Below are 53081 nucleotides of genomic sequence, written 5' to 3'. Positions count from 1 at the left end.
GGAATAACAGGGGCGACAGGAGCCCAAGGCGTAACAGGAAGCACAGGAGCGACTGGCGCTAGAGGGACTACAGGTGTTACTGGAACAACAGGTCCAAGTGGTTCAGGTTTGATGGAAGTTTTCCTCTCTACAGATCAATCAGTTGGTAATAATGATTTTCTGGGTACTGGTAATTCTTCAGCTTCATTCGTGAGAAGTTCAATTGTTATTCCTGAAAATGCTACAATTAGAAGCTTAACATTGAATATTCGCGACCATGCTCTCATCGCAGGTCAAACCGCTTCAGCACAAATATTTATCAGCACAAATTGCGGATTTACTAGCGTTGCTACAGGTATCATTGCGAGCGTATCAGGTCCAAATTCATCTACAACACCCAATTGTTGTGCAAAAGTGATTGCAAATTACCCAGTTAATAGTTGTACACTTCTTTCTGTACAAGTAAGTACAACGGGAGGAGCATTTTCAAACGGTGTTTCAGCAACGATACTTTTTAATACAGTTTAATTACGCGTTTTAACTTTTGAGTTTTGGAGGGGAAGTTAATAAGGAAAAATATGCAATTTATTATTCTGGTTGATTGTTGCTAATAGGACATCCTTTACATCAATGTTATAAGTTGATAGTTGGTCTTTTAACCAACTCTCGGTTAGCGTTGTTTTATTCAATTCATGGTAATCAATTTTTCCCTCTTTAATAAGAACCGTGGGAAGAAAAAAAGGATTAGACTGTACACTTATATCTGCTCGTGTTGGTGTTTGGTAGGGTGTATGCAAAAAACTAGAGATCGATCCGTCTGGTTCCCACAAAGCGAGTGCTACATTTTGAACTTCTTCAATTTTTTCTTTTCTTAACTCTGATAAAAGTAAATCAACAGATATTCTAGCCTTTTGTAAGTTGGCGCTAATAATTTGCCCATTTTTAATCAGGGGAATCGGCGGGGAGTCTATCAAATGACGAAAGGCAACCCATTTTAGGCTCAAAAAAACACCGATGAGGTAGAGCGCAACTAAAACGGCCATGGTAATCATGGAACCCTTCATTCCTAAACCTTCATCAGATAAGGGATGTGCGATAATATTCCCAAGTGTGATAGCCATTGCAAAATCCAGCATTCTTAACTGAGAAATAGAGCGCTGTCCCATAATTTTTGTTGCGAAAAGTAGGAAGAAAAAAGCGACAATGGCTCGGAGAATCCATTGAATAGCAGTAAGTGATTCTTGACTATGAAAAAATTCCACAGCGACACATCCTCTTTTTTCTTATTGTTTCCTTCCGTTACATGATTATGCGAATCCTCAGGATTGAAACTAAATAGACTTGTAAAAATATGTTCAAAACGATATTGTTAAAATAAAAAAGCTATTATTTAGTAATTTTAAGAAAATCAGGAGAATATCTATGCAAACAAAATTACAAAATATTCTTATCGACATACAAGAGAAGGTTAATTTTTCAGGAACGGTGCTAGTGGAAAATCAGGAGAAGGTTGCCTTAGTCAGCCAAAGTTTTGGCTATGCGAATCGCTCAGAACAAATCGACAATCATGCAAAAACTCGTTTTGGCATTGCCTCTGGCTGTAAAATTTTTACTGCAGTCGCTATTTGTCAGCTTATTGAAAAAGGGAAGCTAGCATTTGATACGAAATTATGCGATTGTCTGCCTCAACTATTTAAGCACTTTGATAAGCAAGTAACCATCGCTCATCTGCTAACACATACGTCAGGAATACCCGATTATTTTGATGAGGAAGAAATGGAGAATTTTGAAGCGTTATGGGTTGAAAATCCGATGTACCAGCTTCGAACATTGCGAGATTTCTTACCATTATTTCAGAATCGTCCAATGAAGTATAAAGTTGGTGAGCGATTTCACTATAATAATGCAGGATATATTGTATTAGGGTTAATTGTAGAGCATGCAACTGGTATGGATTTTTCCGCTTACATTCAACAACATCTTTTCGATCGGGTGAATATGACGGATTCAGGCTATTTTTCGTTAGATTCTTTGCCAGCTAATACAGCATTAGGGTACATAGATAACCCAGATGGAACTTGGAAAACAAATATCTATTCTTTACCTGTAAAAGGGGGTTCTGATGGGGGAGCATTCGTAACAGGGAAGGATATGGCAAAGTTCTGGAGTGCACTTATGAATTTCGAACTTTTAAATGAGGCGTTAACGAATCAACTGTTAATGCCTCATGTCGAACTGAATGAAAATGATTGTTATGGCTATGGTGTATGGATTAAGAAGAATAGTGAACAAGCAATACTGAAATACCATGTGATGGGGTATGATCCTGGCGTGTGCTTCCATTCAGCCTATTATCCTGCTTCTTCCATCAAAGTTGTCGTATGTTCCAATAAATCTAAGGGCGCTCTTGATATGATGAAAGGAATAGAGGCTATCCTATAAAAGAATAAGGCTTGTCTGTGAAAAAGATTACAGGCAAGTCTATTGCTAGTTATTAAGTAATGCCACCATGTATATTACAATAATACTCGATCTCAATAATATGAGGTGAGGATACACCATTATATGAATAGTAACCACCGATTGCAATATTGTAAGCACTGCCATGATCTTTAATGGAAGGGTCATACCCCGTTTGCGTCCAGTAGCCTTTACCCTGTTCAATTTTAGAAGACAAGGAATGCATAACCGAGAATAACTGTCTTCCACCAGGAATGTCCATGCTTAGTTGAGTGTCAAATGAACCATCAACACGAATGATTGTTCGATGTGCCCCCATATGTAATTCAACGAATTTTGGTACTTTAACTGGAGAAAAAACTTCCTTATTATCGGCCACGACATAAGAAGTGTCTATTCTGCCTTTTAACATGTCTTCAAAATCTTTTAATTCAAGCCAATAATTTGCTGAAAATGTTGTAATGGGATCTAGCTTAAAGCCTGTACCATATTCTTCATTTAGTTTATTGACAATAGCCGAATATTCTTTATAGTAGTATTCTTTCTGTGGTAGCGTTAAAACTAATGGAACAGGTGCCATGACAGATTCCATTGCTATTATTTGTTTATCTACTGATGTAGATAGCGGTGAGGCTGCTTTGTCATCCTTTTCACAGCCTGTTAGGAAGATGGCTCCTACTACAATGCTTGTCACCAAATATCTTTTCAACACCTTCACCTCCCAAAAATGAATAAAATCTATTATACCATACATAAATATGTATAATTTCGTTTTTTTGGTAAAATGATAATTTCCTAGAATATTGTAGAGAGAACAACGATTAAGCAAGTGTAAGGGGCGGTATAGTGGCAATTTTAAAAGATGATTCGAGTCATCCGAGTTGTGAGGTAGAGCTAGATATTTTAATGGTGAACGAGGAAAGTGTAAAGTTTCGTATTGAATTTCGCTTTGGGCCAGCTTTCCCAGCGATAAATACTGAGATTTATTGTTTAAAAAGAGATTTCCTTCAATTATTAGAAGATCTAACACATTTGGAGCCTGCTTATTTAAGTATGCTGGAGCCGCATGATCCTGGCCTATGCATCTATCATATCCCACATTATGGTGAATATTTTTTTCCTGGATACGGTATTTTTCAAATTCCTGAAGAGGAGAGGGAGGAAACAGAGCAACGTTATAAATTAGTGTTTGTACTAGATGCTTATGAGAAGAATCATCATGGTGCAAGAGAATGTGGGCCTGCATTATGTATTATTGTGACGATGGAACAAATCCGAGTGTTCATTACCACCTTGCGAGAACAAGTAATGAAATTCTAAAGTAAAAGGTGATACAACGGTCATTTATCCTCTTCTAAAACGATGCTAGAGGATACGTTGAGACGATCACATACCCAATTTTTAAATAGATGATCAATTTGTTTTTTTATTTCATCGCTAGGTAATTGCTCATTAATCCCTAATTGTTCAAACGAAAATGTTTCCTGAATTTGATCGGTATATTTCGTATTAAAGGTAAACGTAATGAGTTTAGACACGTTGATTTTCCTCCGTTTTCTAGCGTGTACATTTATGAGCCAATTATTAGAAATTGAATGTCGTTGATATTTGTAAATAAATTTTTTATCTTTGGGTAAAAAGAATAGAAAATGCTGTCGGCTGAATCATCATGAATATAGACAGTGTAAGTAGCATAATTTTCTAGCAATTGTTTTAACGGTTAGATTATTTGTTCATTCGGTGTTTCAGCTTTTGTTTCTTTTGCTAATTCAAGAGTGATTGCTGCCGTCATATTTAGTATATCTAATTGGCTTGCAGGGCGCTTGAATTTTTTCTGTCTAGCTCAAATAGCATTGTTTTCTTTAGGTGTAAGATCTCGTTCAGAAATATTTTTTCCTCCTCTCCAATTCATTGTTTGTCAAAAGGTAATGTAACAAGTATGAAATTTATAAAGTATTTTTGTTGAAATTTAGTATAAGCTTTTGTACATGTAGGTGTAATAGTCACCATTAAGGAGCAGTATACTTCTGTTTTCTTCTTTTCTTTTGCTTATAGGTAAGATAAGAAGTTTTTAAGGAGGCATAACTTCCAATTGCTGCATAGCCATAAAACCAGCCCATGAATAATCCTGCAAGAAGATTATGTCGGTGGCTGATGAAAATAGAAATGAATAAGCCGACAACTAGTGCAATGGTTGGGACCCAAAAAGGCTTTATATGACACATTTTCTTAATGAGTTGGGTAATCATCATAACTACAGGGACTGCAACGACGGCATCCCAAAAATTTGTATGTATGAGTGGAAAGTGTTCCATTCTGTTCACCTCTCATTGACTATTTTGAACTTATTGTGGACATATAGGGAAATTTTATACAGTAGTGTAGTGTGCAACATTGGGGATTTGTAGAGAGAGTGTATAGATAGCTCTGGTAGACTTACTCTGTCGGGATGCACAAGCAAACTAACACGCACAAAAAGGACAGGGCAACTAGCCTTGTCCTTTTAACAAAGTGGCATCAAATGGAAATAGGGATTGCAATAGCTAGTTGACAAATGTAAAATTTGATTAATAAATCTACAATAAAAGAGGTATATGATGTTTCCAATTTTACATACTGAACGATTAGTGTTAAGGGAATTGACGAGTTCTGATGGACAAGTTCTTCTTGCGTGCTTTTCGAATCCTGAAGTTTTGCGTCATTATGGACAACAACCTTTAACCAGCTTAGTTCAAGTGCAGCAAATCATTCAAAATTTTGCCAACAATTTTGCCGAAAAACGTGGTATTAAATGGGGCATTGCATTAAAGGATCAAGAAGGAATTATTGGTACAATCGGCTTTCAAGAGTGGTCAATAGAGCATCGAAGAGCGGAAATCAGCTACGCCCTTTTTCCTGAATATTGGGGAAATGGCTATGCTCAGGAAGCTGTTAAACGAGCTATTTCCTATGGTTTTGAAGAAATGGATTTAGTACGTATTGGAGCCATTGTATTTAAAGAAAATGAAGCTTCCAATCTACTATTGCAAAAAATAGGCTTCGAACAAGAAGGATTATTAAAAAAATATATGCATCAACATAATGTGCCCCATGATACTTATATATACTCACTTATAAAATAATAGGGAGACCAGATTCCTATGAGGACATCTGGTCATTTTTTTATTGTTTCTGTAAAAGTTTTTCGACCTGGATTGATTTTGGCTACATCCACATCAATTTTACTAATTGAATCCTCTGATAATGGGATTTTTCCATCTTTCTCAAGCTTTTTCCAAGCCTTGACGTTATCGCGGTAGAGATATTCTGACAATCGATAGATATCCACATCTAATTTTAGACCTTCTTTATAGGTTTCCTGAATTTCCTTTTTCACTTCTTTTACAATAAGCTCTCTCAGCTCCTGTTCGGTTACTTTTCCTTTAAAACCATTGATGGTCGCATTGATTCTCAATTTGACTTCAAATGTAACAGCCTCTTGTTTGACAAGTGGTTCCACATCGACATGTATTTTCTCAATACTAACCGTTAGTTCTTCCTGGTCACTTGTGTTTAATTGAAAGGTAATCTCCCCGCGATTAGTATAGTTATGCATCCATTGACTGCCGCGAGCCGCAGTGTCTTGCACGAACCCCTTAAAGCCATCTTTCGATAGGACACCAACCCCTGAAAAATAGGTTTCCTCAACTTGCTCCTCATCTGTTTCCCAATCGTCTTTAATGGACACATAAGGAATTGTTACTTCATAACTTGGCTCATTTAAGCCAATGACAACATCTCTTAAGTCTTTTGGTTCGATAAATGTTTCTTGTTCTGTTGGGTTGATTGGGTTACTTAATTTTGATGAGGATAACGAATTTCTTAAGATTGGTGTGACAAGCAATATATCTTCAACTGGGTTTTTTGTACAATACACCCAGATTTGATACCTAGTATCACGAAAGCGTATGAATGTATCGATGACAGGAATAATGTGTTCATTTTCCATAGCCTGCTCTGAAAAAATCATATATCGCATATGCCCCCAAAAAATTTCTTGATCCGAGGAGCGATATAATTTGTAAATTGCCTCTTCTATTGTTTTACCAGTGGCACGTCCTACTTCAGCAGGCGCCACCGTTGCGCTAGGTTGTATAGATTTCGCGACATCAGCGAAATTAATCACTTGTAAATAGACAATATACTCCTCGTTTTCGTAGTCTACACCTACTGCATTTATATAGTACATTCTTTGCGGCTCCGTAATATCCCAGCATCCTGCGAGTAATGTCGTCAATCCGATGATCAATAAAAATTTGAAATAAGTTTTCATGGTTTCTCCACTCGAATTGCTCTTCAGTTGTATTTTATAGTGTTAGCTTAGACAAAAGATGGCTTTTTTATAAAGTGCTAGCTGAGGAAATAGTATTTGGAAAATTATATCCAATGAAACAATTTTCAGGTATGATGAGGCAAGGAGGGGAGAACGGTGACTAGTATTTCATATTGGCTAATTAATACATTTACGAATGAGCTATATAAAGGGAATCCTGCAGCAATATGTCTATTAGATGAAGAAGTTTCTGAGGAGACCATGCAAAAAATTGCACAGGAGATACCTGTCCCGACAACAGCCTTTATTGAAAAAAGACAGGTTGAATTTACGCTGAAATGGTTTACGCCAAATAGGCAAATACCCATTTGTGGTCACGGCACCCTTGCTAGTGCCTTTGTCCTTTGGCAGCAAGGAATTGTGCCAAAGGAGCACACAATTACATTTCATACAGCAAGTGGTCCTTTACATGCCAAGTGGCAACATGAACGAGTGGAAATCGCCATCAAAACGTATCCAATTGCTGAAATGGAATGTACTTCAGCATTGGAGGACTGGTTAGGATGTAAGCCCATCTTTGTAGGGAGGACCGAATTGGATTATATCGTGGAAGTAGGCAATGAAGACCTAATTGTACAGTTTGAACCTGACTTTTCTGAGATGAAGCAGTTTCCTGTTCGAGGTATATGCCTAACTAGTCAATCGAAGGAAGAAGACATCGATATCGTATCTCGCTTTTTTTCTCCAGCACAAGGCATTGATGAGGATCAGGTAAATGGATCAAGTCATGGCGCACTAGGCCCTTATTGGTGTGAGAAATTATCTAAACAACAACTTGTCAGCAAGCAGCTTTCTAAACGTGGAGGTGTAATCTATGTGACCCCTCAACACAACAAGGTATTGATTGCAGGCGCAGCAGTTACAGCATTGCAAGGAGAATTAAACATCTAGATACGGTTAAGAAGGAGATTTGTATTCAAAGTATACAGTTCGTTTTCTATATTTCGCCTTATTTTGGTAACTGCTAAAAAGCGAGAAAAAAATTCGAAATTGGTTGTAACCTTTTTCAATGTTAAACGACTACTCTATTAGTAGAATACAAAAGAACTAAAGCAAGTAGTAACATTCACTTTTCACAAAATGACCAGGGCTCAATTTTGAGTGCCTGGTTATTTTGTTGCCATAATAAAAAGAGGGCACGCACATATGGTATGCCCTCTTCCATTTTATTCGCTCAGCATAGCTTTTAATGTTCGTTTTTGCCAGCCTAGCTTGAAGTATGCATATTGCATAATGAAGTGGACGCAGAAGGTGATTGGATAGGCTAACCAAACGCCATTTAGTTCTAGTGACGTATGGTGAGATAATAGGAACGCCAATGGTACCTGTACAACCCAAATCGTAATGACTAAGAAGATAGTTGGCCATAATACGACACCAGTGGCACGCATTGTAGCAGAAACAGTTTGTGTGTGTCCGAAAATTAAATAGCTCCAAAAGGCGATATATAAATAATTCTTGGCAATAAGCACAGTCTCATGTGAATCGATAAAGAAAGCCAAAATAGGCTCTGCAAACAGATACATAATGAGTATGATCGCGCCACCTAGAAGATAATTAATGCGCACACCCATTTGACGGATTTTTTTAATCATCTCTGTAGAATTAGCCCCTAACGCCTGTGCTACAAAGACAGATGTTGCAATGGCAATACTCATTGCTGGGACTTGTGCATAGCTAGCTACCTGATTGACAACGCCATAAGCGGCAGTAGCATCCGAACCATAGCCATTCACAAAGCCAATAACGGCAATTTCGGCTACTGAAATGGCAACCATGCTAATACTGGATGGAATGGCTAGCTTTAATAAGGACGTTAAAATATCTTTCTTTAATTTAAAATGCTGTAAGATTGTTTTATCAAAACGTAGTAAATGCTTTGTTTTATGCAAATAGGCTAACAACAGCATCATTGTCACCAGGTTTGATAACACGGAAGCATAGGCAGCCCCATTTAAGCCGAACGCAGGCAACCCCAACCATCCGAATACTAAAGGGGGGAGGAAGGCGATATTTAACACAACACTAATTACTAAAAATAGAAATGGTGTTTTGGAATCACCGACTCCTCGCATAAAGGTTGTATACACCAAATACCAGAACATAATCGGTAACGTGAAGAAAAGTATTTTGGCATAACTAATACTCATGTCTAAAATATTCGCAGGTGTCTGCATAAAACGTAAAATCCATTCGATGAAAAAGCCACCAAAAATCGCGACAGCAATGGATAAAATAGTTGTAAAGGCGAGTGTTACACCAACAACCTCTTTCATTTTGGCATGATTACCAGCCCCAAATGTTTGCCCGACTAAAATAGAGCTTCCTGAACCAATGCCAATTGCAAAGGCCATTAAAAAGAAGAAAAATGGAAAAAATGCCGAAATGGCTGCTAGGGCATCGACCCCTAAATTGCGTCCGACGATAAACATAGCAAAAACTTGGCCAACAGATTGCAGCACATTCGCTAGCATCACGGGAATTAAGAAATTTAAAAAAGCTTTGCGTAGCTGTTGATCATCCTGTAACATTTGTTCGTTCATCATTAAGTTCCTCTTGAGTTTTAATAACCCATTTCTTTTAAGATTCTTGAAAGTGTGCGTAGGCGTTCACCAATTAGCTCACCATCATTATTAAGTGCTTGCTGAAAAAGCTGAATATCCTCTTTAATCTGTTCATTTTCTGTGCAAACTTCCACTGTCATGGCATCTCCCTGTAAGCCTACACGATTAATTACAGGGTTTTCTTCATCATATAAATGCTCATGACGATAAGCCTCCTTAAAATAAAGTTCCGTTTCACACACTAAAATAGCGAGATCAAGCACGCGGTGTAGGGGAAGTTCTTCTGATTGGCGAGACCACTTGCCACCTGTATGCCGCCAAACCTTTGCAGAAATATCAACCTTTCCTCGATCATTCCATTGTGCCAGACCAAGGGAAAGCCCTTGTGCATCTGTTTGATAAGCCGTGCGCCCATCAATATTGGCATAATTTTCTGCCACGATGACAGGTTTATGTTTTAAATGTGTTGGAATTTTCATGTATCTGTACTCCTAATCATTTTGAATTTAGTAATTTAGTAAATTACTGCTTTAGTAAATTTAGCATTAAACGCTTCTATAAGTCAATCGAAAAGAGCAAAGTTAGAACCCTTTCTTTTAAGACCAGCTAAGAGGGGCTTAGAGTAAGGGATTCATTACAATAAACGTTCAAAATCTGCCGTGGTTTTTACAAAATAGTAAGTTATAATTTATAGAAGTATGATTGATTGGAGAGAAATAGGATGGAAACAGCTAAATATCACCGAATGGTTTATACACGTATATGTGAAAATTTACAAAAGTGGGATAATAGTGACTTTGTTAGAGAAGACGAGCTCTATTCATTTTTACATACGTTAAAAGGCACCGCTGGATCAATCGGTTTACATGAATTAACGTCGATTGCCCGTGAAAAGCTAGAGCTTTTGAATGAAGACAGTAACAAGCAATGGACCCAATCAGAATGGAAAAAGTTTCTTGCTCCATTTATTGAAAGCGTCCATTTTTATAAAGAAAATGATTCAATGACACAACATATGGAACATCCTACAACCATCATTAAAAATCCAGCAAAACAAGATTTTATTCTGATAATAGATGATGATGTTGTATTTATTTCCTATTTAAAAAATGTTTTAGAGAAAAAGGGCTACTCTGTCATTGCAGCTCATAATGGTAAACGAGGATTAGCGTTAATTTATGAATTGCAACCATCCATCGTATTTCTAGATATCATGCTTCCAGATTCTAATGGCTTTTCTATTTTAGACAATATTAAAAAGACGAAAAAAGAGCTCATGTTTGTGACAGTGATTAGTAGTAATAATTGTAAAGAAAATCGTATTCGCACATTGGAGATGGGTGCTATGGATTTTATGGCAAAGCCCATTGATGAAGAGCTATTAATCGCTTATGTTTCCAATCGCTTAGCCTATAAAAGAGAATTAGAACAGGCTATCGTCATTGACGAATTAACCCAAATTTATAATCGTAAATTTATGGAATCGCAAATGAAGCTTTTCATTAAACACCATCAGCAAAACAAAGAACATTTTTCAATTGCGATTATCGATTTAGATTATTTTAAAAAAGTAAATGATACATATGGTCACCTAGTGGGGGATGAGGTGCTTAAGGGTTTCGCTTCATTGGTGAAGGAGCTAAAAGGAGCTGAAGAAATTGCTTGTCGCTATGGTGGAGAAGAATTTGTAATTTTAATGCCTCGTACAACTAAAAAAGAGGCATTTATTTTTATTGAAAAACTTCGTACCTCCATGGAGAAAAAGACATTTACAGCAAATGGAACTAGCTTCCATGTTACATTTTCGAGTGGAATTGCGGAAGCCACTTCTACCCATTTACATCCTAAAAAGATGCTAGAAGAGGCAGATCAAGCACTTTATACGGCCAAGCAATTAGGGAGAAATCAAACGATCATCTTTGATAACGTAGCTGCTGTGGAGAAAAGAAAGGTGAAAATTAAGATCGTTGTCATTGATGATGTGTATATTATTCGTGATCTGATTACCAATCATTTTAAGCATTTGGAGGAAAATGACGATTATAGGATTGAAACATTATCATTTCCTGATGGCATTAGTTTTCTGGAATCCAATTGGTATGACCCTGCATGCAAATACATTATCTTATTAGATTGGATATTGCCGCAAATGGACGGCATCGAGGTGCTGAGTAAGATAAGAGAGCAGCATGCTTCAAGTAATGTAATCGTCTCCATGCTAACTTCACGTGTGGGGGAAGAATACGTCATGAAGGCTTTCATTAATGGGGCGGATGATTATATTGTGAAGCCGTTTAATGTGGCTGAAGTATCGGAACGTATTGTTCGTTTAATTCATCAAATGTTTCTTTAATGGGAAAGGGAGAAAAAGACAGGATGGCTAGAATTTTAGTAGTAGATGATGAAGAAATATTACGCATGTTAATACGTGAAACATTAGAAGATTTAGAATTTGATATTGATGAGGCAGAGGATGGCGAAGAAGCCCTAAAAAAAATGATGGAAAGCTCCTATGATTTAATGATACTCGACTATATGATGCCGAATTTAACAGGAATTGAGGTGATCGAGCTTCTCCCACAAGAGATTAAAATGTCGATGCCTATTCTCATGCTGACAGCAAAATCACAGGAAAGTGATCGTCAAAAGGTATTTGATTTAGGGGCAGATTACTTTATGTCCAAACCGTTTAGTCCCATTAAGCTAATGAACCTGGTGGAGGACATCTTAAATGATTAAGTCGACACCCTTGCTGAATAAAAGTATACGCAGCCAATTCTTTAAAATGCTGCTTTTTCTAGTTGTTAGCTTTTTAATCATCATTGCTGCCTTTCTTGTCGTAGTCAATGCAAGTCAAAATGCCTTACAGCAGAAGAGAGAGCAAATGTATGAAAAATCAATGCTTGTGGATGAATTGGAAGAAAATTTTAATGGCATATTTTTTCGAGCAAGGGGCTACTATGCCTTTCAAAATGAGCAGGAATTAAAGCTATTGTATGAAAATTTGGAGAAGTTCGAAGTTCTATTACAGCAGTTTTCGCAACTGGATTTAACGGAAGAAGAACGAGGGCTCTATAATGAGCTAGTTGATTTTCATTATAATTATAAAACGGTTACTCTCCCAAAAGGGTTAAGCTTTGCGAAGATGGGGGATTATGAGGCTTTGCGAGAGCTTTCGAATAGTGGCGCAAATGACCTTGTCAATAAATTTATTGCCTATACAAAATCCTATAAGAAAAAAACAGACCACTCCTTAAACCAAATTTTTAGCAAGACAGTGGAGCAGGGGCAATTATTTACTTTTATTTCGCTCATGATTAGCGGTCTCATTTTACTATTTGTTGGGGTCATTTTACGAAGAGTGCTGAATAATATGATTCGACCAATTGAACAATTAACACTTGCGACAAACGCTTTGGCGTCAGGGAAATCTATTGATTTAGGTAATCTTGTACAAAAGGAGGATGAGTTAGGCATTCTAGCGAACTCATTTCTTAAAATGATACTCTCCATTCAGGATAAGGAAGAGGTACTGACTACTCAAAATGAGGAGCTTTTAGCGCAGCAGGACGAGCTTCAAGAAAATCAGCTACAATTACAAAATTCATTAAATTATTTAGAAAAGTATAATCAATTAAATCATGTACTAACCTTTACGTTAAATAAACAGAAACTAATCGATAATCTCCATAATTATTTAAACGACATTTATCAATATGATACGAGTGTGCTGTATTGGATGGAGGGCAATGTTTATGCGACAAAAGGTTTATCACACCAATCTGCTGCAGCCCTAGTTGAAAATTTTGGCATGGATAAACAAGCACGATTAAAGCAGGAAAAATCCTTTGTTATTACACGTCAATTGACAGCAAATGAAAAAGGAATTGCACAAGAGTCTTATTATGCCTATGACTTGTATTCTTCCGTGTTTAATTCTAAACGGGAGCTAGTCGCTATTTTAATGGCGACACGAGAGGGGCATCCCCATAATGATCGGGATATAGATAGTTTAAACGGATTATTAAATCGTGTGTCCATCGCATTTGAACGTATTCTTATGTATGAAGAGGTAGAAAAATCGAGGACGTTAAATCAAACGATTATTGATAATGTCAACGAAGGAATCCAGTTAGTTTCTGCTACAGGCGATACCGTTCTTATCAATAGAGCGCTATGTGGTATTGTCAACCTCCTTAACTTGACAACAGAAACAAGTATCCCTAAAAAGGATTGGCTACAGCATTTTCAAAAATGTAGTGCCCAACCTGATGAATTAATTGAATTTTTAGAGGCATCTATTATGGAGAGCTTTGAGGAGACACGAAAATGCCGCTATTGTATGACGGCTGAACATGAAATCTTTGTCGAGGTGTATGCAACTTGTCTTTTTGATGGACAGGAAAAAGTAGGCACCATTTTTGTGCATCGTGATATTACAAGAGAATATGAAGTAGATCAAATGAAATCGGAATTAGTGAGTACGGTAAGTCATGAACTGCGAACGCCTTTATCGAGCGTACTTGGCTTTACAGAGCTTCTGTTAACGAAAAATATAAAACCCGAACGACAAAATAAATATATCGATACAATTCATAGAGAAGCGGTACGACTAACCAATCTTATAAATGACTTCTTGGATTTACAGCGAATGGAGTCAGGCAAGCAGCAATATAACATGGAGACACTACAATTAAATGAAATAGCCTTTGAAATTGTCAATCGCTTCCGACATGAGCAAAAGCATAATGTCCATCTAATTGATAAAGCAAGAGAGGTCTATGTCAATGCAGATCAAGATAGACTCGTCCAATTATTTATTAATTTAATAGGAAATGCGATTAAATTTTCTCCACAAGGTGGGGATGTGGAGATTTTGTTAGAAAACAAAAATAATAGCATCCAAGTGAGTATAAAAGATGAGGGGATTGGCATATCTAAACAGGATATTGCTCAGTTGTTCCAAAAATTCAAACGAATCGATAATAGTTTAAGACGTAAAATAGGAGGAACTGGACTGGGTCTTTCCATTTGTAGAGAAATCATCTTAAAGCATGAGGGAGAAATATGGATAGAGTCAGAAGAGGGACAAGGTACTACTGTGTACTTTACTTTACCACTCGCAAATAACACTATCACCTTCGATGAAGAGGATGTAATGGAGGATAGCAACGGCTTAAACATTATGCTTGTTGAGGATGACTTAAGCTTAGCTCTATTGTTGTCTGAAGAGCTAAAAAGCAAGGGCTTTACCGTGATTCATCATCATGACCCAAAAAAAGCTTTTGAAGATACACTCAATACGCCTTTACTTGGTATTGTGATTGACATAATGCTGGGCGAAGAAATGAGCGGCTGGGATTTAGTCCGTGCACTAAGGGAAAGAGAGCATACAAAAGAGATACCGATTATTATATCCTCAGCATTAGATGAGGTAAAAGAAATGGTGGACCAATTTCAAATTAAAAAATACTTAACCAAACCATATCCACCTGAAGAAATATCAAAACTGTTTGTGAAATAATAGGATAGCTTGATCCATTGTCCGTAGCATTATATTGTAAGGAAAATGTGAGCAGTAGCTTAAATTCATAAAAATAATAGGTGAAGCCAAAGTGTTTGTCGCAGTTGCTCCTTACAACCAGACATTAAAGGCGAACAACTTAAACAAGAAAAATAAGTTTCGTGAATTTTTCTTCAAAAATGTGTAACCTTTGCCAAGCTGGCACGACTACTATACTAGTAGAATACAAAACACTAAAGCAAACTAGTAGGTTTCACTTTTCACAAAAAGACCAGGGCTCAAATTTTTTGAGAACACCTGGTCTTTTTGCGTGCTGGCAACAAAGTGGAAGTAATGCTAAAATAAGATAAATACTTTAGAATTTTCATGAAATTTAATCAAAATCACGCATAGAAATTTGAAAAAAATGAAATCCCCCATCGTTTTTTCAACTAGGCGTAAAAAGGAGTTCAGACATGCAGGTTCGTCCAATTTAAAAATCTCCCAAGAAAAAATAAAATCTTAATTTTGGGGGATAAAACGTGTTTAAAAACCGATCTTTTTCACTTTTATTGACAGGTCAATCTTTAGCGGATATTGGTGATATTCTCTATATAGTAAGCGTGATTAGTATAATTTATCGTTTCACCAACTCGGCGATTGCTACTTCCTTCGTACCGTTTATTATTACTACTTGTATGTTGATTTCCAGTTTGCTAACACCTCTTATTACGACAAAAGTGTCGTTGAATCAATTGCTAACTATTTCTCAAGGATTTAAAACCGCTGTCATTTTGGGCCTTGCCTTGTATGTACAATGGGTAGGCGACCAGCCGATGATTGGCTTTGTGTTTTTATTGATTGCGATGGTTGCGTTTTTGGATGGTTGTGCCAATCCTATTCGTCAATCCTTGCTGCCTCATTATGTGGAAGAAAAGGATTTATTGCGAGCAAATAGTATTGCAGAAACGGTTATCCAGTCCATTCAGGTGGGTTCTGGTTTGTTGGCAGTTCCTTGCTGCTTCTCTTTACACCATCACAGCTTATATGGGGCGTTGTCGTCCTTTTTTTCATGGCAACATTGCTTTTAAAGCTTTTACCAGATGTGGCACGTATGGAACGTCCAGAAAAAAAGAAATGGGTGTTATTTATGCAAGGGTGGCAATCCATCCATCAAACACCTGTACTAAAGGTAGCTGCACGAATGGATTTACTGGAATCAATGGCAGGTGCAGTGTGGGTCGCAGCGATTTTACTTGTTTTTGTAGAAGAAGCATTGCGGGCTTCTTCTCAATGGTGGGGTTATCTCAACGGCATTTTTTTTATTGGCATGATTATAGGGAGTATGATTTGTTTAAAATGGACCAAATTTATTGAGCGTAAGAAAGCTATATTCATAAGTGGAGGTGCGCTGTTGTCCGCTATTTTTACATTATTCTTTGCGGTTAGTATCACACCATTGATGGCTTTACTCTGTTCTTTGCTGATTGGCTTATGTGGGCAATTAAAAAACATTCCACAGCAAACCATCATTCAAACAAGTGTCTCAAAGGAGAAATTACCAACGGTGTATACATCGTTGAATGTCATTGTGACAGGGGTATTCGGCCTTTCATCTTTAATGATGGGCATGTTGTCAGAATGGTATGGGATACGAGTTGTTTTTTTCCTTTCAGCTAGTATGCTACTTCTCGTAAGTGTGATTGCCTATAAAAATAAAACATCTTTCACGTAAGAAAGAGTAGCCCTTACTTTTAGAGTAGGGGCTATTTTTTATAAAAAGTTCATATTCTGTTAGTTGATAGTATGGTAAAATATACAAATATTTGTATATTTTAAAAGGAGAGTAAGTATGAATCGTAAAAAAATAAGTTTCATTATCTCTGCACTTATCATAGCAATCTTTATTGGTGTGGCATTAAAAAATGTTTTTTTCCAAGCATCTCTTACACCATCTATGACTGTTTTGGAGGATGGCACCAAACAAATTAATTATGAAACTGCTTTAACAAAGCTAGATCAATCCTCCACAACGTTTGAAGCATATAAGGGCAAAATAGTAGTAGTGAATTTTTGGGCGTCCTGGTGTGGGCCTTGTCAACAGGAAGCACCTGAACTAGAGGCATTCTATCAACAAAAATCAAAGGATGTCGAGCTGCTAGCCATCAATGCCACAGCCTATGATAGCTATAAGAAGGCGGCAGCATTTAAGGATACTTATGCTTTATCATTTCCTATCTTCCTAGACGAAGAGGGAGTACTACAGAAAACGTTTGAAGTGGTGAATTATCCTAGTACATTTATCTTTGATAAAGAAGGAAAATTACAGCACAGCGTAAAAGGCGAACTCACTCAACAACAATTAATACAATTGATTGATGATCTCTAAGAACAGAATAAGTCTTATAGACAATATATTTAGAAAAATGAAACTTTTTCTAAAAAGATGCGTAGAAGTAGCTAAAGAAAAAAGGAAGGGGCTCCTTTAATGCCACGGAAACACATGATTATTATCATCATTGCATGGATTGTAGAAATATCGTTGACGTACTGGGTTGCCACAATATTCTCTGTGCGATTTATCGAAGTGATGTTTTTCACGGGCATTGCCTTTACCTTAGGAACGTTTTACTTTTCAAGTAGCGGTGGAGCGATGTCAAGGCTTTATACATCCCAAGTGAGTGCACAAACAGGGATCATTCATGAGCGAGAACGGTTCAAGGTTAAACTTGGGCCCGTATTTATAGCGTCACTGATATTTTTCCTTATTGGATTGGTATTCTTTATTTTACTTGTAACAGGCATTATTCCACCACAAAAGGTGTGAAAGTTATTGGCTTCCACCTGCAAAAAATCAAGATGGCTAGGTGCTCATTTTGATTTTTTTGCGTTGTATAGGATTTGTAGAGTGCTATATTATAAAATAGGCTTCGATAATTGTATTTTTACAATTATAAAGGAATAAAAAGGTAACTATTATACTATAATTACCCTTCGTTATTAGTAATTTGTCATGCAAAATATGTATATCTATGGAGGTATACAAGATGTTAAAGGAGCTATCAAACCGCAGTGCCCCAAAATCCAAACCAACAAAATAGAGAGAAGAGTAGACACCAAGAACCTGACGTTCAGTATAATGCTCTGCTAGAGATTCAAACAATGGAAAGTAGCATAAAAAGATACATAACAGTGCATGGTGATCACTTGAATGCAGCTGAATATCATTCTTTACTGCAAATGATTAAGAGTTTAGAGGAATTGAAAACAGCGATTAAAGAGGTCTCATTAGATTAGGCACATTCTTTTAAATTGGATGATCTGACAATACGGTTTGTCAGATCATCCTAGGAATTAATCCACCGGTAATAAGTAAAAGTGAAGTTTTGACCATTCATTTCAAATGATTCTCCGCTTCTATCCACTTGTTTAAAACCGTTTTTTTCTAATACTTTTTGAGAGGCTATATTGTTCGTTGTTGTTTGTGCCTCAATGATGAGCATGCCTTGCTGGCGCATAAGGTCTAATACTAATTCTAAGGCTGTATGGGCAACCCCTTTCCCACTAAATTCTTGTCCTACTCTATAACCGATATGGCCTAATCGTTGATCCTTATCAATATCGATTACATTGATTCTTCCTATAATTTCTTCAAGTTCATTTTTTATTAGATAGAAATAGGATAGCTGTTGTGCTTGTTCCTCTAAAAGCATGTCATTTTTTCTTATGAAACTTGGTAATTCGTAATAGTCATCCCCTCGACTTGGGACTGTTTTTTCAAAATAGGCCCTATTTTTAACCTCAAATGCATATAAGTTTTCAAAATCACCCTGTGTTAATGTTTCTAATCGAATTTTCATGGCATCTCCAATCAATTTTGGTTTTTCTTTCATTATACCTGTAGTCTAGGGTTAATCTCACCCAGTTTATGGATTGTTCAGATGATTTTGTAGATGTGTGGATAGACATGAGTACTGGTTTGCTTTTTCAGCCATCCACTAAAAAAGGACCGTCATTAAAAAGACCCACTTCCTGTCGGATCTAGTGAATTAAATAGTGAGCGGACAAGTAAATTAGTAGAGGCATTGAGCGATTTTTTAAGAGAGTCCAGTAATTTTCAAAATGTGGAAGCACTTGTTCTACTAGAAAATGAACTTAGGTTGGTTCAAGTCTACCTCTATATACAGTAGGAGCGTTTTGGCAAGCGTATTCAGGTTGTATGGCAACTAAAGTCGGAGACAACTGTCCTCATCCCATCACTGATTTACCAGCAATTAATTGAAAATGCATTAAAGCATGGAATGTTAAAGCGTTCTGACGGGGGAACGATACATATTCGTATTATCAATTTTGATACCCATCTCGAAATCACCTTAGCGGATAATGCGTTGAAATGGATGAAGACAATTGTCAAAACTACTGTAGCCTCAAGAACGCTCATCCAGCAGTAATCAATACCCATATAAGATTGCAACACCATTATGGGCAAGGTTTACGTATGGTAAGCAAGCTTCACGAAGGAACGGTGTTTCATTTGTGGTAGTAACAAAAAAACATCTACTTCATTAGATGCATTGCCTCTCGATGAGTTTTAAGAGGGGGAATGCATCTTTTATTATTTGCAAGTTTGAAAAATAGAAATTTAGAGCACAGCCTGAGGCGTCTTCGTTTTAAAATGTGTGAATAAGTAGCATCCCAAAATCACGATGATTCCCCCAATGCCTTGCAGCCAGCTTAGCTGTTCACCGATAAATAAAAAGGCGAGCAATGCTGTAAAAATAGGATTAAAGTTTAGAAAAATACCAGAGGTTGTGGCACCTAATTGTTGAACGCCAATATTCCAAAATACCATACAAACTACTGTAGAGATGACCCCTGTATAAAGAAGCGAAAGGATGAAAGAGGAGTCGATTTCGGAGAAGGTAAAATCCGTAATCGTGAATGGGACTAGGATGAGTACCCCAAACAAACCTGCATACAATGTCGCCATTAACGGAGAGGTTGTTTGCATAGCCCACTTACTACATACAGAATAAAGTCCCCATACGCAAACGGCTGCCACCATCCATAAATCTCCTGTATTCAAATGGAAGTGCCATAACAGCTGCCAATCTCCTTTCGAAAGGACAAGAAAAACACCAATTAAAGAGAGTACCATCGCCAGAAGTTGCAAGCCATTTATTTTTTCTTTCAGAAAGGCGAAGGAAAAAAGGGCGATGGACATGGTATTCATTGTAGAAATAAGACCAGCATTCGTGGATGTTGTTCGTTCCAACGCTAAAAATTGAAATATATTAAACAAGGCAACACCTGTAATGCCCATCAGGAATAATGGCACAAGAGCGGCTTTAGCAGGAACCAATCTCTTTTCTTTCCACCAAACTAACGGTAGCAGGACGATCACTGCGATCAGCCATCTGACCAACGTTAAGGTCATTGGAGAGGCATGAGCCACTAGCGTCTTAGACACAACAAAATTGCCTCCCCATAGTAAGCTCGTGACAAGCATTAAGCCCATATAAAATTTAACCACAGTATAGGTACACTCCTCTTGCTTTTATGTATAATAAGAATCATAGCACTATTAGTGATTTATCAGTATAATATTTTGTATAATTGAATAAAATCAAAATAATCGAAAGTTATTTAATGAATATCAAAATAATATTTTGAAATCGCATTAAAAACTTCCTTGTCTAAAAATAATCAAAAGAGGAGAAAACAATGGAGGATATAAAAAATAAAGGATTAGATAATGTCGATCTGCAAATCTTAGCGATTTTGCAGCGAGAGGTTCACATTAGCAATGCGGAATTAGCTAGACGTGTGAATCTGTCCCCACCAGCAACCCATACAAGGGTGAAACGTCTAGAAAATGAAGGCTATATTGATCAACAAGTCGCGATTTTAAATCAGGAGAAACTAGGCTTTGATTTATTGTGCTATATATTTATGAGCACAAATATTCATCAGGAGAAGGAAATAGAGGAGTTAGAAAACAGCTTGAAAACAATGACCGAAATTATGGAATGTCATTGCTTAACAGGTGCCTATGATTATTTGTTAAAGGTCGTAATTCGAGACCGCCAAGACTTAGATCAATTTATTCGAAAATTAAATAAGCTTGGCGTTTCTAGAATTCAAACGAATTTATCCTTACGAGAAATTAAATATTCTACAGTGTTACCGATCGAAGAAAAACAGCAAGTCTGAGTAAGCTAACTCAGGCTTGCTGTTTTTTTACTCATGATAGGTAAGCAGCCGCTCCAAATGAGTAGAGAAGCGCTCGAAAAAGGTAAGCAGCCGCTCTAAATGAGTAGCACTCCGCTCACGAGGGATTATCCCAGCTCCAAATAAAGAGATCACATGTGCAAAAATCATACAACCGACAAGTTGCTTATAGTTGACATGCAACCATAGAGTTGCTTATAATCAAGCTATGAATTGGGATAAAGACGCTATTTTTAAAGCACTAGGGGACTCGACTCGGAGACTTATATTAGATGAACTGGCTGAGTGTGATGAGATGACGTTGTATGATTTGACGGTGCGTCTTCTAATGAAACATGAACTTTCCATTTCGAGGCAGGGGATTGCTAAGCATCTGTCTGTCTTAGAGAGTGCTGGACTCGTCCTATCACAGCGGAAGGGAAAATATCGAGTCATTCTTTTCAATAAGGAACCACTTAAAGATTTACTGAAAGGATGGGTAGAGTAAAGTTTACGTGTGAAGGATGCTTCTTAAACGACTTAAAAGGAGGAAAAGCAATTGAATATTATTGTCAACAGTATCTTTGTACAAGATCAGGAAAAGGCACTGGCATTTTATATGGAAAAGCTAGGGTTTGTAAAAAAGGAGGATGTCCCAGTAGGAAAACATAGATGGCTAACGCTTGTGTCGCCTGATGATTTAGAGGGCACTGAGCTATTACTTGAGCCAGATGAGCATCCTGCAGCAAAGGACTATCAAAGGAGGATTTTCGCTGAAGGCATTCCAGCAACAATGTTTGGAGTTGCTGATTTAGAAAAGGAGTATAGCCGTTTACTGGAGAAAGGCGTTGAATTTACACTTAAGCCGACAAAAGCGGGAGAAGTCACAATAGCAGTTTTTAATGATACATGTGGCAACCTTATTCAGATTATACAAAAATAGTGAAGAAAAGCGTGTTTGATAAAAAATATCAAACACGCTTTTCTCATTACTCAGCCATTACCCAACCTTGATCATCGTTCAAAACGTTTAGATTTTCTTTTGGCTGCGCATTTACGGTCTGTTCTTTGGCTTCTGCTTCCTCGCTGGGCGGAGCTTCTTCCGACGAACAAGCAGATAAAAGGAATAGTAGCGCTATACTTAATGATAGGAATTTCTGCATGAGGCAAACCTCCATCAATCAATCGTCGATATGAATATTTTGCACATCTTTTTACAGAATATGTTGTGTATAGCTGCCATTAAAAATTTTTTTAAGCGACTGTATTACTAATTATTTTGCTAAAGCCATTATTATATGCACTATTAATCAGCTGCTGTATTGACTTCACTGCTTGCTCAGAGAAAATATACCAGTTATCGCCATCGAAATCATGGAGTAAATACTCAGGATAGCCTTGTAATAATTCCTCTGGGAAAGGTTGATTTAATGTATAGATATCATATTGTCGAACACTGTTTTGATCATGGCTCATAAAATCAAATTGACCAAGCTTGTAATAAGATCCAGGAGTTTCTAGATTGAGGTGCCAATAATAATCTTTCGGAGCCTCTACTTTGTCGCCTTTCTTTTCTTGGAAAATTTTGAAAAGTGCTTGGTGATAGGCATTGCCCTTGATGTCCTGAATGACACCACCCATTGTCATATGGTATTCATAGCGTAGTACCTTGATTTTTTCATCTTCAATTAGCAATGGTTCAGTCGTAATATTCACTGTGCCATCATTATAATGCACTTGGCTGCCGAATGTTTCAGCAATAAAGCGAATTGGTACATAGGTGCGATTGTTTTTCATGTATGGTTGTACATCCAATTGCTCTTTTTGACCATTTTTAATGACTGTTCGGTTATTAAGATTCAATTTAATGGTTGTTTGATCCATTGAAAGGGTGATTTGTGAATCCTGCCAATGAACTTGCGCACCAAGATTTTCACTGATCACTCGTAATGGCACCATCGTTCGATTGTTTTTTTGCTCGGGTGCTGTATCAGATTTTACCACAACATCGTCGATTTTGATTTGTGTCGTTGCGGCATCAGCAGGTGTTGCTACAAATAATGTAGATGTTAAAAATAGCCCTGTAAAAAATTTTTTCATGGTATATAACCTCCTTATACTTTAACACTTACCACCATCGGAAATTTTACCATAATATTCTTATGTATATAATAAAAACTTTACTATTTTTTCTTTTGGCTGGAAAAGGTTGTGTAATATTGGACTTGTTTTTGCAGTGTGTCATTTAGATTAAAACCATCGTGTTGCTAGATATCAAAGTAAAGAAGTTGAAATACAAATTATACAAAGTCACCACCGCTATTAGCAACTTTTTGACAGCGTATATTCTGTATTTGTTCTCGAATACTAATGCTGAAAGGAGGTTTTTTAAATGAAGTTTTTGACATGGGGCATTGTTGGTGCAGCATTATTTGCTGTGATGAAAGGCTACGGAAAATCGAATCAAGGACAAAAGGATAGCTTTCAACAAACAACCACACCTGTACAATTAGTTGCCAATGCGAATCCGCTGACAGCCAATACACCGAAACAGTAGAACAAAAGCTTATAGATTATAGGGATCTATAAGCTTGCTATAATTTTACATAAATATCCTATCATTGGTATAATAAATTGCGAGAAAAGGGGTGTATAGATGCTTCATTTTACAAACTATCATGACGATGATTTAGAAGAAATTCTGCAATTATTTTACGAAACCGTACATAGTGTAAACGCAAAAGATTATTCACAGGCCCAATTGGAGGCTTGGGCACCGTTAGCCATACAGCCAGTTAAAGTAGCGACTTGGCAAAAGACTTTAAGACATAATAAGACCTATGTCGCACGGAAGCATCATCAAATTGTTGGCTTTGGGGATATGACAATGGAGGGGTATTTAGATCGACTTTATGTCCATAAGGATTTTCAAGGACAGGGGATTGCATCAGCCATCGTAGATTTACTAGAAGCAGACGCAAGAAAACTTGCCCTTACCCATATTTACACGGATGCTAGTCTTACAGCGAGACCATTTTTTGAACGGAAAGGATACCAAATCATGCAAACACAAACAGTCGAGCGACAGGGCATATCGTTAATGAACGTTAGCATGGTTAAATTATTTCCTGATGAAAAGGACGGATGAAAAGGATGAATTGTGTAAAGGGTTTTATCGTATTAATGATGTTATGCTTCATACTTAGTGCCTGTGCACAAACAGAAAAGCCTTCTCATGAGAAACCAGATGTAGAAAATATCACGGTTTCATTCGAACATCCTGAAACAAAGCAACCATTTAAAATTATTCATGCTTATGAGCTTTTTCAAAACTATACGGAAAAGGTAGAAAGTGACCCAGATCGTTCGCCATTGGACATCTATCGAGAAGAGGTTGTTGATCCAGTTTATAGTGCATGTTTTGAGAATGGTGAATATATAAATATGGCTGAGACGGTGTTGAATATCACGCCCACACAATTGAAAGAAAATCAATTATTAAGCAAAAAAATTGATAGGGAAGCAACTGAAAAGAGTTTCAAAGAGGGTCTATTCAAATCTTCTGAATTTCTTCCAACTAATAATGAAACAACGGTATGTGTGTTTCCAGCCACAGATGTTAACGCCAGTATGGTAACGATTGGTGCAGGTAAAATAACAGCCCTCTATAATAAATATTATACCGATGAATCTATCAGGGCCATTATCGCTCATGAATATCATCATAGTGTTGCAACTGAAAACCGCCCACGTGGTGAAGATAAAGTGTTAGATCATCTCATATTTGAAGGAAGGGCTGTGATGTTTGAAAAATTGGTTTATCCTGATTTGAACTTTACGCGAGTTGATTTAGATTATAACAAAGTCTACTGGGCAGATGTTGCAGTAGATTTGGATAAGCCTGATCTGAATCGTGCATTAGATATAATTAGAGGTGGAAATGATATACCCTATCAATATGGGTATAGTGAAGGCTATAAAATGGTAAAATCCTATCTTGATTTGCATCCCAATGTATCGATAGAGGAATGGACCGCCTTAAGTCCGAAAGAAATTTTTGAGAAAGGAAACTATCTCGAAAACTATCAATAAACAAGTAAGCAACAGACCCAGTATCAAACTAGGTCTGTTGCTTCGTTTAGGCATCGATAAATGGTTAAAATCGCTTGTAAATGCATACCTTCATGAAAGATGGTGCGTAACAGTACTTGTTCAATGGTTTGCATACCCATATCAATAGGAGGGAATTCCTCTGACAATCGATGACCGTACTGTTCCTTTAATTGTTCAGGCTGCTGAGCTAAATACTTCTTTAATTCCTCAAAGGATGGCGTTTCGTCGTCAAAATGCTTTGGCGATGTACCAAAGCCAAACCATTTCTTGAGAGCTTCTAAATCTATATCCTTTTCCTTTGTTAATGCCTCTATCCATAAATATTGATCGAGATAAACATGACCCATATTCCAGCGAATATTATTATGAAATCCAGCTGGGATGATGTTCGCTTTTTCTTCTGATACATGCTCGAGTAAGTGAAGCAGCTCGCCACGATAATTGGCTAGCTGCTGAAATAGATTTTCTTGACGTTTATTCAAATGTAACCCTCCTTTTTAATATTATTGGCTATTAAAACTCCATTTTCCTGCAAAAAAAGAAGAACACTTTTTGTGTTCTTCTCCAATTTATCTACTTTGTGTCTGTAATGCTAAACGGACACCGAGACCGATATAAACGAAGCCAACTGTCTTTTCGAGCCAGCGTGAGCTACCGCTTGTTTTTGTAAAGATTTTTTCGCCAATGAAGCTTGTAATTACTGCGAGTAGGATTGTATATAAAGCACTCATCACGACAAATGTTATACCGAGTGTTAGCAATTGGCTTGTGACAGATTGCTCGTTATGCTGAACAAATTGCGGTAGGAAGGCTAGGAAAAACAGTGCCGTCTTTGGATTGAGGATTTCTGCTAAAAAGCCTTGACGGAATGAAGTACTAGCAGGACTTTGTTCGACAGTCGGTTGCTCAATTTTCTTTGGCTTTGTGAGGAGCATCTGAATGCCTAAGTAAACAAGGTATGCCACACCAATATATTTCACCACTTCAAAGGCAGTGGCTGATTTCATTAAAATAGCAGAGAGACCTAAAACAGCCGCTAATGTATGAACCAAGTCACCAAGACCGATACCTAAAGCTGTATAAATACCATTCTTTTTTCCGCTTTTTAATGTTTGTGTAATGGTAATAATTACTGCAGGACCTGGAATTAAAAATAATAAAAGAACTATTGCGATAAAAGATAACATGCGAAACCATCCTATTCTAATAAACTAATCATTCTAGGGTGAATGCATGGAATATTATATTCTAGCTATTGTGTGGCTGTCGATAAAGAAATATTGAAAAAATAATGAAAAATAATTCAGAAAACTAATGAATAATACTAATGAAATTTTATTACCTAGTACTAATATTTAGTGTTAGAATAAGATTGTAAAAAATACGTTGGAGGAATTCATATGTTAACAAGTCAACAATTACAAGCTATTTTGCCACACCGATATCCATTTCTTTTGGTAGACCGTATTGTGGAGTTAGAAGAGGGCAAGCGCGCAGTGGGGTTGAAAAATGTAACGATTAATGAAGAGTTTTTTAAAGGTCATTTTCCACAGTATCCTGTGATGCCAGGTGTGCTAATTGTTGAAGCATTAGCACAGGTTAGTGCAGTGATTATGCTGACAAAGGCTGGGAATGAGGGAAGATTAGGTTTATTGGCAGGAATCGATCATTGTCGCTTTAAAAAGCAAGTAAAGCCTGGTGATCAGCTACATCTAGAAGTGGAGATTACGCGTGTGAAGGGCGCTGTTGGGAAAGGCAGAGGGATTGCAATGGTAGATGGAGAAATAGTTTGCGAGACGGATCTTGTTTTCGCTTTTGGATCTTAGAAAATGGAGGTTCTCGGTTGAATTACACATTTATGCTTTATATCGCCGTTTGTATCATGCAAATAGCGCTATTAGCGAATATTACGATTGCTAAAGGCGCTTGGAATGGGGTGATAATGTGGCTTTGTACGGTAGTTTTTGTTTTCGCAACAGCTATTTTTGGATTAAGTAGAGCGCGGCAAAAAGACACTCAAAAATAAACGACTTTGCTTCAATTCGTACTACACGGCTCTCTTTCCTTCATATAGTAAATGGAGTGAAAGTTTTAATATGAGAGGGTGAGGGGGTTTGAGGGTCGCTTTTATAGAACATAAAGAAGAACAGCTACAGCCAGAGCAAGCGTTGGCGCACGATTTCTGTGATCAATTTGTGCAAAAGATGCATAAAAATATATTGCATAAAAAGCTTGATGAGGATGTGTATCAGTCCTATTTTGTTATCCTTCAGCAACAATATACAAGGCAAGAGCTGCGATTTATTGTCCATCTGTTAAAGGTACAGGCAAATGAGATAATACGCATGAAGCCCATGTTTATTACCATGAGTGGTGTTATTTTATCCATGTTTACATTGCTTGCTACAACCATGAATAGCAAACTCATGATCGGCATGTCGCTTGTCCAAATCGTTGCATTAGCCGTCTTGAGTTTTAATGTCGCCATTATATGGATTTCCTTTAAAATTGAAATCGAACATAAGCGGGTGCAGGCAGTGATTGCATTATTAGATTATTACGTAACAATTGTTTCAGAAGGGAGTGACCTTCGTGCAAAAGACAGTTGAACAATTACATTATTGGCTTATAAAAGTACCAGAAGTATTTCGTGTGATGACAGAAGCGGAAATAACACAACGACCTGCTCCAAAAAAATGGTCCAAAAAAGAAGTAATCGGTCATTTATGTGATTCGGCTATTGTCAATCTTGAACGATTTCTTCAAATTCAGAATGAAGCTTCACCCTATGTAGTGACTACATACGACCAAGTACAATGGGTCGCGTTACAGGGCTATCAGGAATTACCGATAGAAGATATTTTAATGTTGTGGACAAGCATCAACAAAAAAATCATGTATGTACTGGACCACCTTGATGAAGAGACATTGGCCCAGCCATGTGTGATGAATCAACAACAAAGGACATTGGGATGGTTGATAGAGGAGTATATGCAACATCTGGCACATCATATCCACCACCAAATTTTAATGAATGAATGCGAAACATAAGCATTTTTTTAGGAAATCCTCAAATAATAAAGTACGAAAATAATTATTTGGGGACGTGAAAATGTGAAAAAGTTTTTATTGCTTTTACTACCACTTAGTCTAATCACGGTGTCGCTTTTTTATGTAAAAGTGAGTTCTTCTGAAAATAAAGGAAGAAAGTATTATGAGGAAGCAGGTCAAATTCTTTGGGAAATTCAGACAGATGAAAAAATCATTGCCTTAACATTTGATGATGGGCCACATCGCAAATATACAGCGAATATCCTTGATGTATTGGAAAAATATAATGCAAAAGCAACCTTTTTTATTGTCGGTCAAAATGCAGAAAAAAATCCTGAGCTGATTACAAGAATGTACGAAGAAGGACATGAATTGGCCAATCATACCTATACACACCCTTTAAGAACAAATGTTACCAATTTAATGAAAGAAATACAGCAAACAGATGAAGTGATTGCAGGGATTACAGGCTATCAGCCAACATTATTTAGACCAGTTGAAGGACAATATACCGATGCGATGATTGATGCAATTTCAAAAAAAGGCTATAAGGTTGTTATGTGGTCTTGGCATTTAGATACGCTTGACTGGAAAAGCCCAGGTGTTCATCGCATCGTGAATACCGTTTTAAAAGGTGTGAAAGCAGGCAATATTGTCCTATTTCATGACGGTGGGGGAAATCGAGCACAAACGGTTCAGGCAATGGAACAAATCATACCGGAGCTTGAAAAACAGGGCTATCAGTTTGTGACGGTTTCTGAATTATTGGAAATCCAAAGGACACATAAGAAAATGGAAAAAAAACAGTAGTGTTGAAGCAGAAACGTCTTCAACACTTTTCTTTATGTAAAGGTTATTTAAACATTTTTTTGATGTGTTTAAGCTCAGCAATTAAATAATCAATTTGTTTCTGCATATTATCTATTTTAACTGTTTGATGCCCATTTCCATTGCCATTATTCGTTTGAGAAGAATCATTGTTCGCGTTTTGGAGCGCTTCTAATGCGAGTCCCGCTGCAATGGTTTGTAAACCATCCCCTAATGTTGAAATGGCTGTGCCAATATAGGATAGCTTAGCCGCATAAATTTCTATGGATTCATTGCCTTGGCTCGGTTTATTATTTCTCCCCATTGTTTTTCCTCCTTACATTTGTCATTACTTGCATCATATGCGACAACAAGTGAAAAGGCGATTCCGATGATCGTTGAATGATTCACTAAAAATGGTAAAATTAGTACAATCAACGGATTGGGGGACTAGCATTGACACACCATGTAGAGCTGATTGAAATGAATAGTGAGCTGTTAGAGGGGAAGGGCAGCTTTTGTTTACGAAGCAAGAAAAAAACAGAGGGCTATCAGAACAAAAACAAATGGCTTAATCAACAATTTGAAAAGGGCTTACATTACATACAAGTACTCGAAAATCAAAAACAAGTAGGTTTTATAGAATATACAGACGCGGAATACTCTTCAAGAGTTGTACATGCAGATGGCTATGTGGTGATTCACTGTTTATGGGTAAGTGCAGTGGGGAAGGGCTATGGTACACAATTACTGAAGAGGTGCTTAAAGGATGCCAAGGAACGTGGAAAAAAGGGAGTGGTGGTCATTACAAATGACCAAACTTCCTGGACGCCAAGCAAGGATTTATTTTTACAGCACCAGTTTCAACATATGGCAACAGCACTCGATGATTTTGAATTATGGGTCTTTCCATTTCATGAAAGCGTTGAACGGCCATACTTTCCTGATAATTGGCAGGAACGATTAACGAGATTTCCTCATTTAACGATTTTACGTTCCTTTCAATGTCCATATGTAGACGTCGCTACGGAAAATATTCAATTAGCTGCCGAAAAATTAGGCTTGCAGCCAGTGCTGTTGGATCTTCAAACGAGAGAAGAGCTGATGGAGAAATCACCGACACCATATGGTATTTTTTCAGTAGTTTATAAAGGACAATTGATTGCCTTTCATCGATTAACCGTACATTCCGTATATAAAAAACTGCAAAAACTCATGAATAATTCCTGATATGATGCAACTTTTTTGGACACTGGCACGTTATATTCTTATAGCATTTCTATGATTCTTTGAGTTTTTTGTTGACTGCTACTAGGAAATGAGTAAAATTAAAAGGCAGTACCATAATATGCCTAAACTTAGTAGTATGATGGCTGAATAGGTGCTGGAATGCTAGTTAGAATGAAGCATGATCGGACAAGGTCTGTCATGAAATTTTGACAGTCTTTTTCTTTTCGTCTTCTGGATAACCTGTTAAGATGGTAGTAGTGTGACAACAAGTTAGTGTAAATGAGAGTGGTGACAATCAAGATGGATGAACAGAAAAAAGAAAGTACAGAACAGCAGCAGGAGCCGACTCCAGCTGAAATAAAGCCGGCAGGACAATTTATACAACTGAAACCGTTTAAATTTATCATGCTAATGTTCTTTACAATTCTTATTACGGCAGGTTTAACAATATTTGCGTTAACCTTTGGTGATAAGAAAGTAGTAGAAGTGAAAGTTCCGATTGAACGAGAGGAATTTACAAAATTATATGAAGCATTTGATTTACTGAAAAATAACTATTACCAAGATATTGACGATGAAAAAGTGGTCGATGGTGCGATCAATGGTATGTTTGATGCATTAGGCGATCCTTATTCCGATTTCATGGTAAAGGAAGAAGCGGATCAATTTAATTCTGGCTTATCTTCAAGCTTCCAAGGAATTGGTGCAGAAATCCAAGAACGTAATGGTTATATTACAGTAGTGTCACCTATCAAAAATTCTCCTGCTGAAAAGGCAGGCTTATTACCAAAAGATATTATCTTAACAGTTGATGGGAAAAGTATTCAGGGCTTAAGTGCAACAGAGGCAGTTGCACTGATTCGTGGCGAAAAAGGAACACCCGTAAAATTAACGGTAAAACGTGGTGAAAATACGGAACCTATTCAAATGACGATTGTTCGTGATGACATCCCAGTCGAAACCGTTTATGGTGAAATGCTGGATGGCAATATTGCCCATATTCAAGTTACATCATTTAGTGAACAAACTGCCCAAGAGCTTGAAAAAATCCTTACTGAGTATGAAGGCAAAGGAATGAAGGGCATTGTATTAGATTTACGTCAAAATCCTGGTGGCTACCTAAAGGCTGCAGTCGATATCTCTAATTTCTTTGTACCAGAAGGAAAGGCGATTGTGCAGGTACAAGAAAAAGATGCGGAGCCTCAAATTACAAATGCCATTGCAGGTAAAAAATATAACCTACCGATTACGGTACTAGTTGATAGTGGCAGTGCTTCAGCCTCTGAGATTTTGGCAGGAGCATTAAAAGAGTCAGTTGGTGCTAAAGTTGTTGGTGAAACATCATTCGGTAAAGGAACTGTCCAAAATGTTACACCATTAAAAGACGGCTCTAATTTGAAATTTACGACAGGTAAATGGTTAACACCGAAGGGCAACTGGATTAATGAAAAAGGAATTGAGCCTGATGTCAAAGTTGCGTATCCATCCTATGCCTCTTTACCATACTTGAATGCCTCTTTAGAAATGAAGACAGGCCTACAATCTGACTCTGTGAAAGCAGCAGAGGAGATGCTTCAGGTGCTAGGGTATGAGCCTGGTGAAGTAGATGGGATCTTTGATGACAATACCGCACAGGCAGTAGAAAAACTACAAGCAGCGAACAACCTTGAAGAAACAGGCATTCTAACAGGTAATACAACGTATGCTTTAATGGATGCGTTACGTGCAAAAATGAAAGCCGATGATCCTCAGTTACTAAAAGCGAAAGAGCTTCTTGTAGGAACAGCCGAAAAAACAGAGGAAACAACAAACTAACAATGTAGCTGTCGCAACAGTTGTCTTTCACGGCATCTGCGACAGCTTTTTTTATGGGAGGAACTAATATGAAAGATGTGTACCTATTTAGTGGCTTTTTAGGGAGTGGCAAAACATCCATGCTGACAGATGTCATTCGCCAGCTAAAAGAAAAGAAATTAAAGCCTGCTGTTATTATGAATGAGCTCGGGAAGCTGCCATTTGACTCGCAGGCAGTGGAAAAGGATATCCCGCTAAAGGAGATGCTAGAGGGCTGTATTTGCTGTTCGGGTGCTGAAAAAACAGAGGCACAAATTCAATCTCTTCTATTAGATAGTGATTTTGATGTGCTCATTATCGAGACAACAGGTGCAGCACATCCTGTAGAAGCTTTGGATGCCGTTTATTCACCGCTTTTTGCAGATCAGCTCAATGTGAAAGGCATTATCACGGTGGCGGATTCTAAGCTCTGGCTACACCGTGATACATTAACACCACAAGTGCGCTCTTTATTTCTGGAGCAAATTCGCCATGCACATCTATTGTTAGCAAATAAAACAGACTTATTAACAGAGGCAGAGCAAGGTCAGGTCGTCTATGAACTGCAGGGCTTGAACCCTCATGCCTTTATATTGCAAACGACAAATGGACGCGTACCACTCAGCTTATTAGAGGGGCTGAAGGCAACAACACAGGTCGATAAAGCAGATATAGTTAAAGCGCCAATAGCCTCAATGCAGCTGGGCTCTCGCTTAGTAGATTTTACAGATCAGGAATTTACACAGGAGCAGTTTGAAGATTGGGTGCGTGCATTACCTGAAACGATTTATCGTATGAAAGGCTATGTACCAATTAAGGGCATCAAAAACCCAATGTTGTTCCAATATGCTTATGGAATGGTGCAATGGCTCCCAGAATATATAAAAATGCCAGCAAAACTTGTTATTATTGGAGAGAATGTTAGTGCTTTACCTGTTATTGGGGAGAATTGAAGAATAAAGCAACCAGTGAATTTCTGCACGTGAACAACCTGTGTAGCTTTACACAGGTTGTTTTATTTTTATGTAAATGAAATGTAACGATCTTGTAACACAATTGTAATATTAGGCTAACATGAGGCTACGACACTAGCCGTCTCAGGGTGATGCAAAGAAAGTAATGAAGAAAGGCGATTAAAAAATGAGTGTATAAAACATACATTTTTTATTCATATCAGCTGTTTATTTTCTAAAATATTTACGAGTTTAGGAGGGGTGTCAACCCTCTTTCAAACGTAAGTATTTCATAGATTGGTGAAACCTGCTAAAAAATAACGCGAAAAAAACGTGATTTTTCGCGCATTTTCTTCTTCGTTGGCGTAGTTAGCAGATGTTGGTAAGATTTTAATGAAAATCATCCCTTACGATTAGTGGCAGAGAAGGAGGAATTGCAAACATGAAAAAAACACTAACTGCAATTTGTGCAACATTTCTTTTAGCAGCTCCAATTCAAATAGCTTCTGCTGCTGCAAATACAACAGAGGGGAATTCCGTACAGCAATCAACAAACTGTAATGTTTATTATTATAAATGGTCAAACAATAATCATAAGTGGACGATTAAACTTCCACAGGCATCTACACCATCTAATGAGACGCCAACAACAAATAATACAACACCAACAAAGCCAAATAATAATCAATCATCACAAAATGAAAAGCCAGCAACACCACCAACTACTTCAACACCATCAACAACAACTTCAGATGTGGACGCATTTGAACAAGAAGTAGTAAAATTAACAAACGCTGAGCGTACAAAAGCTGGTTTATCACCACTTCAAACAGATGCAAAATTAATGGCTGCAGCTCGTGAAAAATCACAAGATATGCAAACAAATAAATATTTCTCACATACGAGCCCAACATTTGGTTCACCATTTGATCGTATGAAAGCTTTAGGTATCGCTTATAAAGCTGCAGGTGAAAATATTGCTCAAGGTCAACGTTCACCACAAGAAGTAGTACAAGCCTGGATGGACTCACCAGGACACCGTGCGAACATTTTAAACGGTAAATTTACACACATCGGTGTAGGTTATGTGAAATCAGGTAACTACTGGACACAACAATTTATCCAAAAATAATCATTTATTAATAGAAAGATGCTCTATAAGTCTATAAAGGCTTAGAGAGCATCTTTTTTTATTGAATTAATGGTAAAATTTGATGAGAAAGGAAGGATAGAATTGAAACAATATAGCATAGCAATGGCGATTTTCTCATTAGCCGTGTCGTTTTTAATAGGAAGCTGGCTCATCGCCACTAGTTTAAAAGAGCAGCCAAAGGAATCCGTGCAACACCAGCTATTGTCACAACAAGAGGCAGCTGATTATTTAGGAATCAGTGTAATGGAAGTGCTAAAATTAACAGAAGTGCCAGATGGATCAAATAGTTACATAAGCGAAATCCCTCATGTAAAGGTAGGGGACAAAGTCTATTATCCAAAGCAAGCCATTGATCGCTGGCTATTGGATATGGAATTAATCGTAGTACCTTAAGAAAAACATATGAACTATTTCTTTGGATAGGGGCATCACTTAATAAAAAAGAGCGCTTCTCCAGCGAAAAACGGTCGATGAAACTTTTCTTTCTCTTTTATAAATAGTAGTTTTTAAACTGTATTTTGGGGGAATTGATAAATAAGTAGTGGGTAAAAAGTAGGGAAGGTGAGATGGATGAAAAAGCCGAATCTATTAAAGCAGTTTTTTACAAAAGAAGAAAGACCGCATACGTTTGCGCTGGCAACAGCTCAAGACCATCGTTTATTTTCATATGCCATGTCCTTTGCCAAGTATCACCCCGATATGATGATTGTGTTTTCGGCAGATGGCGAAATTATTTACGTCAATCAAGAAGCACTCTATGAGCTATTACAATATCGACCTAGTCATGCAGAAGATTTCAAGAAAATTCTGACTGATGTAGATTATAAACGATTAAAAAGAGCGTTCAATCGAACATTACGAGGAAAGTCGGTCAAGATTGATATTGAAAGACTACAGCATCAAGGACAAAACCTAAGCCTCGTACTGACGTTTATACCAATCAAAAATGACGACAATCAGGCGGAGGGGCTCTATTTAATCATTGAAGATATGTCCACGTATTCAGCCATGAAGCATCAGTTAATGCTACATGAGAAGCATTTAAATTACGCCCAGCATATTGCGGCAGTTGGGAGCTGGGAGTACTTTATTCAGCATGACAAACTGTTTTGCTCAGATAACTTTTATCATATTTTTGGCTTTGCACGTTCAGATAACGATGGTATTGATCACGTTTTCCAGTTCATTCATCCAGATGATTATGAAAGGACATATGATGCATTTAATCATGCTCGAAAAGGGACTAATTTTGACAGTGATTTCCGAATTTATCACGGTAAAACCAATGAACTGCGTTTTCTACAGGCAGCCGCCGAAGTCATATGGAAGGATGACAAGCCCTTTAAGATGATTGGGGTTGTCAAAGACGAAACGGCTTTCAAACTACTTGAGAAAACACTAAATGATACATTAGCCAACTATCATTCTATCTTTGACAATTTAGATGCAGGGATTTGGATGCGAGATTCCATTCGAGGCAATATGCTGTTCGCCTCTAAAGGGTTGGAAGGAATTCTTGGTATTCCATTAGCTAAGCTTTATGATGACTCAGAAGTATGGATTAATATGATTCATCCTGCACATCGTGAGGAGGTATTAGCGTATACTGATCATCTCGCTTCAGGCAAAAGCTATCAAGTGATTTATCGTATCCGAACGGGGGAGAATCAGACAAAGTGGTTGCTGGAGCAAATTGTGCCGAGACTAGATCAGCAAGGGGAGGTCAACCATATTTTCGGCTTAGTAACTGATATTACAAAGGAGATTGAACGAGAAAAGAAGCTTAATTATTTAGTGTATTATGATGAATTGACAGGTTTACCAAATCGCTTGAGCTTACATGATAAAGTTGATACCTTATGCTTAGCTGGCGAACCCTTCGCACTATTATATATTTCGATTAACCGCTTTCATATCTTAAATAATGCGCTAGGTACGAAAATCGGTGATGAGCTTCTGCGCACGGTGACTAACTACTTTTCAACACTAACAGATGATCACAGTTACATGGCACGTTTAGACAATCAGCATTTTATCATTGTCATTAAAAAATATGTGAGCAAGCAACATATTTACGCGCTGGCTAGCCGTATACTGAAAACCTTTGATACACCTTTTTCGATAAAAGACTATCGCTTGCACCTATCTGCTAGCATTGGTATTGCTTTTTATCCAGAGGAGGGCTTAACGAGAAACATTTTATTAGAAAATGCATATTCAGCTTTATGCTATGCGCAACAGCAGGGAAGGAATCGTTTTCATATTTATGCCTTTACAGAGGATATTACTTCCTATAAACAGTATGTGTTAGACCGAGATATGCGACAAGCCATGTTAAATGAGGAATTCGAATTATATTTCCAACCATTGGTGGAGCCGCAAAAGGGGGTTATCAACGGTGCAGAAGCGTTAATTCGTTGGCATCATAAAGAATGGGGCCTTGTGTCACCTGGTGAATTTATTCCATTAGCGGAAGAAAACCATATGATTCACATCATTACAGATTGGGTGATTAAAAAAGCATGTGCGTTGTTACAGCACTGGAAGCAGCAAGGGCATGTGCTGCGAACAATTAGTATTAAGATATCGCCAATCCGTCTGATGAAAAAGGGCTTTATTCAGTTTGTCCAAGAGCAATTACAGGTAAATTCGATTGACGCTCATTATATACAGTTCGAGATTAGCGAAAGTACCATCTTAAAAAATAGTACAAGTGTGATGACCGTTCTTAAAGAATTACAAGACATCGGTGTCAAAATTGCTATTGGTGATTTTGGAACAGGCTACTCATCCTTAGAATCATTGCGAACATTCCAACCAACGACACTCCATATCTATGAAGCGTTTATCCGTGAAATTCGTCATGACCGTCCGATTGAAAATGGACTCATTTCAGCAACGATTTATTTAGCCAAAATGCTTGGTATTCAGGTTGTGGCAAAAGGAGTTGAAAGTTACGAACAATTTATCTTTTTAAAGCAGCAAGAATGTGATTATTTGCAAGGTAGTATTTATACGAAGGCTGTTCCCGCGAAAGCTTTTGAAAAAATGCTGGCACAAGGCATTTTAACACCACAAAAAGCGATTGTTCATAAAAAACCTGTGGTGGAGCGACGCAAATATTATCGTTTTCAATTCCCGGCCTATGTGAAGGGCTTCATGACAATTATCGAAATGAATGAGCAAAAAATTAATATCGGTCATACCCCGATCATCATTGAAAATATTAGCTTAGGCGGCATGAAGATTCGCTCTTCTTTGAAGCTACCCGTTAATCAAACGATGAAATTTAAATTTAGCTTTATTTTAATGAATCAATCATTTAACCTAGAGGGTACTTTTAGATGGACCTTAGAAGAAAAATACCAAATCTATTCTTATGGCGTCGCCTTTAATTTGACGCAGGAGGATGAAGGAAAATTAGCCCCGATCATCAATCGAATGACAGCCTTGCATAATCACCATGAAAAAATAGAGGGAACGCCCTTTATGTATGAGGATATTGAAGCTTATTTTAAAAAATAGCTGATCATGAAGATGCCCAAATGTTCTAGAGGGCATCTTTTTTTCATGGCGTGGAATCACACGAACTAAGCGTTTGAAATACACGAAAAATGCTTATACTCTCCAGTAGAGGAGGCGTTTTATGGATAAAGTGGAGTATATGATCAAAAGCCTACAAAAAGCATTCTACCATTCCTCGGATTTGACCGTCAGACAAATAGATTGGCATGAAGGGGACACGGCTATTTTATGCTTTTACGCTTCTCTTGTTGATGCGAAGGAAGTCCAAAAAATACTGGATACCATTTATGCACGTTTAGATACAGAAAAACCTTTTTGGAGTGAAACCCTACTTACAACACTCGATAATTTTGCGCTACCGCAAGCGATTGAACGGGTTTGCCAAGGTGAAACGCTCGTGATTTTGCCTGATACGGGAAAAATGCTGACGTTAGCGATTACCAATGAAGTTCGTCGTAATCTTGAGGAGCCAAACAATGAACATATTCTGCGAGGCTCCCATGAGGGTCTTGTGGAGCGGGCGGATACCAATTTAACATTGATACGAAAGCGAGTGAATAATCCCGCTCTTGTGGTCAAATCTTTTACAATTGGACAACAAACTAACACTAAAGCTTATTATCTCTATATGGATGGGGTTATACAGCCTGAAACCTTACAAGAGATGGAAAAGCGGATTGCAGACATTAAAATCGACTATTTTTATAGTATTGGCCAGTTAAGTGATGCACTAGAGGATTCCGTGTTATCGCCATTTCCACAATTGTTAAATACAGAGCATCCAGATCGTGTGGTAGCCCACTTAGTGGAGGGTAAAGTTGTGGTCATGACCAATATTTCGCCGTCTGCCTTGATTGGCCCTGTGACATTTTTCTCTTTCTATCAAACACCTGATGACTATAATAGTCGGGTAGTGGTTGGCTCTTTTTATAAAATAGTGCGTTTACTGTCGTTTGTAACGGCGGTTTTTTTACCAGCATTTTATATTGCTGTGATTAGCTTTCACTTTGAGGTATTACCCTTAGAATTAAGTAATCAAGTAAAAAATGATGTTAATGATATACCTTATCGACCGTTAATTGAAGCACTGATACTTGAGATTATTATGGAGCTCATTCGAGAATCAAGTATTCGTTTACCACAATCAGTAGGGCAAACGATTGGGATCGTAGGGGGGTTAGTGATAGGAGATGCCATTGTAAGTGCGGGACTCGTGTCGAACTTAATGGTCATTGTTGTCGCCTTAACGGCCATTTCAAGCTATGTTGTCCCGTCCGTTGAATTGAATAGCACGATTCGCATGATCCGTTTTCCGTTTATGCTACTTGCCTCATTATTTGGGTTTTTAGGCATTGTGGTAGGAGTTGTCATCCTATTAATTCATTTAATTAGTTTAACGTCATTGAAACAGCCGTATTTTTCACCTATCGTACCATTTCAACCGAAAGCTGTTTATAAAATTTTTTTACGCTGGCCATTTATTAGACCGACAGTCCAAGTTACTTCCTTTCAACCACCGAAGGATGAAAAGGGAAAAAATGAGGATACACCATGAATTTTTCTCTATCAAAGGCACAATTTTTTTTACTACTCTTTATCATTCAGACAGGTGTTGTCTACATTGCCTTTCAAACACCGTTAATCATATACAGTCAACATAGTGCATGGTATGTCTTCTTCCTTGCTAGCATCTTCCATTACGGCTTGCTGTTATTTTTTGAACGCTATTATCAATTTTTCTTTTTAAATGGGTTCTTTCGCTGGGTCTATCTGATCTATTGGTTATTAATAACAGCTGTATTAATTGCCTATATGGGGTATGTTCTGGCCTCATGGGTCTTGCCCCGAACACCTGAATGGATTGTTGTCATGATGATTGTAGGGCTATCTTTGTATGCCAATTTAGTTAGACCAGAAACCATCATCAATATTGGTGTCATGCTAATTCCTATCATTTTCCTCTTTGTCATTTTTTTAATGCTGGCTATTCCAGATTTAACGTGGAGTAATCTTTTTCCCGTTGAGTGGAACAATACTAGGCAAATCATGGCGGGCATGATTCATAGCATGTATGCCTTTTTTGGGATTGAAATGTACCTCCTTTATCGTCCATTTCTCAAACAGGATTTACAGGTGAAGGGAAAGCCCTTATTGATTTATCAACTCGTCATTTTTATCTTTTATTTTATTTCGGTTGTCTTTACACAAATGTTCTTTGCTTTGGAGGAGGTTCAACTAATACCAGAGCCTATTATGTATATTTTAAAATCACAGGAAGTGAATTTTGTAAAACGGCTGGATATTTTTTTCATCTATATTTGGCTTTCTTGGTCCATTGTTACGGTCATGATCTACGGTTTGTCCTTTCGTGTGCTTTATTTGTCAAAAAAACGGAAGCATCCGAAACGAAGTATTGTTTTTTTTCATCTTCTCTTAGCCATCCTGCCGCTATTTGTCATGCAATTTCAGCGCATTGAGTTTATCAAAAATTCTATACACTACGTACTCATTGTGTTTACGATTCTACTACCAATGATGATAATTTGTTGGAATAAATGGAGGGGAAAACGTGTATCGTAAAGGGATTATGCTCCTCTTGTCTATGTTACTTTTAGCTGGCTGTTGGGATGAACGACTTTATAAAAACGCTTCCGTTGTGACGCTCGTTGGGGTGGACGGATATATAGGGGCATACAAGGGATATTATGCCTATCCGAATACAGCAGCTCAGCAAAATGAAGTGATTGAAGCGGACGGCATTTCACCAAGAGATGTACGGAATCAAGCCAATTTAAAAGTAGAACAAACACTTGATTTATCTGAACTATCGACCATCCTTGTATCGGACCAAACGGTAAGAGAGCCTCTTTATGATATTTTGGATATTTATTTTCGTGATCCCCAAAACCCGATTTCGATAAAAATTGCTGTAACAGAAGGGGATGTCAAGCCGTTTATAGAGCTAACAAAGGATTTAGCAGGGGGGGCAGGAGGCTATTATGAACGTTTTATGGAAAGCACAGAGGAAAATACAATTTTTCCGAAATTAGATTTACAGACGGTTGGCTCCATGCTATTTGAACAGACAATTGATATAGCACTACCGTATATTCAGTTAAGTGAGGATAAAAAGCATGCTGTTGCGGCAGGTGTCGCTTTGTTCTCAGGTCAAACGTTTACGGGTACAATATTAACACCAAAACAATCTCTCACGATGCTTCTCTTAATGAATCAACCTAGCAAACAAGCGCGGATGAGCTATATGTGGAAGCATGATGGAAAATCGATGCCAATCACGGCTGATGTTATTCATATCAAGCGTCAATGGACGGTGAATGAGGAATTAAAAAGAATAGACATGGATTATCTCATAGAGGTAGAAATTGAGGAATTTGCACATGACCATTTATATAAAGACCCCGTTTTCAAGGAGGTTCAGCAGTTGATTCAAGATCATGTGCAGGGAGAGTTTGAGGAGGTTTTGCGGATTCTTCAAGGTCAGCAATCGGATACGTTGGGGATTGGTCGATATATTCGTGCCTATCACCCCAAAATGTTTCAGAAGGATTGGCATGCTGTCTATGCATCCTTACAGCTAGTGCCGTCTGTTCAAGTGAAAATCATTCGTACAGGTGTTTTACGCTAAAAAAATCGCCTTTCTCAAGTTAGAGAAAAGCGATTTTTTGTTGTTAAACAGTGACTCTTTTTTGAACAACCAATAGACGGATTAAAAGAGTAATTGCGCCCATTGTTAAACCTGCCACAAGGCCAATCCAATAGCCAAATGGACCGAAATCCGTATGTGTGGCAAGGGTATACCCAACTGGCAAGCCAATTACCCAATAAGATATAATGGCCATGATAAACGTGATCATAACATCTTTATAGCCTCTCAATGCGCCTTGTACTGGTGCTTGTATTGCATCAGATAGCTGGAAAATAGCTGCGTAGACTAAAAATTGTACGGCATACTCAAGTACCATCTGATCTGTCGTATACATATGTGCTACAGGTTCACGTAAAATAAACAAGATGCAAGCTGATATAAAGCTAAATAAAATGGCTGTGCCGACACATAGATAACTATACATACGAGCATCTCGCATGCGACCAGCGCCGATCTCAAAACCTACTAATATTGTGACACCCATAGAAATACTGAGCGGAACCATGTATAACAGAGAAGTGAAATTGATGGCAATCTGATGGGCTGCTATGATTTCTGTGCTAAAATTACTCATCATCATGGTCACAGCAGAAAAAATACTTGTTTCTGCAAATAGGGAAATACCGATCGGAACCCCAATCAATAAAATTTCCTTCCATCTAAGCCATTCAAGCTTAGGCCAATCATGAAACAGACGGAATCGTTCGAACGGTACTCGTTTAGCGATGATCCATACTGTAATCATGAATATTAGCCAGTACGTTATTGCTGTCGCTACACCAGCTCCGACGCCGCCAAGCTCAGGCGCACCAAATTTGCCGAAAATAAAGATATAGTTCAGCACGATATTAATGGGTGTTGTCATTAAGGTAATGATCATCGTGACCCGTGTCTGACCAAGGGCGTCAATAAAGCAACGCATAACAAAAAATAAGAAAAGTGGCAAAAGACCCGCACACATCGCATAGATGTAGCCTTTTGCAATGCTATGTACAGCAGACTCTAAGTTCATCTTACTAAGTATCCAATCAATGCCAAAGAAGAGTCCTGTAAAAATAAGGATCGCCAGCAATATGGCGACATAAATGCCTTGCTGGACTGCCTTTTTTGCATCCATCTCTTTTTTCGCTCCCACAAGCTGTGAGACAATTGGCGTAATAGCTAGGAGTATACCTGAAAGTCCAGTATAAATCGGCATCCAGATAGAGGAACCAATCGAAACACCTGCTAAATCAACCGTCCCGTAACGACTGGACATTAAAATATCAAAAAATGAAATAAGATAAATAGCTACCTGTGTCACTAAAATAGGGACAATCATTTTTAAGAGTAGCACGTATTTTTCCTTAATTGTGGATGTTTGATACATATTTTCTACTTCCTTCATGAACATAATGAACAAGTATAGCATATGTAAAGAGAGAAAAGCTGAAATTTTCATGCTTCATCTATATCTTTTCGTCAGCATATAGTAAAATAGAACACTGTAAACAAAAAGTAGTGCTAACTACAATGGTTTTTAAGGAATAGGAGAATTTGTGTGAAACAACAAACAATCATTTTAACCGGTGGTGGGACAGCTGGCCATGTATCGTTAAATCAGGCGATACTCCCGTCTTTACTAGAACTTGGTTATGATGTCCACTATATTGGCTCAGAGCAAGGTATTGAAAAAGAATTAATTGGCGAGGCGTTCCCCGATGTTCCGTTTTATGGCATTGCGAGTGGTAAATTGCGTCGTTATTTCTCCATGAAAAATTTTACAGATCCATTTAAAGTGCTTGCTGGAATGATGCAGGCTTTTCGTATTATTAAAAAAGTGAAGCCACAGGTTGTCTTTTCAAAGGGAGGGTTTGTCTCTGTACCCGTTGTGATGGCAGCGAAATTAGCAGGTGTGCCAGTCGTCATCCATGAATCTGATGTAACACCTGGTCTTGCTAATAAAATAGCCTTACCTTTTGCTTCACATGTATTCACAATTTTTGAAGAAACTCTGAAGCATTTACCTCAAGAGAAGGCTACTTGCACAGGCTCCATTATTCGTCCTGAGTTATTTGAGGGAGAAAGAGCAAGGGGGCTAGCTTTCTGCGGCTTTTCTACTTTAAAGCCTGTTTTACTTGTTATGGGAGGGAGTTTAGGCTCTGTTGTCTTAAATGAGGCACTACGTAAAAACTTACCAGAGCTCCTCAAGCAATTTCACATCATTCATTTATGTGGGAAGGGGAATTATGATGAAGCACTGGAGGCAATGCCAGGCTACAAGCAATTTGAGTATGTGACAACTGAGTTACCTGATTTATTGCATGCTGCAGACTTTATTGTGTCACGAGCAGGCTCTAACTCCATTTTTGAATTTTTAGCGCTTCACAAGCCGATGCTATTAGTACCTCTCTCAGCGCAAAAAAGTCGTGGAGATCAAATTTTAAATGCCAACTTGTTTAAAAAACAAGGTTACGCAGAAGTGTTACAGGAAGACGAGTTGACAAAGGAATCTTTTATGAAGTCTGTTCATACACTAACAGAGCGTAAAGTGGAAATGGTGGAGACAATGGCAAAAACGCAAAAACCAAAAACACCAGATGAAATGGCGTCATTAATTTTACGGTACAAGAAATAAGTGCTATTTGAAAAAAGAAAAGAAGCTATGAGGTAGGTCGAAATGACAAAACCTTATAGCTTCTCTTTTATATATACACACTACATTGCTTGCTCTTCGCCTTCTTGCATTTGGTGTGCCGTTGTTAGGTAGAATAAATCTTTTGGAATTTTAAATAAATTAAATTGTGCCTCACCGCTATTAACCTGCGCTAATAATGTTGGATGACTTTCATTGGCACTCACCACATAGGGAAGCTTTAAAGCAGCACGCTGTGATTTTAAATTTTCAACACGTATACGGAGAAAGACCGTATGAAAATTATAGTCAAAAAATAACTCGTTCAAAAATAACATTTTTGCTTTTTGATTATAACCTTTACCTTGGTAAGGGAGTCCAATCCACGTTCCTAGAAAGCCTGCACCGTCCTCCACATCGTGAATACTAATGGTGCCGATTGGTTGACCCCAATCATCAGTTATGGTCCTCGAGATAGCGAGTCCTCTCGCTTCCTCTTCAATCAGTTGTTTTGTCATAAACCAATATTCATCAGCGGATGTGGCTTTTTGACGGACAAAAGGGAATACAGAAGGGTGTGATAATAGCTCATAAAGCTCTGTACATTCATGCAGGTCTCGATGTTTAAGCATACGAAACGCCTCCTTTACTAGGGTAGTTAAAACAATTCCGTTGAAGCATAAAGAAGAAAACTAAAATTCGTACTGGAATTAAAACCCAAAGAACTAGACGTTATAACTATGATATTCCATAATCTCCCGCTGTCTTACTGATTTCGACCATACCGAAAAAAGGCTAGTTTTTTAAATATAATATAACATATAAACTGCTTGATGCAATCATTTTGCTCGTAAAAAAACAAAATTTGAGTTTAATAGTCAGTAAATTCTGATAAATGAAATGTGATTATCCATAATATTGTTGTTTTTTAGCATTAAGACTAACCTATCAATTTTAACTAATATTAATCATTTATCTACATCTTTAGTAGGATTGTTGGCTTGTTATAATAGGTAATATATCAAATATTATCCTTAAAAGGATATAATTTTTACGATTCTAGAAAGGTAATTTTTTATTTTTATGTTATAATAGTAGTATTATTTTTAATCTAACAACACATACATACGAACATTTCTATCATGATGGCAATGGCTTTTCTGGAGGTGACAGCATGGAGTATATTTTAAGCGAAGATTTCTTTAACTCATTATTTATTGGCAAGGATTTTGTTTTTCTCGTGAAAAAAGTAGGGGACGATTATCAATATATTCGCTTAAATCAAGCAGCTCAGGATCTGTTATCGAATGAGGCGATTGGTAAAATGATTTCGACCGTTACCTCAAAGCGTAATTTTTTGATCATTCAGAAAAATTACCATGAGGCCATTAGAGAACATAAACAGGTTGACTATGTAGATTATGCATATGTTCAGTCGGAGGTTCGTAAATATGAAACATCCGTCAGACCGTTGAAATATAAGAACGAAGACTATATTTTAGCCATCACGAAGGAAATACTTTATGACCGCAGTATTGAAGATAAATTTTTATTTATGCGGTCCATGTTTGACCATGCCTTTTTCTCAACAGTCATTTTATCGGCTGAAGGAATGATATACGAAGTGAATTCAAGCTTTATGGAAGATTTTCAATTAGATAATGAAACCGTCAAACAGAAAATGTTTGTGGATTTACCGATTATTCCAAAGGAAGAAGTTGAACAAATAAAAATTTGTTTGCAGAAAGCTGCAAGAGGGGAAAACGTTGGCGAGAAGTTTATTAAATTGCATACATTGGACCAGCAGGAACGCATGTATTTACTGTCACTATCACCAGTGATGCAGGATGATAATTCCTTTGCCATATTTCTTATCATGCAAGATTTTACACAATTTACTTTACAAAAAGCAGAATTACGCTCGAAGTCTCACGGGCTAGAAGTATTTAAATCTGCATTAAATTCAGCTACAGCCATTGCTGTATTAGATCATAAGGGTAACATTACCGAAGTGAGTGAGATGTTTTTACAGGCTTCTGGCTACACGGCGGAGGAGTTAATCGGTCAGCCCTACGCATTGATCGAACCACGATTCCGTGGGCAAGACCTTTTTCAAATAATTGAAGATAAGCTGGACACGATGGGAATGTGGCGTGGAGAACTTTGCTATCGAACGAAATATCATGCCGATTACTGGGTAGAAACTACCATCGTTCCATTAAAAGATGAGTTTGGTCAAATCGAACAAATTTTAACCATTAACTATGATATTACGGATAAGAAAAGAATGTTCACAGAATTAAAAAATATTGAACGTACTTTCAGACTCATCACAGAAAATACAAATGATTTAATTGTGATTACAAATGAGGATGGCATCATTATTTATGCTTCCCCGTCCTATGGTATTTATTTAGGTTATGAAAATGTAGAGCTACAAGGACAGTTTTACAGTGACATTATTGATCGAGAAAGTAAAGGCGAATGGCAAACATTCTTGAATAATTATACAGGGCAAACAGATTCACAGTTTGAGCTTTTACTGAAGGCGAAAGATGGAACACCGATATGGACAGAAGGAAATGTCACGGTTGTGCACGACCCTGAACGTGAAAAAGTTTCTCAAATTATGATGGTGTCTCGTGAAATTACACATCGCAAAGAAAGGGAAAATGATTTGCTGTATTTAGCCTATCACGACGCTTTAACACAGCTACCTAATCGGCGTTTTTTAGAAAAGGAGTTTCCTAAAATCCTAGCAGAAGCAAATGAAAATCAAACCTGTGTGGCGATGCTCTATATAGATGGTGATGATTTTAAAGAAGTAAATGATCGCTTTGGCCATGAGACGGGCGATGCGTTTATTCAGCGATTCGGCAGTTCCTTGAACAAAACAGTTCGAAGCCATGATATGGTTATTCGAATAGGTGGCGATGAATTTATTGTCATCTTAACTGGCTTAACAAGAGATCAGGAAAAAAGACATCATCAAATTATGCATATTATTCGACGGATTCGCGATGAATTAGCAGAAGGCTGGATGATAGAGGACCATCTTTTTACACCAACTGCTTCAATTGGCATTGCCTATTACCCAGACCATGCTCGAACATTGGATGAGCTAATGGATTTAGCTGACCAAGCATTATATAAATCAAAAGAGTCGGGGAAAAACAACCTCTCCATTTCAGATATACACTAAAAAGTCTGTCCACAAGGTTTTCCTTGTGAGACAGACTTTTTATTTGATGTTATGCTATAACAGTATAGGGATAAAAATCCTACATCGTTATTTTGGAATAGAAGGTGATATGATGCCTAAGAAGATATTGTTGGTAGAAGATGAAAAGCATATCGCTCGCTTTGTCGAACTTGAATTACAACACGAAGGCTATGAAGTAAAAACTGCCTTTGATGGTCGAGAAGGATTGGCTTTGGCAACATCGGAAAATTTTGATGTACTTTTACTGGATGTGATGTTACCAAGTATTAATGGGATTGAGATTTGCCGTCGTATCCGAACACAATCACAAGTACCAATCATTTTATTAACGGCACGAGATGCTGTGATGGATCGTGTAGCAGGACTCGATGCAGGGGCTGATGACTATATCGTCAAACCTTTTGCGATAGAAGAGCTGCTGGCTAGGATACGGACGATTTTACGTCGTGTCACGCCAGAGCAGACAAGCAGTGAATCTTTATGCCTACGGGATATTGAAATAGATGTAGCTGCCTATGAAGTTTTCGTTCAGGGGAATAAACTTGATCTAACAAAGACAGAATATGACTTATTGAAACTATTAATCGAGCACAAAAATAGAGTATGTACACGAGAGCATATTTTAACATCCGTTTGGGGCTATGATACGGATATCGAAACCAACGTGGTAGATGTTTATATCAGACATTTACGTACAAAGCTCCCTGGGGCGATGAATGATTATATTGAAACCGTTCGCGGTGTTGGGTATGTGATGCGAGAATGAATAAGTTAAGAAATTATTTACGTCAGCAGTCCCTGCAAAAAAAATGGATGCTGACCTCAAGCAGTGTCATCTTTATTAGCTTTACGATTATTTGTGTAGTCGTCTATGTTTCTCTACATACATGGTTATTAAATGATGAGGAGAGTAAGGTCAATCGGACAAGTAAGGATATCATCTCTTTTTTAGAGTCCCAAGGTCCTACAATTACCATTCAGCAAATTCAGCAAAATACAGGCTTGCTCAAATCGATTGCGGATCGTGATGAGACGGTCCGAATATTTAATGCTGATGGGGTGGATATTTTACGAATCAATGATACCTCTGCTGCTGCACCACTTAATTCGTTGCAAGAAATTTTTGAGATGACCATTGATAAGCAGGATGTGCTGGTCATCAATGAACCGATTCGGATGGGCTTTTTCCAAGGCTATATTCAGGTGATTCATCCGTTAACTAGTTTTCAATCTCTCATGCATTATCTTTTGACAGCCATGCTGATTGCAGGGTTAGGAGCCTTAGTGTTATCTGGCTCTATTGGCTATTATCTAGCGAACTATTTAATGAAGCCACTACACGAATTGCGTGCATCCATGAAAACTGTGATGGATCAAGGATTTAAGGAGCCTATACAGCTAACCTATACATCACATGACGAAATTGGTGATTTACTAAAGATGTATAATGCCATGATGAACGAGCTGCAAATCTCATTTACCCAGCAGCAGCAATTTGTCGCCGATGCTTCTCATGAGCTGCGTACACCGATTCAAGCAATTGAAGGGCATCTTTCTCTTTTAAAAAGATGGGGCAAACATGATCCTGCCATATTAGAGGAATCCATTGATACCTCCTTAACAGAAATTGCTCGTATGCGCAAAATGATTGAGGAATTATTAGAACTTGCACGGCGTGAGGAAAAAGATGAAACAAGTGAGGCCAATGCATTAGTGGTCATCGAAGCAGTGATGGATGAGGTAAAGCTTTTTCATCCACAAGCGCGAATATCGCTGTCGAAACATGGTGAAATTGGTCCGTTATTTATCACCGAAAATGCACTAAGTCAAATCGTTCGTAATATAATAGAGAATGCCATTCGTTATTGTGAAAAAATTCCTGAGATACAAATTTCTATTTCTGTTGCTGGAAATTATGCATGTTTAGAAATTACTGATAATGGTATAGGAATAGCACAAGACAATATTCCGTTTATCTTTGATCGTTTTTATCGAGTGGATGAAGCAAGAAATCGCCAAATTGGTGGAACAGGCTTAGGGCTTAGTATTTCGAAGATGTTACTTGAAAAATACAATGCCACAGTAGAAGTCAAGAGTGAGGTTAATATTGGAACCGTTTTCTCGCTGAAAATCCCGCTAAAATATTAAGAAAAATACACGCTTTATTTCATTATTCTATCCTTTGCGAAAAAAATTGCTTAATTTGCTAAAAAGAGTTGTATTTTTTGTGAAGAGTAGTAAGATTGAGATGGAAAAAACGTTCTTTAAAATATGGAAAAGTAGTGAGAAACATTCTTTTAAAGAACGGCTAAATATTATATAATTAATTGCAATTTAATTAATGGAACTGCCGAAAGGCAAAATTTGGAGGTCATTTTTCATGTCGAACAACGTTACAACTGTAAGTTCTCCATGGTCAGCTTTCTCTGGTCCTAACCTAGGATATGTGATGGAGCAATACGACTTATTCTTACAGTCTCCTGAAGAAGTAGAACCGGAGTTAGTTTCTTTATTCCAACAATTTGGTGCACCAGTAGTAGTAGAAGGTGAAGTAGCTGTAGCTAGTCATACAGCAGCGGCTCCTGCTGGCGATTACAAAAAAGTGTTAGCCGCTGTAAAACTAGCAGATGCAATTCGTTCACGCGGTCATTTAGCAGCAGATATCTATCCTCTGAAAAACCGTGAACTACAAACAGCTCAAATTGAAGAAAGCGCGTTCAACTTAAGCGCTGCAGATTTAGCTGAAATTCCTGCAGCAATCTTCTTCAAAGATGTGCCAGCAAACGTGAAAAATGGTAAGGATGCAATCGACTATTTAAAAGCTATTTATACAGATAAAGTAGCATTTGAATATGGTCACGTAGTAGCTACTGAAGAACGTGATTGGATTCAAGCGCAAATCGAATCAGGCTCATTCAAACAAGCATTATCTGCGGATGAGAAGAAAGCCTTATTAGATCGTTTAACTCGCGTTGAAAATTTCGAGAAATTTATTCATAAAACTTTTGTAGGACAAAAGCGTTTCTCTGGTGAGGGCTTAGATACGCAAATCGTTCTATTTGATGAAATTATTAAAACGGCAGAAGCAAAAAATGTGGAAAACGTACGTATTGGTATGGCACACCGTGGTCGCTTAAACGTTTTAACACACATTTTAAATAAACCTTATGACATGATGTTCTCTGATTTTGCACATGTTTCCAATGATTTATTTATGCCAGAGCATGGCCGCCTTGAAATTACAAAAGGTTGGACAGGTGATGTGAAATACCACATGGGTGCTTCTTACAACCGTGAATCCGGTATGAATGTGAAATTGGCTTACAACCCATCTCACTTAGAAGTGGGCAATCCAGTAGTACTTGGTGCTACTCGTGCAACACAAGATGATACATCTAAACCAGGGCAACCTATTTTTGACCGTACAAAGGGCTTAGGCATTCTTGTACACGGTGATGCTGCATTCCCAGGTCAAGGGATTGTAACAGAAGTGTTAAACTTCGCTAAAACAGAAGGCTTTACAACAGGTGGAACAATCCATATTATCGCAAACAATATGATTGGATTCACAACAGAACATTATGATTCTCGTTCTTCTGTGTATTCTTCTGACCCTGCAAAAGGCTATGAAGTACCAGTAATCCATGTTAACGCAGATAGCCCAGAGGCAGTAGTGCAAGTTGGTCGTTTTGCGGCAAACTACCGTCAAACATTTGGCAAAGACATTATTGTGGACTTAGTAGGTTACCGTCGCCATGGTCATAATGAAACAGATGACCCAACAGTGACAAACCCAGAAACATACAAATTAGTGTCTAAACATGAAACAGTGCGTGCATTATATGGTGCACAATTAGTGGCAGAAGGTCTTGTAACTGCTGATGATGTAGCTGCACTAGATACAGCTATCTATGCAGAAATGCAAGCAGCCTATGACCACGTCAAAGAAATGGCAGAAAAAGATGATCATCATCATTTAGAAATGCCAGAAGAATTAAAAGTAGAGTTCCCACAAATTGATACAGCAGTAGGTGCGGAACGTTTAGAAAAAATCAATGAAGAGCTTTTAGTGTTTGAAGAAAACTTCGAACCACAGAAAAAGCTTGGTAAAATCTTAGAAAAACGCCGTGATGCTTATGCGTCTGCAAAAGTTGACTGGGGTCATGCTGAAACTTTAGCGTATGCAACGATTATTCAAGATGGCACACCAGTACGCTTTACAGGTCAAGATGCACAACGTGGTACATTCTCTCAACGTCACTTAGTACTGCATGATAAAAACAATGGCAATGTCTTCACACCACTACACCATATTTCTGGTGCGAACGCATCCTTTACAGTACACAACTCTCCGCTGACTGAAGCTGGGGTGGTAGGCTTTGAGTATGGTTACAACCTAGAAAATAGCCATGTACTAACAGTATGGGAAGCACAATTCGGTGACTTTGCGAATATGGCACAAGTGATGTTTGATAACTTTATTTCAGGGGCACGCTCAAAATGGGGTCAAAAATCTGGTCTAGTTATCCTTTTACCTCATGGTTATGAAGGTCAAGGTCCAGAGCACTCTTCAAGCCGTATGGAACGCTATTTACAAATGTCAGCTGAAAATAACTGGTTTGTAGCGAACTGTTCAAATGCAGGAAACTACTACCACTTATTACGCCGTCAAGCAGCATTATTAGGTACAGAAGGGGTACGTCCACTTGTAGTCGTATCACCAAAATCATTATTACGTCACCCATTAGCTGCGGCGAATGCTGAGCAATTAGCAAATGGTTCATTCCAAGAAGTGATTGAACAACCAGGCTTAGGGGCTAAACCAGAAGCTGTAGAGCGTATCGTTTTAGGTACAGGTAAAGTGATGATTGACTTAGCAGAGCGCGTGAAAGACGGCGAAGGCTTCGATCACCTACACATTATTCGTGTAGAACAACTTTACCCATTCCCAAAAGAGCAAGTAGCTGGTATCATTGCTAAGTATCCTAATGCAAAAGAGATTGTTTGGGTACAAGAAGAACCTAAAAACCAAGGCTCATGGAATTATGCATTAGAAACATTATATGAACTTTCAGAAGGTAAAAAACTTCGCTATGTAGGCCGTCCTGCAATGAGCTCAACTTCTGAAGGGGATGCAGATTCTCATAAAGCAGCACAAGCAGCTCTTATTGAAGAAGCGGTTGCTGAGCCAGTAAAGGTTAAATAACATATATCAATTTTTGAAACCGGGCTACTTGCCCTTAAGCAGTAGCCCTTCTATGTGCGTCATGCACGTTAATCAAAGGAGGAAATGAAAGTGGCTGAAATTAAAGTCCCTGAATTAGCAGAATCGATTACAGAAGGTAGTATCGCACAGTGGGTAAAAAAAGTGGGCGATCGCGTTGAAAAAGGTGAATTCATCGTTGAACTTGAAACAGATAAAGTAAACGCTGAGATCATTTCTGAAGAAGCAGGTGTATTAACACAAATTTTAGCTGAAGAAGGCGATACTGTACTAGTTGGTCAAGTTATCGCAGTAGTAGAAGCAGGCGAAGGCGCAGCAGCAGCTCCAGCAGCGGCAGCACCAACTGAGGCAGCACCTGCACCAGCAGCGCCACAAGCAGCACCTGCACCAGTTGCAGCAGCTCCAGTAGTAGAAGAAACTTCTGGTGAGCGTGTAGTTGCATCTCCAGCAGCACGTCGTCTTGCACGTGAAAAAGGTATTGACCTTGCAGCGGTATCTCCAGTAGATCCACAAGGACGTGTACGTGTACAAGATGTAGCAGCTCATGGTACAGCACCAGCTGTAGCACCAGCAGCAGCACCTACATCCGTAGCAACTTCA

The 53081-nt window shown here is 37.9% G+C and carries 56 protein-coding genes (1 of these 56 only partly in view); 40 read left to right on the top strand and 16 right to left on the bottom strand.

Annotated elements, in window-relative coordinates:
- Positions 1 to 507: hypothetical protein (locus VK91_RS23295; RefSeq protein ID WP_048392972.1), on the top strand; the 507-nt coding region annotated here is incomplete at its 5' end.
- Positions 508 to 542: 35 nt separating this feature from the next.
- Here the strand turns inward: VK91_RS23295 and VK91_RS11925 are convergent.
- Complete coding sequence (locus tag VK91_RS11925) at positions 543 to 1241, bottom strand: DUF421 domain-containing protein (protein ID WP_048392970.1); 699 nt, start codon at positions 1239 to 1241, stop codon at positions 543 to 545.
- A gap of 160 nt (positions 1242 to 1401) precedes the next feature.
- Here VK91_RS11925 and VK91_RS11920 point away from each other — a divergent pair, with 160 nt between their 5' ends.
- Positions 1402 to 2421, top strand: coding sequence for a serine hydrolase (locus tag VK91_RS11920; RefSeq protein ID WP_048392968.1), 1020 nt, complete (start codon positions 1402 to 1404; stop codon positions 2419 to 2421).
- 52 nt (positions 2422 to 2473) lie between these two features.
- Here VK91_RS11920 and VK91_RS11915 read toward each other — a convergent pair whose 3' ends face one another.
- Positions 2474 to 3151: a hypothetical protein gene (locus VK91_RS11915; RefSeq protein ID WP_231595642.1), complete on the bottom strand. Its 678-nt coding sequence runs from the start codon at positions 3149 to 3151 to the stop codon at positions 2474 to 2476.
- Positions 3152 to 3285: 134 nt separating this feature from the next.
- Between VK91_RS11915 and VK91_RS11910 the strand changes: the two genes are divergently transcribed.
- A complete protein-coding gene (locus tag VK91_RS11910; protein WP_048392964.1) occupies positions 3286 to 3759 on the top strand; it encodes a hypothetical protein in 474 nt (157 codons plus the stop codon).
- A gap of 20 nt (positions 3760 to 3779) precedes the next feature.
- On the opposite strand, the gene VK91_RS11905 is transcribed toward VK91_RS11910, so the two are convergent.
- A complete protein-coding gene (locus VK91_RS11905; protein WP_048392962.1) occupies positions 3780 to 3977 on the bottom strand; it encodes a hypothetical protein in 198 nt (65 codons plus the stop codon).
- Between the two features lie 471 nt (positions 3978 to 4448).
- Positions 4449 to 4754, bottom strand: coding sequence for a hypothetical protein (locus VK91_RS11900; protein WP_048392961.1), 306 nt, complete (start codon positions 4752 to 4754; stop codon positions 4449 to 4451).
- 282 nt (positions 4755 to 5036) lie between these two features.
- Between VK91_RS11900 and VK91_RS11895 the strand changes: the two genes are divergently transcribed.
- Positions 5037 to 5561: a GNAT family N-acetyltransferase gene (locus VK91_RS11895; protein WP_048392959.1), complete on the top strand. Its 525-nt coding sequence runs from the start codon at positions 5037 to 5039 to the stop codon at positions 5559 to 5561.
- Between the two features lie 32 nt (positions 5562 to 5593).
- Here the strand turns inward: VK91_RS11895 and VK91_RS11890 are convergent, their stop codons facing one another.
- The gene (locus tag VK91_RS11890) at positions 5594 to 6751 is read right to left on the bottom strand and encodes a Ger(x)C family spore germination protein (RefSeq protein WP_048392958.1); all 1158 of its coding nucleotides are present in this window, start codon (positions 6749 to 6751) and stop codon (positions 5594 to 5596) included.
- A 156-nt stretch (positions 6752 to 6907) separates the two neighbouring features.
- On the opposite strand from VK91_RS11890, the gene VK91_RS11885 reads away from it, so the two are divergent.
- Positions 6908 to 7702 (top strand): PhzF family phenazine biosynthesis protein, encoded by a 795-nt coding sequence (locus tag VK91_RS11885; protein WP_048392956.1) that lies wholly within the window; start codon positions 6908 to 6910, stop codon positions 7700 to 7702.
- Positions 7703 to 7977: 275 nt separating this feature from the next.
- Here VK91_RS11885 and VK91_RS11880 read toward each other — a convergent pair whose 3' ends face one another.
- Together VK91_RS11880 and VK91_RS11875 are read right to left on the bottom strand one after the other, a co-directional pair.
- Entirely contained in the window at positions 7978 to 9357 is a 1380-nt protein-coding gene (locus VK91_RS11880; RefSeq protein WP_048392954.1) for an MATE family efflux transporter, read from the bottom strand.
- 17 nt (positions 9358 to 9374) lie between these two features.
- Positions 9375 to 9854, bottom strand: a complete 480-nt coding sequence (locus VK91_RS11875; protein WP_016994140.1) for a DUF6530 family protein — start codon at positions 9852 to 9854, stop codon at positions 9375 to 9377.
- Between the two features lie 242 nt (positions 9855 to 10096).
- Here VK91_RS11875 and VK91_RS11870 point away from each other — a divergent pair, with 242 nt between their 5' ends.
- The 8 genes from VK91_RS11870 to VK91_RS11840 all read left to right on the top strand — a co-directional run bounded on the left by VK91_RS11870 (position 10097) and on the right by VK91_RS11840 (position 18175).
- Positions 10097 to 11728, top strand: coding sequence for a diguanylate cyclase (locus tag VK91_RS11870; protein WP_048392953.1), 1632 nt, complete (start codon positions 10097 to 10099; stop codon positions 11726 to 11728).
- A gap of 23 nt (positions 11729 to 11751) precedes the next feature.
- Complete coding sequence (locus tag VK91_RS11865; RefSeq protein WP_048392951.1) at positions 11752 to 12114, top strand: response regulator transcription factor; 363 nt, start codon at positions 11752 to 11754, stop codon at positions 12112 to 12114.
- On the top strand, positions 12107 to 14899 hold the full coding sequence (locus VK91_RS11860; protein WP_048392949.1) for an ATP-binding protein: 2793 nt from the start codon (positions 12107 to 12109) through the stop codon (positions 14897 to 14899). The genes VK91_RS11865 and VK91_RS11860 overlap by 8 nt, the downstream gene beginning before the upstream one ends.
- A gap of 521 nt (positions 14900 to 15420) precedes the next feature.
- Complete coding sequence (locus VK91_RS23330; RefSeq protein ID WP_369700621.1) at positions 15421 to 15969, top strand: hypothetical protein; 549 nt, start codon at positions 15421 to 15423, stop codon at positions 15967 to 15969.
- On the top strand, positions 15951 to 16613 hold the full coding sequence (locus VK91_RS23325) for an MFS transporter (protein ID WP_369700620.1): 663 nt from the start codon (positions 15951 to 15953) through the stop codon (positions 16611 to 16613). The genes VK91_RS23330 and VK91_RS23325 overlap by 19 nt, the downstream gene beginning before the upstream one ends.
- A gap of 117 nt (positions 16614 to 16730) precedes the next feature.
- Positions 16731 to 17267, top strand: coding sequence for a TlpA disulfide reductase family protein (locus tag VK91_RS11850; protein ID WP_048392947.1), 537 nt, complete (start codon positions 16731 to 16733; stop codon positions 17265 to 17267).
- A gap of 99 nt (positions 17268 to 17366) precedes the next feature.
- A complete protein-coding gene (locus tag VK91_RS11845) occupies positions 17367 to 17705 on the top strand; it encodes a hypothetical protein (RefSeq protein WP_048392945.1) in 339 nt (112 codons plus the stop codon).
- 245 nt (positions 17706 to 17950) lie between these two features.
- A complete protein-coding gene (locus tag VK91_RS11840) occupies positions 17951 to 18175 on the top strand; it encodes a hypothetical protein (protein WP_048392944.1) in 225 nt (74 codons plus the stop codon).
- 50 nt (positions 18176 to 18225) lie between these two features.
- Here the strand turns inward: VK91_RS11840 and VK91_RS11835 are convergent, their stop codons facing one another.
- Positions 18226 to 18738: a GNAT family N-acetyltransferase gene (locus VK91_RS11835; RefSeq protein WP_048392985.1), complete on the bottom strand. Its 513-nt coding sequence runs from the start codon at positions 18736 to 18738 to the stop codon at positions 18226 to 18228.
- Between the two features lie 225 nt (positions 18739 to 18963).
- Between VK91_RS11835 and VK91_RS22700 the strand changes: the two genes are divergently transcribed.
- A complete protein-coding gene (locus tag VK91_RS22700) occupies positions 18964 to 19068 on the top strand; it encodes a hypothetical protein (RefSeq protein WP_155483363.1) in 105 nt (34 codons plus the stop codon).
- A 452-nt stretch (positions 19069 to 19520) separates the two neighbouring features.
- On the opposite strand, the gene VK91_RS11830 is transcribed toward VK91_RS22700, so the two are convergent.
- The gene (locus tag VK91_RS11830; RefSeq protein ID WP_231595645.1) at positions 19521 to 20396 is read right to left on the bottom strand and encodes a DMT family transporter; all 876 of its coding nucleotides are present in this window, start codon (positions 20394 to 20396) and stop codon (positions 19521 to 19523) included.
- A 206-nt stretch (positions 20397 to 20602) separates the two neighbouring features.
- On the opposite strand from VK91_RS11830, the gene VK91_RS11825 reads away from it, so the two are divergent.
- The 3 genes from VK91_RS11825 to VK91_RS11815 all read left to right on the top strand — a co-directional run bounded on the left by VK91_RS11825 (position 20603) and on the right by VK91_RS11815 (position 22031).
- A complete protein-coding gene (locus VK91_RS11825; protein ID WP_048392939.1) occupies positions 20603 to 21091 on the top strand; it encodes an Lrp/AsnC family transcriptional regulator in 489 nt (162 codons plus the stop codon).
- A gap of 226 nt (positions 21092 to 21317) precedes the next feature.
- A complete protein-coding gene (locus tag VK91_RS11820) occupies positions 21318 to 21596 on the top strand; it encodes a helix-turn-helix transcriptional regulator (RefSeq protein ID WP_048392983.1) in 279 nt (92 codons plus the stop codon).
- 51 nt (positions 21597 to 21647) lie between these two features.
- Positions 21648 to 22031: a VOC family protein gene (locus tag VK91_RS11815; RefSeq protein ID WP_048392938.1), complete on the top strand. Its 384-nt coding sequence runs from the start codon at positions 21648 to 21650 to the stop codon at positions 22029 to 22031.
- A gap of 46 nt (positions 22032 to 22077) precedes the next feature.
- On the opposite strand, the gene VK91_RS22885 is transcribed toward VK91_RS11815, so the two are convergent.
- On the bottom strand, positions 22078 to 22251 hold the full coding sequence (locus tag VK91_RS22885) for a hypothetical protein (protein WP_197078723.1): 174 nt from the start codon (positions 22249 to 22251) through the stop codon (positions 22078 to 22080).
- A 91-nt stretch (positions 22252 to 22342) separates the two neighbouring features.
- Positions 22343 to 23188 (bottom strand): copper amine oxidase N-terminal domain-containing protein, encoded by an 846-nt coding sequence (locus VK91_RS11810; protein ID WP_048392936.1) that lies wholly within the window; start codon positions 23186 to 23188, stop codon positions 22343 to 22345.
- Between the two features lie 292 nt (positions 23189 to 23480).
- On the opposite strand from VK91_RS11810, the gene VK91_RS22880 reads away from it, so the two are divergent.
- From VK91_RS22880 to VK91_RS11800, 3 genes are all read left to right on the top strand, one after another.
- Complete coding sequence (locus VK91_RS22880; RefSeq protein WP_004230164.1) at positions 23481 to 23645, top strand: hypothetical protein; 165 nt, start codon at positions 23481 to 23483, stop codon at positions 23643 to 23645.
- 99 nt (positions 23646 to 23744) lie between these two features.
- Positions 23745 to 24236 carry a GNAT family N-acetyltransferase gene (locus tag VK91_RS11805; protein WP_048392934.1) on the top strand — a complete coding sequence of 164 codons (492 nt, stop codon included), beginning with the start codon at positions 23745 to 23747 and terminating at the stop codon, positions 24234 to 24236.
- 5 nt (positions 24237 to 24241) lie between these two features.
- Positions 24242 to 25180, top strand: coding sequence for a DUF2268 domain-containing putative Zn-dependent protease (locus tag VK91_RS11800; protein ID WP_048392981.1), 939 nt, complete (start codon positions 24242 to 24244; stop codon positions 25178 to 25180).
- Between the two features lie 23 nt (positions 25181 to 25203).
- Here VK91_RS11800 and VK91_RS11795 read toward each other — a convergent pair whose 3' ends face one another.
- Positions 25204 to 25683 (bottom strand): DinB family protein, encoded by a 480-nt coding sequence (locus tag VK91_RS11795; RefSeq protein WP_048392932.1) that lies wholly within the window; start codon positions 25681 to 25683, stop codon positions 25204 to 25206.
- Between the two features lie 87 nt (positions 25684 to 25770).
- Positions 25771 to 26388, bottom strand: a complete 618-nt coding sequence (locus VK91_RS11790; RefSeq protein WP_004230157.1) for a LysE family translocator — start codon at positions 26386 to 26388, stop codon at positions 25771 to 25773.
- Positions 26389 to 26601: 213 nt separating this feature from the next.
- On the opposite strand from VK91_RS11790, the gene fabZ reads away from it, so the two are divergent.
- The 5 genes from fabZ to VK91_RS11765 all read left to right on the top strand — a co-directional run bounded on the left by fabZ (position 26602) and on the right by VK91_RS11765 (position 29062).
- Complete coding sequence (fabZ, locus tag VK91_RS11785; RefSeq protein WP_048392930.1) at positions 26602 to 27027, top strand: 3-hydroxyacyl-ACP dehydratase FabZ; 426 nt, start codon at positions 26602 to 26604, stop codon at positions 27025 to 27027.
- A 17-nt stretch (positions 27028 to 27044) separates the two neighbouring features.
- Entirely contained in the window at positions 27045 to 27227 is a 183-nt protein-coding gene (locus tag VK91_RS11780; RefSeq protein WP_048392928.1) for a hypothetical protein, read from the top strand.
- Positions 27228 to 27315: 88 nt separating this feature from the next.
- The gene (locus VK91_RS11775; protein ID WP_048392926.1) at positions 27316 to 27810 is read left to right on the top strand and encodes a hypothetical protein; all 495 of its coding nucleotides are present in this window, start codon (positions 27316 to 27318) and stop codon (positions 27808 to 27810) included.
- Complete coding sequence (locus tag VK91_RS11770) at positions 27794 to 28252, top strand: DinB family protein (protein WP_048392925.1); 459 nt, start codon at positions 27794 to 27796, stop codon at positions 28250 to 28252. Before VK91_RS11775 ends, VK91_RS11770 begins: the two co-directional genes overlap by 17 nt.
- Before the next feature lie 63 nt (positions 28253 to 28315).
- On the top strand, positions 28316 to 29062 hold the full coding sequence (locus VK91_RS11765; protein ID WP_048392923.1) for a polysaccharide deacetylase family protein: 747 nt from the start codon (positions 28316 to 28318) through the stop codon (positions 29060 to 29062).
- A gap of 43 nt (positions 29063 to 29105) precedes the next feature.
- On the opposite strand, the gene VK91_RS11760 is transcribed toward VK91_RS11765, so the two are convergent.
- Positions 29106 to 29384, bottom strand: coding sequence for a hypothetical protein (locus VK91_RS11760; protein WP_048392921.1), 279 nt, complete (start codon positions 29382 to 29384; stop codon positions 29106 to 29108).
- 131 nt (positions 29385 to 29515) lie between these two features.
- On the opposite strand from VK91_RS11760, the gene VK91_RS11755 reads away from it, so the two are divergent.
- From VK91_RS11755 to VK91_RS11715, 9 genes are all read left to right on the top strand, one after another.
- Entirely contained in the window at positions 29516 to 30289 is a 774-nt protein-coding gene (locus VK91_RS11755; protein WP_048392919.1) for a GNAT family N-acetyltransferase, read from the top strand.
- A gap of 300 nt (positions 30290 to 30589) precedes the next feature.
- Complete coding sequence (locus tag VK91_RS11750) at positions 30590 to 32104, top strand: S41 family peptidase (RefSeq protein ID WP_048392917.1); 1515 nt, start codon at positions 30590 to 30592, stop codon at positions 32102 to 32104.
- A 68-nt stretch (positions 32105 to 32172) separates the two neighbouring features.
- Complete coding sequence (locus tag VK91_RS11745) at positions 32173 to 33075, top strand: CobW family GTP-binding protein (RefSeq protein ID WP_048392914.1); 903 nt, start codon at positions 32173 to 32175, stop codon at positions 33073 to 33075.
- 442 nt (positions 33076 to 33517) lie between these two features.
- On the top strand, positions 33518 to 34207 hold the full coding sequence (locus tag VK91_RS11740; RefSeq protein WP_048392912.1) for a CAP domain-containing protein: 690 nt from the start codon (positions 33518 to 33520) through the stop codon (positions 34205 to 34207).
- Positions 34208 to 34309: 102 nt separating this feature from the next.
- Complete coding sequence (locus tag VK91_RS11735) at positions 34310 to 34621, top strand: helix-turn-helix domain-containing protein (RefSeq protein WP_048392911.1); 312 nt, start codon at positions 34310 to 34312, stop codon at positions 34619 to 34621.
- A gap of 177 nt (positions 34622 to 34798) precedes the next feature.
- Positions 34799 to 37753: an EAL domain-containing protein gene (locus VK91_RS11730; RefSeq protein WP_048392908.1), complete on the top strand. Its 2955-nt coding sequence runs from the start codon at positions 34799 to 34801 to the stop codon at positions 37751 to 37753.
- A 121-nt stretch (positions 37754 to 37874) separates the two neighbouring features.
- Positions 37875 to 39308, top strand: a complete 1434-nt coding sequence (locus VK91_RS11725; protein WP_048392906.1) for a spore germination protein — start codon at positions 37875 to 37877, stop codon at positions 39306 to 39308.
- Positions 39305 to 40333 carry a GerAB/ArcD/ProY family transporter gene (locus VK91_RS11720; protein WP_048392904.1) on the top strand — a complete coding sequence of 343 codons (1029 nt, stop codon included), beginning with the start codon at positions 39305 to 39307 and terminating at the stop codon, positions 40331 to 40333. The genes VK91_RS11725 and VK91_RS11720 overlap by 4 nt, the downstream gene beginning before the upstream one ends.
- A complete protein-coding gene (locus VK91_RS11715) occupies positions 40323 to 41399 on the top strand; it encodes a Ger(x)C family spore germination protein (RefSeq protein ID WP_048392902.1) in 1077 nt (358 codons plus the stop codon). Before VK91_RS11720 ends, VK91_RS11715 begins: the two co-directional genes overlap by 11 nt.
- Before the next feature lie 43 nt (positions 41400 to 41442).
- Here the strand turns inward: VK91_RS11715 and VK91_RS11710 are convergent, their stop codons facing one another.
- Positions 41443 to 42789, bottom strand: coding sequence for an MATE family efflux transporter (locus tag VK91_RS11710; protein ID WP_048392901.1), 1347 nt, complete (start codon positions 42787 to 42789; stop codon positions 41443 to 41445).
- 171 nt (positions 42790 to 42960) lie between these two features.
- On the opposite strand from VK91_RS11710, the gene VK91_RS11705 reads away from it, so the two are divergent.
- On the top strand, positions 42961 to 44037 hold the full coding sequence (locus VK91_RS11705; RefSeq protein WP_048392899.1) for an undecaprenyldiphospho-muramoylpentapeptide beta-N-acetylglucosaminyltransferase: 1077 nt from the start codon (positions 42961 to 42963) through the stop codon (positions 44035 to 44037).
- Positions 44038 to 44117: 80 nt separating this feature from the next.
- Here VK91_RS11705 and VK91_RS11700 read toward each other — a convergent pair whose 3' ends face one another.
- The gene (locus VK91_RS11700; RefSeq protein ID WP_004230128.1) at positions 44118 to 44666 is read right to left on the bottom strand and encodes a GNAT family N-acetyltransferase; all 549 of its coding nucleotides are present in this window, start codon (positions 44664 to 44666) and stop codon (positions 44118 to 44120) included.
- A 542-nt stretch (positions 44667 to 45208) separates the two neighbouring features.
- On the opposite strand from VK91_RS11700, the gene VK91_RS11695 reads away from it, so the two are divergent.
- The 5 genes from VK91_RS11695 to odhB form a co-directional block, all read left to right on the top strand.
- On the top strand, positions 45209 to 47236 hold the full coding sequence (locus tag VK91_RS11695; protein WP_048392897.1) for a diguanylate cyclase domain-containing protein: 2028 nt from the start codon (positions 45209 to 45211) through the stop codon (positions 47234 to 47236).
- A gap of 112 nt (positions 47237 to 47348) precedes the next feature.
- A complete protein-coding gene (locus VK91_RS11690; protein ID WP_048392894.1) occupies positions 47349 to 48023 on the top strand; it encodes a response regulator transcription factor in 675 nt (224 codons plus the stop codon).
- Entirely contained in the window at positions 48020 to 49405 is a 1386-nt protein-coding gene (locus VK91_RS11685) for a HAMP domain-containing histidine kinase (RefSeq protein WP_048392892.1), read from the top strand. Before VK91_RS11690 ends, VK91_RS11685 begins: the two co-directional genes overlap by 4 nt.
- Positions 49406 to 49637: 232 nt before the next feature.
- Positions 49638 to 52463, top strand: a complete 2826-nt coding sequence (locus tag VK91_RS11680) for a 2-oxoglutarate dehydrogenase E1 component (protein WP_048392890.1) — start codon at positions 49638 to 49640, stop codon at positions 52461 to 52463.
- Positions 52464 to 52553: 90 nt separating this feature from the next.
- Positions 52554 to 53081 carry the 5' portion of a 2-oxoglutarate dehydrogenase complex dihydrolipoyllysine-residue succinyltransferase gene (odhB, locus tag VK91_RS11675; RefSeq protein WP_048392889.1) on the top strand. The gene runs 735 nt beyond the window's last position, so 528 of the gene's 1263 nt are visible here — the first part of the coding sequence; the start codon lies at positions 52554 to 52556; its stop codon lies beyond the right edge, outside the window.

This window comes from Lysinibacillus sp. LK3, from assembly GCF_001043675.1.
Lineage (GTDB): Bacteria > Bacillota > Bacilli > Bacillales_A > Planococcaceae > Lysinibacillus > Lysinibacillus capsici.
The sequence above is the reverse complement of the archived record's forward strand: the minus strand, read 5'-3'. Positions and strand labels throughout refer to the sequence as shown.

Excerpts from the sequence above, each read along its gene's own strand:
- VK91_RS11920 (WP_048392968.1), top strand. The coding sequence starts at position 1,402 with ATGCAAACAAAATTACAAAATATTCTTATCGACATACAAGAGAAGGTT.
- VK91_RS11900 (WP_048392961.1), bottom strand. The coding sequence starts at position 4,754 with ATGGAACACTTTCCACTCATACATACAAATTTTTGGGATGCCGTCGTT.
- VK91_RS11895 (WP_048392959.1), top strand. The coding sequence starts at position 5,037 with ATGTTTCCAATTTTACATACTGAACGATTAGTGTTAAGGGAATTGACG.
- VK91_RS11890 (WP_048392958.1), bottom strand. The coding sequence starts at position 6,751 with ATGAAAACTTATTTCAAATTTTTATTGATCATCGGATTGACGACATTA.
- VK91_RS11880 (WP_048392954.1), bottom strand. The coding sequence starts at position 9,357 with ATGATGAACGAACAAATGTTACAGGATGATCAACAGCTACGCAAAGCT.
- VK91_RS11875 (WP_016994140.1), bottom strand. The coding sequence starts at position 9,854 with ATGAAAATTCCAACACATTTAAAACATAAACCTGTCATCGTGGCAGAA.
- VK91_RS11870 (WP_048392953.1), top strand. The coding sequence starts at position 10,097 with ATGGAAACAGCTAAATATCACCGAATGGTTTATACACGTATATGTGAA.
- VK91_RS11865 (WP_048392951.1), top strand. The coding sequence starts at position 11,752 with ATGGCTAGAATTTTAGTAGTAGATGATGAAGAAATATTACGCATGTTA.
- VK91_RS11860 (WP_048392949.1), top strand. The coding sequence starts at position 12,107 with ATGATTAAGTCGACACCCTTGCTGAATAAAAGTATACGCAGCCAATTC.
- VK91_RS23325 (WP_369700620.1), top strand. The coding sequence starts at position 15,951 with ATGGCAACATTGCTTTTAAAGCTTTTACCAGATGTGGCACGTATGGAA.
- VK91_RS11850 (WP_048392947.1), top strand. The coding sequence starts at position 16,731 with ATGAATCGTAAAAAAATAAGTTTCATTATCTCTGCACTTATCATAGCA.
- VK91_RS11845 (WP_048392945.1), top strand. The coding sequence starts at position 17,367 with ATGCCACGGAAACACATGATTATTATCATCATTGCATGGATTGTAGAA.
- VK91_RS11835 (WP_048392985.1), bottom strand. The coding sequence starts at position 18,738 with ATGAAAATTCGATTAGAAACATTAACACAGGGTGATTTTGAAAACTTA.
- VK91_RS11830 (WP_231595645.1), bottom strand. The coding sequence starts at position 20,396 with ATGGGCTTAATGCTTGTCACGAGCTTACTATGGGGAGGCAATTTTGTT.
- VK91_RS11825 (WP_048392939.1), top strand. The coding sequence starts at position 20,603 with ATGGAGGATATAAAAAATAAAGGATTAGATAATGTCGATCTGCAAATC.
- VK91_RS11820 (WP_048392983.1), top strand. The coding sequence starts at position 21,318 with ATGAATTGGGATAAAGACGCTATTTTTAAAGCACTAGGGGACTCGACT.
- VK91_RS22885 (WP_197078723.1), bottom strand. The coding sequence starts at position 22,251 with ATGCAGAAATTCCTATCATTAAGTATAGCGCTACTATTCCTTTTATCT.
- VK91_RS11810 (WP_048392936.1), bottom strand. The coding sequence starts at position 23,188 with ATGAAAAAATTTTTTACAGGGCTATTTTTAACATCTACATTATTTGTA.
- VK91_RS22880 (WP_004230164.1), top strand. The coding sequence starts at position 23,481 with ATGAAGTTTTTGACATGGGGCATTGTTGGTGCAGCATTATTTGCTGTG.
- VK91_RS11805 (WP_048392934.1), top strand. The coding sequence starts at position 23,745 with ATGCTTCATTTTACAAACTATCATGACGATGATTTAGAAGAAATTCTG.
- VK91_RS11800 (WP_048392981.1), top strand. The coding sequence starts at position 24,242 with ATGAATTGTGTAAAGGGTTTTATCGTATTAATGATGTTATGCTTCATA.
- VK91_RS11790 (WP_004230157.1), bottom strand. The coding sequence starts at position 26,388 with ATGTTATCTTTTATCGCAATAGTTCTTTTATTATTTTTAATTCCAGGT.
- fabZ (WP_048392930.1), top strand. The coding sequence starts at position 26,602 with ATGTTAACAAGTCAACAATTACAAGCTATTTTGCCACACCGATATCCA.
- VK91_RS11760 (WP_048392921.1), bottom strand. The coding sequence starts at position 29,384 with ATGGGGAGAAATAATAAACCGAGCCAAGGCAATGAATCCATAGAAATT.
- VK91_RS11750 (WP_048392917.1), top strand. The coding sequence starts at position 30,590 with ATGGATGAACAGAAAAAAGAAAGTACAGAACAGCAGCAGGAGCCGACT.
- VK91_RS11745 (WP_048392914.1), top strand. The coding sequence starts at position 32,173 with ATGAAAGATGTGTACCTATTTAGTGGCTTTTTAGGGAGTGGCAAAACA.
- VK91_RS11740 (WP_048392912.1), top strand. The coding sequence starts at position 33,518 with ATGAAAAAAACACTAACTGCAATTTGTGCAACATTTCTTTTAGCAGCT.
- VK91_RS11730 (WP_048392908.1), top strand. The coding sequence starts at position 34,799 with ATGAAAAAGCCGAATCTATTAAAGCAGTTTTTTACAAAAGAAGAAAGA.
- VK91_RS11725 (WP_048392906.1), top strand. The coding sequence starts at position 37,875 with ATGGATAAAGTGGAGTATATGATCAAAAGCCTACAAAAAGCATTCTAC.
- VK91_RS11720 (WP_048392904.1), top strand. The coding sequence starts at position 39,305 with ATGAATTTTTCTCTATCAAAGGCACAATTTTTTTTACTACTCTTTATC.
- VK91_RS11710 (WP_048392901.1), bottom strand. The coding sequence starts at position 42,789 with ATGTATCAAACATCCACAATTAAGGAAAAATACGTGCTACTCTTAAAA.
- VK91_RS11700 (WP_004230128.1), bottom strand. The coding sequence starts at position 44,666 with ATGCTTAAACATCGAGACCTGCATGAATGTACAGAGCTTTATGAGCTA.
- VK91_RS11695 (WP_048392897.1), top strand. The coding sequence starts at position 45,209 with ATGGAGTATATTTTAAGCGAAGATTTCTTTAACTCATTATTTATTGGC.
- VK91_RS11690 (WP_048392894.1), top strand. The coding sequence starts at position 47,349 with ATGCCTAAGAAGATATTGTTGGTAGAAGATGAAAAGCATATCGCTCGC.
- VK91_RS11685 (WP_048392892.1), top strand. The coding sequence starts at position 48,020 with ATGAATAAGTTAAGAAATTATTTACGTCAGCAGTCCCTGCAAAAAAAA.
- VK91_RS11680 (WP_048392890.1), top strand. The coding sequence starts at position 49,638 with ATGTCGAACAACGTTACAACTGTAAGTTCTCCATGGTCAGCTTTCTCT.